Source organism: Bacteroides sp. 1001302B_160321_D4 (genome assembly GCF_015667765.1).
GTDB lineage: Bacteria > Bacteroidota > Bacteroidia > Bacteroidales > Bacteroidaceae > Bacteroides > Bacteroides xylanisolvens.
Genome location: NZ_JADPLO010000020.1, coordinates 1 through 57,671, shown reverse-complemented (window position 1 = coordinate 57,671; position 57,671 = coordinate 1). Strand labels below are relative to the sequence as shown.

Below are 57,671 nucleotides of genomic sequence, written 5' to 3'. Positions count from 1 at the left end.
AAAAGGAAGTTCCTTGAGGTACAGGAGGAACCGGACGCACAAAAGATCGTTGAACTGACGAACAAGCTGTATCAAAAAGAACATGAACACTGTGTTGGTCGACAGGGATGGACAGACAAGGATAACCTCAGGCACCGGAAAAGGTATGCGCCGCAGATACTCAGCGAAATAAAAAGGGAACTGCTCAGGATAAAGAGTAAGCCTGACTTGCTTCCCAAAAGTGAGATGGCGGGAGCGGTTGACTATATGCTCTCGCAATGGGAGGCCATTAAGGGCATCTTTACTGAAGGATATTACTACTTGGACAATAATTTGGTCGAGCGGTACAACCGATATATATCACTGTCCAGAAGAAATTCCCTTTTCTTTGGAAGCCATAAGGGGGCGGAAAGAGGTGCCTTATTTTATTCGCTGGCCTGTTCATGCAGAATGCAGGGAATAAATACCTTCGAATATATCACGGAGGTAATCAATAAAGCGGCAAAGCTACCACCAAATACGGACATAAAGGTATATAGAAATTTATTGCCGGACAAATGGAAAGAAAATAGAAGTAGGATCGAAACATAAAGAGGAGATGCTACTTCTATTTTTTTTGAGGGGGGGGCGGCATCGCCGAGACGCTTACTGTTTTTACTGGTAAAAGTATGATAGATGCATTTTCTAAAAGCTATCTATCATACTTATTCCTTTGATAATTAAAAGATTATTGAAATAAATGATACTATGATAGATATTTTATTTCACTATGTAGCATTTAATTCAAATATTTAGGAACATGAGCAAACGTTAGACTTGGAAAAGTTAGCGCCTGCCCGTTCTTTGAAAAAGCAATTAAAAAGAGGCTGACTCAAAAACAATCTTGAGACAGCCTCTCGAATACAAACTTTAACCTATATTCTTTTTAGACTCAATACTACTTAAAGACGTATATTTCATAAAGCTCACATCCCCAAGAAGCCAAAAGATCAAATTTCACATACCGTGCAGTTATAGATTCAATGAATTGATAGTAATCGGCATTCTCATCAGCAGTAGCTACTTTTCCTAGATAATTCCATGTGTTTCCATCAGAAGAAACTGATAATTGTACATTTTGAGGAGCATAATAATATATATAATCAAGACCTACTCCAGTGATTGTTTTTTCCTCTCCCATATCGAGTGTAAATGAAATATCTCCATCAGAACATATACCTTCATAGTTACCTTTGGTTTCACCATCAATAAGCGAACCGCCACCATCGTTTTGATAAAAATCACTACTATCTTCCACATCTACAGACCAACCCTGTTTGGCCCATTCTATCCAACCGGAAGGCCGTTTGTAAGATATGTGTTCAAATCCTCTTATATATTTATTTATATTCAAGGTGAAAGAACTTCTTTTCTCATCCTGCACGAAGACCGGATCTTCACATTCAAAAACAGCTGTGATATTTAATGTGTTTGACGAGTCGTCCGATGTACGCAACAAAAAGTCATTAGTAATCTCCCAAGTAATATCTCCTGATGTCTTTTCACCAGCAGGAATTATAATTTCTGCAGGAGTAATACTAATGTCTTTCAGGTATTCGTCATCCACTCCTTCCGTTGTAAGTTTCACCTTTACATCTTTCCGAGCAGGACGATCCAATTGTACACTGAATGTATATAGATTCCGCTCCGTGTCCTTAAATTCTCCGTTGAAATAAGTATGTTCGAATGTAGTTTTATTACCGACTTTTCCTTCCAAGAAACCTGTAGCTACATACGCCTCTTTCTTTATCAAAGCTTTTGCCTCCAAGGTAATAGATGGCATTTTATATCCTTGCACAGTAGCTCTCACTCCTAAATTATAGGTAGCTTCATCGTAATTAGATTGAAAAACATCCATATTTTTTATACCCAAAGTAACACTGGCATCCGTATAGCCTGCCGGAATTATCAATTTGGTATCACTTAACTCAACATCTTCTCCGATTGGCTCAAAAGTAACTATTGCGTCCTCGGGTGAAGCGTTAAAACGAAAGGTGAATATTGCGGGTTTATCGAATTCTAATATACCCTCATTATTATAGGTGGCATTCACTATTATTTCCGAACCTTCTCCGTCTTCCGCCACAAGAGAAAAATTGTTATCCGGATAGGTAGCCAGACTTGGAGTTTCATCTTCGCCGCATCCAGAAAGGGCTGTCAGCGAACCGACTGCCAACAATAAGAAAAATCTATAAAGTGTTCTCATTTCTACAATTGTTTTTTAAATTATTGCAAATCATCGGGATATTGGTAAGGTGTGGCATCATTGTCCTTGTAGAACACGGTAGGTGCTTGTAACGGAGAACCATACAGAGTTTTCACATCAGACAGACGCCGGAATACATTGCCATAATTTTCCGGCTTCGGTGAAAAGCCCATAAACCATCCAGAACCTTGGTTTATCAGTCTTTGTCCCTGTAAATCGCCACCTGTACCTCTAACAAACTCCATGGATTGACCGGAACATTCTTTGGATGTCAGGTCCCCATACGGAACTTGAGAAGGATCTCTACCATAATCACCAACTACAATATCTATCCAGTTTTTAATAGTTACTCCATCAACAACGGTTGCCTTCGAACTATACATTCTTCTTAATGCATATACTGCTACGATTTTATCAGGCATTGCTTGTTTTGTTTCGTAGCATAGACGTGCCGCAGCCTCCTCACTAGGCTTTGTTAATGCTGGATTATTCGGATCATAAGCACCTTCATATTCGTCATCAAAACATACCCCGTCCAGATTATATGCTTTGCAATACTGAGCTAGTTCTCGTGCAAAGTCTTTGGCACCTTGTTTAGAAAGTTGCGCCACTCCTGTTATATCCCCGTTACTAAGTATCCCTAATACTATTTTAGTTCCACGTTTACGAAGTGGTTGCAAAAATTTCTCATTATTGTCTAGCAAATATTGTATGTAAGCATTACATTTTAAATAAGGGCGTTGGGCTTGTGCATCCCAGTTGATATTGGCAGCAAATGGGGAAACTACATCCCACAGCAATTTTCCGTTTTCCAGTTGAAAAGAAAGAGCATTCAGTGGATTTGTACCATCAAAGAAGACAAATGACTTTACTACATCTTCCCCTTTGTAAGTGTTTCCCAGCTTTCTCATATCTTTTATCAAATAAATACAATGACCAGCTTTCTCATCTTTTATGGTAATGTCGCTACTTACGTGGGTAAGAGCTATAGGTAAAGCATAGGTTTTATCTTCTTTCAAAGTGCCGTCTGCCTGAATGGTGATGTCAGTCTGAACAGATTTTGTTTGTGCATCTACAATAAGCTTCCCGTCATTCTTAAAAGAAACCAGGTGCGCAGGATACAATTCAAAATCGGTTTCATGCTCTTTGTTATAAGTATCCAAATAGTCTGCATCAATAATTACTTGAGCAGAAGTACTGGTACTCGCCATTTTACTAAGACTCATTTTTACAGAAGTAGTATAAGTATCTTTGTATAGCTCCACTACGTTAGAGGACAAATTGGACTTTCCGTCACGCAAGTATCCATTGTTTTCATAAATGCCAGTATATGCTGACTCATCTATTGCTTTATTTATGACAAGATCATCATCACAAGAGGTAAGGCAAGTTATGCCGCCTGCAAATATGGCAACCATCAACCCTGTTATCAGATATTTTTGTTTCATAATAATATTCTTTTTAATTAAAAGGATTAATATATTTGAGGAAGTTCTACAGGAACCCATATCGGATCTTTACTCGCAGTGATATCATTTCCATTACCTGTACGATCTATAACAACCTTTCCAGACCCCTCATTAAATTTCCAGTAGGCTACAAGTCCTTCACTGGCAGGATTTACTTTATAAGGATTATCTGCAATTTGCTCTGCAGTTCTTTCTACGCTCCAAATACGAACCTCTGAAATTTCTCCCGGAAGCCAGCGGGTACCATCAAAAGAACGGCCTATATAGCAATTCTTAGTTAAATCAACCGTACTATTTGCTGACTGGTCTTTATACACCGCCACACCATTCTTGTAATAGATTCGGTTTTTATTGACAGTGTTATACACAACAGCTATGTGTACCCATTCGTCTACCGGAAGTCCAATACCTGGTGCGTGATTTGCTGGAGGAAAACTTCCACCTGGCACAAATGCCTGAAGTTGATCACGTGGACGGTCGCCATCACCGATACGTATAAGGAAATTATCTTCAATTCCAAAAACAGAACTTAGTGCATTATCACGTTTGGCCACCCAGTCATCACTTCGTACCAATGCTTCCACTGTAATAGTAATCATCTTGCTTACATCACTATTCCATTTTATCGGAAAATAGTTTTCTTTAATATTAGCTACAACATTAATAAGAGCAGCGCCTTTGATGATAAAATAAGTAGTACGGGCACTCTCAAGAAGTCCAATTCCAGATACATTTGTGATTGTAACAGGCAACACATAACGTCTTGAGTCGTCCAATTGATTCAAATTAACGAAATTCACTATGATATCATCTCCAGAAATTCCTCCGGGTTGAATCGTAACATTCTTCACAGGAATATCATAAAACGCTTCGGGAAGTGCTGTAGCATTATCTCCATAACTTAGATTGTAGGTAGCCGCTAAAGATGGTTTGGCATCAAAGCTGACTTGGATTTCGTTGTCGACAGGAGCAGCAAGCCGATAAGTAATTTTACGACTGTCAAACAATACATCTTCTTTAATCAGTAAATCTTCTGTTACGGGTACCGAACTTATATAAAGCTTATTGTCATAATGATGTTCATCATTAATATCCGTATCCTTGCAGCTGCTTACCGTAAATGCAGTAAGTGCTATAAATGCTAATTGATAAATATGCAATTTCATATTGTATTTCTATTTATTAGGATTCATTATATGAATAGTTTCACGTACTGTTCCATAAGTATTATTGTAATAATCCTTTTGGATATTGATGATAAAAATACCAGTGCAGGTATAATCTGGTGATGTCTGTACAATCCATTGAGCTGTACCTTGTGCAGCCAATACTTTATTTCCATTTGCATCCCGTGTATCCCAATAACCAATTATCATATCCTTATCTTCCTGTTGAGGAAACTGTGTACAGGCAATAAAACGATCTTTTGGAACAAGATCCGCATTCGTTCCTGCTACGTCTATGCCTGCTTGAATAGCCATAAAAACATTTAATGTCAGATCCTCCATGTTTTTAGAAGAAGCGGTTTTCAGTATCAGATGATTGTATTTATCCAGCATATCCATGTTTTCGGGAGCCAAATACTGCACATAACCGTAAAAAACCAATGTCTTGTCGGTATGCTTAATCCGCCAATCCAACACTCTGCTGAAGAAGTTTTGCTGACGTGCCTTGTATTGTTGTAACACATCTTCTTGCATACCCACCATTGAAAGTCCTGTATAGTCAATTAGGATACCATCATATCCATAACTGTCACATAGAGCCAGCATAGCATCCGTACGTTCATTCAGATATCTTTGTGCATCTTCTTCCGTCAATTCGGAATTATCCTTTGCCTTATTGTTCCATTCTTGTTCTAAACTCTCATAATTAATGCAGGAAAGCGTGCGGATATTCTTCTCGCGTATTTTTACCATTTCGGCCTGTGTTTCAGACGAGAGCTTTTCCGGATTATTCAAACAGATAAAATCCACACTGTCCGGTATAGCGGTGAGACGTTCGGTTTGATTGATTGGGTTAGTTTCCGGATTGTCAAAAGAGACAAAGACTAACTTATGTTCTCCATCCTTGTAGCGTTTCAGATCTCTGATATAGTCAGCATACAGTTGTGGGTTTTGCTCTTCAAATGTAGAGTAATGGATGTTAATGCTTTCTGGGTCTGTCCAGTCTTCGCATGAGGAATACATCATCCCCCACACCATCAATATTGCTGTAAACAAACTGTTTTTTACTATTCTTTTTATATATATTATCACTTAAAGATTTTAATCACATTATTTTTATCCAAGTTCTCTAAGTACTTGGTAAATTCTAAATATAGGTTATTCAAGGGGGTATCAGATATTTCTTACTTTTTTCGAAAAAAAAGAGAAAATGGACTAAGTGTTTATTATATTAGCATTGTTTTATTAACAAAGGGAGGGAAAGTCGACACTCTTCTTTTTGAGTTTAATAAAATGTATAACCATTAAATTAAATGTATGGAAAGCAAACATTCGCTTCGAAAGTCGAAGTTATTTCGAGCTTTATTGATTCTTTTGTTGATAGCAGTTCCTGTACAATGGGCTGCGGCACAGTTGACCTTATCAACTCCCCGTACAACTTTAGGAACTGTAATTAAACAAATTCAATCACAATCAAAGTACCAATTTTTCTACAATGACAAGCTATCGACTGTCACAGTTGAACCTTTAAAAGTAAAAGATGCTTCTTTAGAGCAAGTTTTAAACACACTTTTGAAAAATAAAGATATCTCTTATAAAATAGAAGAGAATATAATTTATTTATCCGAAAAAGAAAATTCGAATTCACTACAACAACAAAGCGGGAAAGAACGTACTATAACCGGACAAGTTGTAGATGCTAAAGGAGAGCCACTGATTGGTGTTAGTATTTTAGTAAAAGGAACAACAGACGGAGCTATTACCGATTTGGATGGTAACTACAAAATTATGACAAAAAGCAATAACCCAGTTATTGTTTATTCTTATATCGGATATAAGACACAAGAAATTCCTTTGAAAGGACAGACAGCCATTAATATTACGATGATGGATGACACCCAAGTGATTGACGAGGTGGTTGTTACAGCTTTGGGTATTAAGCGTTCGGAGAAAGCTTTGAGTTATAATGTCACACAGGTCGATGCAGAATCAGCTTTAGCCGTAAAAGATGCGAACTTTATTAATTCGCTGAACGGAAAGGTTGCAGGTTTAAATATCAACTCTTCTTCTTCTGGTATTGGTGGTGCAAGTAAAGTTGTTATGCGTGGTTCCAGGGGTATCGAACAATCGTCTAATGCTCTTTATGTTATCGACGGTATTCCAATGTATAACCTGAGCGCTTCTGGTGGTTCTGAAGAGATGCAATCGCAAGGCTCTACAGAAGCTATAGCTGATATAAACCCAGATGACATTGAATCAATGTCAGTTTTGTCTGGTGCCGCTGCTGCCGCATTGTATGGTAGCAATGCATCTAATGGTGCTATTGTAATCACAACAAAAAAAGGAAAAGTGGGTCGTGTAGCCTTGACCGTATCTAGTAATACAGAAATGTTATCTCCATTCGTCATGCCACAGTTTCAGAATCGCTATGGAACTTCTGGAACAGATGCTAGTTGGGGGAAAAGACTGAACGAAGCTAATTACCGCGGATACGATCCTGCAAGTGATTATTTTCAGACTGGACTTATTGGAACAGAATCTGTAACACTTTCTACTGGTACAGAACACAATCAGACATATCTTTCTGCCGCAGCCGTTAATTCGCGTGGTATTATTCCAAATAACAAATACGACCGCTATAACTTTACATTCCGTAACACCACTCTTTTCCTAGAAGATAAGATGAAACTGGATGTTGGTGCTCAATATATTATGCAGAAAGACCGTAATATGGTGAATCAAGGTATTTATGCAAACCCGCTGTCTTCTGCTTACCTGTTTCCGCGTGGAAATGACTGGGAAGATTACAAAATGTACGAACGTTATGATTTAGAGCGTAATATGTATACGCAATATTGGCCTCAAGGAGGAGGATCGTTCCGTTTGCAAAATCCTTACTGGATTAATTACCGTAACTTGCGTGAAAATGACAAAGATCGTTATATGTTGAGTGCAGCTTTAAGTTACGATATTCTAAGTTGGTTGAACGTAGCTGGACGTGTACGTCTAGATAATTCATACAACACATATACACAAAAATACTATGCCTCTACCATCGCAACTATTGCTGAAGGTGAAAATGGTTTTTATGGTGTAACAAACACTCGTGACAAGCAAACATATGCAGACTTATTGTTGAATATAAATAAAACATTTGGAGAGGATTGGAGTTTAACAGCTAATATCGGAGCATCTTATTCAGACAATCGTTCTGAAGCTCTTGCCGTTAGTGGACCAATTGCAGCGAATGGACTTCCTAACTTTTTCACAGTTGCTCAATTGGATAAAGAAACTGGGAAACGTGAAGAAACTGGTTATCGTGAACAAACACAATCTATATTTGCATCTGCAGAAGTTGGTTATAGAAGTACTTACTACTTGACTCTTACCGGACGTAATGATTGGCCAAGTCAATTAGCGGGACCGAACTCAAAACAGTCTTCTTTTTTCTACCCGTCAGTAGGAGGCTCTGTTGTTTTGTCTGAACTTTTCAAATTACCTGAAAGTATTTCATACTTAAAACTACGTGCTTCTTGGGCATCCGTAGGTCTACCATTTGGACGCTTCCTTGCTTATCCAACTTTTTCATGGAATACTTCAACAGGAGCATACTCTTCTCAGTCTGCATATCCATTGTATGATTTGAAACCGGAACGTACAGATTCTTGGGAAGTAGGTCTTACTGCACGTTTCCTTAAACATTTCAATTTTGATGTTTCATTCTATAATACCAAGACTTACAATCAAACCATGGATGCAAAGCTTTCTCCAACAGGAGGCTATAGTACATTCTATGCGCAGACTGGTAACGTACGTAACCGTGGTGTAGAACTTTCACTTGGTTACAAGAATACATGGAACAAGTTTTCATGGAGTTCTAACTACACATTCAGTGCCAATAAAAACAAGATTTTAAGCCTGATTGATGGTTACATAAACCCTGTAACCGGTGAAGAAATAACAAAAGACCGTATGGATGTAGGTGGTTTATCAAAGGCACGGTTCATTCTAAAAGTAGGTGGATCTTTAGGTGATCTCTACTCACAATCTGACTTGCTTCGAGATTCAAATAATAAGATTTATGTAAATGCCGATGGAAATGTAGCAGTGAATGACAAAGCTGATGATATTTATTTAGGATCTGTTTTTCCAAAAGCTAATATGGCATGGCGCAATGACTTTCAATATGGTAACTGGGGACTTGGCTTCCTTCTTACTGCCCGTTTGGGAGGAGTCGTTTACTCTGCGACTCAAGCCGTTCTTGACTCCTATGGTGTATCCGAAGCTACAGCAGCAGCTCGTGATAATGGTGGAGTCGTGATAAACGGCAACGATATGATCGACGCGCAAAAGTGGTATACAGTGGTTGGTGCCGACAGCGGTATTCCTCAATATTACACTTATAGTGCTACCAATTTACGTCTGCAAGAAGCTTCTGTCAGCTACACTATCCCAAGAAAGAAATTGAAAAATATTATGGATATCACTCTTTCGCTGGTAGGTCGTAACTTGTGGATGATTTATTGCAAGGCTCCTTTCGATCCTGAATCTGTAGCCACTACAGGTAACTATTATCAGGGAATTGATTACTTTATGATGCCTAGCCTTCGTAGTGTAGGATTCAATTTGAAACTTAAATTCTAAAAACGGAAAAGATGAAGAAAAATAAAATAATACAGTTTATAGTCACTGGTATGTTTCTTTTCGGTGCAACTGCATGTACAGGAAACTTTGAAGATTACAATAAAAATCCTCATGAACCAGACCAAAATGACATGGGAGTAGATTGGTATTTGGTAAGATCATTAGCTCTTAATTTACAAGATTTGATGATGCCAGAACAAGAGAACTTTTCTCAATATGTAGACTGTTTGATGGCAGGAGCATTTTCGGGATATGTGGCAGACTCCAATTTGGGTACAGGTTGGTCTGGTCGTTACGCAACTTACAATCCTTCAGACGATTGGAAAAAAATTCCATTCAATGATTTTTATTCAAAGTTTTATCCTGATTACTTCAATTTGAAAAATCAAAGCGATGATGAACTTTTCTTATCGTTGGCCGAGTTATATCGTATTGTCGTAATGTTACGTGTAACAGATACATATGGTCCCATCCCTTATTCAAAAGTAGGTGCAGCTAATGCAATCAAATCCCCTTATGATTCTCAGCAAGCTGTCTATGCCAAAATGCTAGAAGATTTGGATAATATTATTGCAGTATTAGGAAAGTTTGCCAATCAAAGCTTCAGCTCAAGTGCTGATAGAATTTATAATGGCAATACATCAGCATGGTATAAGTTTGCCAACTCTTTGAAGTTAAGAATGGCGATGCGTACTTGCTATGTAGCAGGATTTAATGTGAATGGAAAAACATCGCAGCAATTGGCAGAAGAAGCTGTAGCAGCAGGTGTTATGACTGCTGCAACTGATGGCGCTTATCGTAAAGTTGCCGATCATAATCCATGGCAACGTTTTATGGTACTATGGTCAGATGCACGAATTTCAGCGGATTTAACTTGTTACATGAATGCATACAGCGATCCTCGTCGTGAAGCATATTATGATAAAAGTACTTTTGGCACCGTGTCGGGAAATGCATATACTGGAGAAGAAAGTTATGTAGGTTTACGTCGGGGTATTCTGCAAGGACAATATAATTCCTGGTCGCAAGGCTCTTCTTGTATGAAAGTCACTACGAGTGATAATATTGTTGTGTTCCGTGCATCAGAAGTCGCTTTCTTGCGTGCTGAAGGAGCTCTTCGTAACTGGAACATGGGAGGAACAGCTAAAGACTTCTATGAGGAAGGAATCCGTTTGTCGTTTGAAGAAAACGGAATTACCAGTGGAGTCGAAAATTATCTTGCAAGTACGGGAAAAGTAGAAGCATATAAAGATCCGTTGAAAGGACAAAGTGGCCAAACTTATGACTACTCTGGAGCTATTAATACAAATGTCACTGTGGCATGGGCTGGAGGTGATTTTGAAAAAAGCTTAGAACAGATTATTACTCAAAAATGGATTGCAAACTTCCCAAATGGTATGGAATCATGGACAGAATATCGCCGTACAGGTTATCCTAAATTGATGCCAATGGCAGCAAATGCAAGTGGAGGAGTTGTTAATGACACGGAAGGTGCACGACGCATGCCATATCCAACTGATGAATATCGTGAAAATAGAGAAAGCGTAGAAGCTGCAGTTGCGACATTGACACAAGAGTCCAAGACTAAAAGAGGAGATACGATGGCAACTCACGTATGGTGGGACTGTAAATAAATCAACTATTGAGTAACAAAAAATGAAACTATTTACCAAGTACTTAGAGTACTTAGTATATTAGATTATACAAATAAAATTACCTTAATTATAGCATATATGAGAAGAAAAATAAAATATCTCATGCCTGTAATGCTGGCATGCTCTATGATGCAGTTCTCGTGTTCTGACTGGACAGACCCAGAAAGCATCAATATACATACTCCTTCTATGGAGGAACAAAATCCGGAACTTTATGCCCAATACCTGGAATCTCTCAACAACTTTAAAGCAACAGACCATCAGGTAGTAATTGTTTCAGTTAATAATGTAAGCACTGTAACAACCTCACGCAGTCAACACCTTACTGATATGCCTGACAGTCTCGACTATATTTGTCTAAACAATACAATGGAAGTAAATCAGGCAAATATATCTGAGATGAAGGAAGTACGTCGATTGGGTACAAAAGTATTGGGATTAGTTGATTTCGATGCTATAGAAAGTGCATGGAAAAAGATTCTTGAAGAAGAAGCAGCCAACGCTGTACCTAATCCCGAATCTGATGAAACAGAAAATGGAGAAGAAGGAGAAGAGACTGTCGACGATGCAACACGTTTTATTGAATACTGTAAAAGTGAGATCGCTAAACAAATCGCCGCAAGTAACGCTTTGGATGTAGATGGAATTGTAGTGAATTATACAGGCTTCGACCTCAATTCGCTTGTTGAAGAGAATGAAATTGCCACTGAAACAGCACGTCAAGGAGCATTCTTTGACGCGGTAGCTAACTGGAAAGTTGCGAATACTAATAAGGACTTGCTTTTCAAAGGTTACCCGCAGAACGTTATTGGTAAAAGTCTGCTTTCTGATTGTAAATACATCATTGTCAATGCGCATGGAGCAAAAAACCAATACGAGATGTCTTATCTCATACTCATGGCATCAGCAAAAAACGTACCAACCGACCGCTTCATCATGGGAGTAACAACGCCTTATCTTACCAATTCGGGGAGTTACAATGGTGAACTCGGAGATGGCTCATCTGCCATCATTGGAGCTGCTCAATGGGCAGTGGCAAAGACGCCTGACTACACCAAAGCTGGAATTTCAATTGATGCAGCGGAAAAAGACTATTTTAATGCCAGCAATGTATACCCAACCTTAAAAGAAGCTATAAGTATATTGAGTCCAACCGTTAAATAAAAAACTGCCTTATGAAATTAAACAATTTAATATTTACAGCTCTTGCCGGTTTCTCAATAATTCTTGCCGGTTGCCAGAACAACGATGAAAATGAACAGCATTATGACAATAAACTCTTCATTTCGGCATCGAACTTTACTAAGGAAATACTGTTCAAGGCTGGTGATACAAATGTAGAAACTGGTCTTTCAGTAGCCATAGCAAAGCCTGAAGAACATGATATCAAAGTGACTATGTCACCTGCTCCCGAACTTTTATCAACTTATAAACTGGCATATTATGATGAAACTGCAGTACTTCTTTCCGAAGAGCATTATTCAATGCCAGAAACTTCGACTACCATCAAATCAGGTAGTATAGTTAGTCCAGAATTGCCTATTGAATTCATTAATACAGGAGAACTTGATATCAAAACCACTTATGTGCTTCCAGTCACTATTAAATCAGTGGAAGGAATCAGCGTTTTGCAAAGTGCTAAGACATATTATTATGTATTCCGCGGAGCATCACTTATTAATGTGGTATGTAATATCAGTCGTAATCGTGCTTATCCGGACTTCAAGAATGACTCCAAATTCAATAATCTAACGGAGAATACGATGGAGATACTGTTCAAGGCCAATTCATTCCCTAATACTCTGAACACGTTGATGGGTATCGAAAGCAATTATTTGCTCCGTATCGGTGACGCAACCATTCCGAATAACCAACTTCAAGTAGCTACTTCTGTTAACAATTGTACAAGCGCAGACCTTCAACTTGAAAGTGGCAAGTGGTATCATGTAGCTGTCGCATTCAATAAAGGTAATGTCAAAGTATATATCAATGGCGTAGAAAAGCTTTCCGGTTCAACGGGAAAGAGTTCTGTTAGTCTTGGTGCTAAACATACCAATGAGGAAGACGGCTCACGTTGTTTCTGGGTAGGTTATTCCTATAAAGATGACCGCTATTTTGATGGCGTCGTTTCCGAAGTACGAATCTGGAATCGTGCATTAACAGCAGAAGAAATTCAGGCAACAAATCACTTCTACACAATAGAACCTGAATCGGAAGGGCTCATTGCATATTGGAAATTCGACGAAGGTTCGGGTACAGTAGCTAAAGATTACAGCGTGAGTGGCTATGATTTGACAATCGAAAAAGAACCTAAATGGGAATCTGTTTCATTGCCTCAATAATAAATCATTTAACTAAGAATTGAATATGAATATGATAAACAATATCAAATATGCTTTCCTGCCAGTGGTAATGTTCACTATGGCAACCTTCACATCTTGTGAGGAAGACATTGAAATAGGAAACAAGATAGATGAATCTTCTTATTTGGCATCGACTCAACTGAGCGGATTATTATTGGACGAAAATACGAATAAAAACAGTTCGGTAATCGAGCTCCGAAATAATGAATATAGCACTAATGTGGTATTCCGTCTTTCTAAACTACCTCAAAAAGGAGTAGATGTTCAAATAGCTGTCGAGGAATCATATGCAGCTATATACAACACTATCCATGAAACGGATTTCGAAGTGTTTCCTGCCGCTAATGTGAAAATCGCAAATAATGGTACTTTTGTACTTGCCCCAGATGATAAAGTTACCCCAAGCGTGAAAGTTACACTGACTGCGTTTGATGGAATGGAAGAGGATAAAACCTACATAGTACCTTTGACAGTAACATCTTCTACTGAAGGAGTAACATTTACTGAAACGTCCAAGCATATGGTGCTTCTCGTTCAAGATTATCGCAACAAACCTAATACTAACAAAGGAGAAGATGCGGTACAAACAGTTCTTTATTTCGAAGTTAATGATACTAACCCGCTCAATGCCCTTGAGTTTCTGACTGAAAGTGGTAAATATTTTTTCGACCATATCGTACTTTTTGCTGCTAATATCAATTGGGATCCAGAGAAACAACGAGTATATTTAGCGAACAATGAAAATGTTCAATTCTTGCTCGACAATAATGATAAGTATCTACAACCATTGCGTAAAGCTGGTATGAAAATTATTATCAGCATCCTTGGTAATCATGACGAAGCTGGTGTCGCTCAACTTTCGGATATGGGAGCTAGGGAATTCGCCCGGGAACTGGCAGCTTATTGCCGTGCTTATAATCTGGACGGCGTCGCTTTCGATGACGAATATTCGAACTCACCAGACCTTTCAAACCCCTGGCTTGCAAGCCCATCAGCTTATGCAGGTTCACGATTAATGTATGAATGTAAAGCTGTCATGCCGGAAAAAATTGTCTCGCTCTATAACCTTGGCAACATGTATTCAAGTAGTCTCCAAGTTATCGATGGTATCGAACCTGGTCAGTATTGCGATTATGCTGTAGCTGACTATGGTGGTGCTGCTGGGCCAGGTACCGGTATGACATTGAAACAGTGTGCTGGTATGTCAATAGAACTAAGACGAGGCAGTGGCAACTCAAGTGAATCTACAGCGCGTTCTAGAAAAGAAGCTGGTTATGGATACTACATGTTCTTCGCACTTGACCCATCATTATATGGTTCACAAGTATATAGATGCCAATCCGTTTGTAAAGGTTTGTACGATGAAACATTAGTTTATCCAAGTTACTATTATAAAAAGAATAGTACAGAACGTGAAGCTATTAACTGATTAATGTATATTTTACCTTAAAAAGAATAGATATGAAATTATTTAAGAATTTAATGATAGTGTTATCGGTATCCCTCCTACTATGGGGTTGTTCTGATGATGATGAATCAATCAATAATGGTAATTCAACAATCTCACTATCGACCAATATACTCCAAGTGGATAAAAATGGAGGGGATGCTACAGTTACTGTAACAAGCTCCGATAACTGGCGGTTGTCAGGAATATGTGATTGGGCACATCCGTCAATAACTTCAGGTAAAGATGGTGATGTAGTTACTTTTACCATCGATCCTAACAAATTAGATGAAAAGCGTACTGCAACCTTCAAGTTTTTCACAGGTTCTTCAGTTGTGCCACTACAAGTAGAGTCTCAACCTGCATATATAATGGATTTACTTTCTGACGAAGCTCTTTCTATTACTAAAGAAAAAAGTACTGTGAGAATTCAACTTAATACCAATGTGGCCGACCCAACGATAACATATAGTGACGGTGGTAAAGAGTGGCTGACATTCGATAGACGTAATGAATTCGGTGGCAAAGTAACTTTATCATTCACTGCTGCCGAGAACAAGACATATAAAGATCGTAGTACAAAAATTACAATCTCAAGCCCACTCGTTACTGAAAGTGTCAATGTAGATATTAATCAAAAACAAACAGATGCAATTATCACCGAAAGTAACACTTTAACATATGATCTAACAGCACGAACTATCTCTTTTAAAGTGAAATACAACGTCAATTACGCTATTTCCATAACAAAAGGGAAAGATTGGATTACTGATCAATCAATTTCCGAACCACAAAAAGGCGATGATGGTTTGACTACGGTTACTGTTACTTATAAACTATCCGCATCACCAGCTTCGCGTGGAGGTACAATTCATATTGCCCAAACCAGTGGTACATTAGTAAAAGATATTGCTATTGTTCAAAAAGATCCGGACGCCAGCCCTGTGGAAATTCCAGATGCCGTTCTTCGAGCACTTTGTATATCTAACGGTTGGGCTCTCCCTATTGATGATACCAAATGTATTATTCTTGAAGAAGGATTAAACGCAACTTCATTCTCTAACACCTCATACTCTAACCAGATTAAAGATTTAACCGGAATAGAGTATTTCCCTAACCTGACTTCATTACGTTTAGGTTATTGTTCAAACATGAAAAAGCTTGATATTTCAGGTTTACATAAGGTATCATCACTCACATTTAATAGCCCTACTATTTGTGAAGAGTATAATTTGGGAGATAATCCAATTACTAGTTTCAATGCAGGAGGTAGCTATGTTTATTCGGAGGCAGAAAGTCTTAAAGTCATCAGTAGTAAACTTGAGTCTTTGGATTTAAGTCTTGTTTCCTGGTATGCAAGTTATGATTATGTTACGTCAATTGATGCTTCGGAATGTCCAGCATTAACAAACTTAAACGCCAATCGTAGCAGCAAAATTAAGACTCTTTATTTAAAGACTGGTCAAGTGATACCAAAGTTAACTAAGAATGATGCAACTACTATTGTTTACAAATAATTAATATATAGAGAAATAATTTATAGAGAATCCCTTTATTTACTCTTTCCAAATCTGTGAATAGAGTCAAATAAAGGGATTATTGCTATCTATTTTTATCTAATGCTAGCTCTTATCTTAAAATACTCTTTTCATCTATAAACAAACCACAACCAGTACTCAAAGACCTTTTTGAATCCAACAATATTGAAATCAACTGATTATATAATCAATGTAACCTTAAAACTCTAAATCATATAAAGATTAAGAGTCATTCAAAAAACAAAACTATTCCACCTGCTCTTTCGGGTAATTCACCAAATACAGTGTCTTTGTCGCCCGAGTAAAAGCTGTATACAACCACCGGAAATAATCCGGAGTCAAATACTCATCTGTCATATACCCCTGATCTAAAAACACATTCTGCCACTGTCCGCCTTGCGCTTTATGACAGGTTATTGCGTATGCATATTTCACCTGCAAAGCATTGTAATGCGGATCGGCTTTCATCTTTTTCATCCGGTCTCTTTTGTTTGGAATATCTATATAATCCTCAAGTACCGCATAGAACAATCGGTCATTGTCTTCTTTCGGCAATGCAGGTGAGTCCGAATGTAAAGTGTCTAATAATAGATTCGCATCCAATTCAAAATCATTCTGATCAGGAAAGCGGAGAGTAACTTCGGCAAAACGAAAACCATATATTTCACGAGTTCGACGAACACGCCGGACAACTGCAATTTCTCCATTAGCTATAAAATCCATCTCCTTATATTTCTCCGTCCAATAGTAATTATTTTTGGCTATCATCAACATATCTCCTGTATTCAATTCATCTTCACGCCAAAGAATTTGAGCACGTATTCCATTGTTATATAGGTTTGCACGTTTATTGGAACGACAGACAACAATCGTCTCATCCATACCATCATGATCGTAGCAATTAGTTAGTTCCTCTATCAGTTCAGTTCCCGGCACCAGTTTAATATCAGGAAAACCTGCTATTTTTATCTTAGGCAGAGAATAACAATCATCCTCTGCTATCAATTGCCTCAACTGTGTGGCATTCCATAATATTCCGGATTCTTGCACCTGACGGACTACTTGAGTAAGATCAATCTCACGTACTTCAAGTCCATACCCCTTCAATGCATCGGAAAAAAGTGCCGGGCTTAACCCCTCTCCTACCGGAGGAAGCTGCGCGGTATCACCCATTAACAAGAGACGACATCCCTGTCCTGAATAAACAAATTGCACCAAATCATCCAATAAACGTCCTGTTCCAAACATACTGCCCGACAGTCCTTCGTTTGAAATCATGGAAGCCTCGTCGACAATAAACAATGTATTGGTAGCTAAATTGTCATTGATCGAAAAGTTACTAAGTTCATTAGAAAAAGATTGTTGTCTATATATTTTTTTATGAATAGTAAAAGCCGGATGTCCTGCATACACTGAAAAAACTTTTGCCGCACGTCCTGTAGGAGCCAACAATACAGATTTCTGCTGCAGCTGATCCATCGTTTTCACCAATGCCCCTACCAACGATGTTTTACCAGTACCAGCATACCCTCTTAAGATAAAGACTTCATCTGCCAGTGTGGACAGCAGAAACTCTGAAAGAGATTTTACAGCAATTTCCTGCTCTAAAGTTGGCTGATAAGGAAAATTTTCCTTAATTTGCCTTTCTAAATAGTTATTTATCATTTTTGTACGAGAAAAAAGTTCGAGGAACTATCGTATTTAAATTTATTTATTCTATTTTTGCGATGCGAATATAACAACTAAAAACATAATTTATCATGAAAACAGTATTTAATATTGTATTGGTGCTTTGTGCTGCTGCACTGATTTACATCTGTTACACCAGCATTATGGGTCCTATCAATTTTGAAAACGCAAAAAAAGAAAGAGAAAAAGCAGTCATTGCCCGTTTGATCGACATCCGTAAGGCACAGCAGGAATACCGTTCGCTGCACCGCGGAATGTATGCACCCAAATTAGACACACTGATTGATTTCGTTAAAAATCAAAAATTGCCGTTCGTTATGAAGATGGGAATGTTAACTGACAAGCAATTGGAAGATGGACTGACTGAAAAGAAAGCCATGGCTATCATCGAAAAAGCAAAGAAAACCGGTAGATACGATGAAGTTAAGAAATGGGGACTTGAAAACTTCAAACGTGACACTATGTGGGTAGCTGTATTGGATACTATCTATCCCAAAGGATTCAATGCCGACTCTATGAAATATATTCCTCACGGAAATGGTGCTCAATTCGAAATGAACGTGAAAAATGACACTGCCAAGTCTGGTGCTCCGGTATATTTGTTCGAAGTGAAAGCTCCATACGAAACTTATTTGAGCGGACTTGACAAACAAGAAATCATCAACCTAAAAGACCTGGATTCTAAACTAGGCAAATATAGCGGCTTGATGGTAGGTTCTATCGATACTCCAAACAATGGTGCTGGTAACTGGGAATAATGATTGATTTTACTAAATCAAAACAATATACTTTATCCATCCGTCTTAGTACGGATGGATTTTCTTTTTCTATCTATAACCCGATTCATGACGATTCGCTTTCAATAATAGAGAAAGAGATAAATGCGTCTTCATCCCTTACAGCAAATCTAAAAACACTCTTTCACGAATCGGATTTCCTCAATCATCCTTACAAACGAGTAAACATTATGATGGCAGGCAAGCGTTTTACGATTGCGCCATTAGAATTGTTTGAAGAGGAACAGGCGGAACTTCTGTTTTATCATAATCATCAGAAAAAAGAAAACGAAACGGTGCTCTATAATATTCTAAGAAAGAATAATGTAGCTGTCATCTTCGGCATAGACAAAAGCGCACAGACCTTTTTGAATGAACAATATCCCGAAGCTCGTTTCTATTCTCAATCTACTCCATTCATCGATTATTTTTCTGTAAAAAGCAGATTGGGAAACAGTAAGAAGATGTATGCTTCTATACGCAAAGACGGCATTGACATCTATTGTTTTGAACGAGGACATCTGCTTCTGGCTAATTCCTTTGAATGTACGCACACAGAAGACCGTATTTACTATTTATTGTACGCCTGGAAACAACTGGAGTTTAATCAGGAACGGGATGAGTTACACCTAACCGGAATACTTCCGGAGAAAGACGTTTTAATGAGTGAATTGAAAAAGTTTATCCTACAGGTATTCATCATGAATCCTGCAACTAATATTGACATGCAAGCCTTATTAACATGCGAGTAATCAGCGGTATTTACAAACGAAGAAGATTTGACGTGCCTCGGACATTTAAAGCACGCCCTACGACAGATTTCGCCAAAGAAAATCTGTTTAATGTACTCAATAACTATATCGATTTTGAAGAAGGAATAACAGCTCTTGATTTGTTTGCCGGAACGGGAAGCATCAGTATCGAATTGGTATCCCGCGGATGCGACCGTGTTATCAGCATTGAGAAAGATCCTGCACATCACTCATTCATCTGCAAAATTATGAAAGAGGTGCAGACAGACAAATGTCTGCCGATACGCGGAGATGTATTCAAGTTTATCAAAAATGGCCGCGAACAGTTCGACTTCATCTTTGCCGATCCTCCCTACGCTTTAAAAGAGTTGGAAACAATACCCGAATTAATCTTTCAGAATAATCTTCTCAAAGAAGGAGGATTATTGGTACTGGAGCATGGAAAAGATAATAATTTCGAAGAAAATCCACATTTCCTTGAGAGAAGGGTGTATGGAAGTGTGAACTTCTCACTATTCAGATAAGATCCAAATACAATTTCATCCTTATTAAAGTAGCGGAGCCAATAAACGCACGATAGACTCCACAGCTTTTTGTCTCCACGAACGTCTGCCCCAATTCTTCAAAAAGATCTGTGTACTTTCGCGCTGGTCCTGAAGAAATATTTCTTTCATTTCAAGGGCAGTTTCTACGTCATACATAAAAGCATTCACCTCAAAGTTATGCTCAAAGCTACGGAAGTCAACATTGGTAGAGCCTACAGTGGAAAGCATATCATCTGAAACCATCAGCTTAGAATGTAGAAAACCTTTCTTATAAAAATAGACCTTAACACCTGCCTGCATCACATCTGCCAAATAAGAACGCGATCCAAGATGAGTTATCCAGTTATCTGCACGTTCCGGTAACATCAAGCGTATATCCACCCCAGACAATGCTGCTGTTTGCATAGCTGCTAATATTGGTTCTGTAGGCAAAAAATAAGGTGTTTGCATATAGAAATATTTTTTTGCACTGGTAATGGCAACAGTCAATCCCTGCATGATTTCTTTCCATGGCCCGATAGGCTCACTCGTGACAATTTGCACTAAAGAACTTCCGCAAGAGTCAATCTTCGGAAAATAACGGGAAGCGGTTATCAACGTACGGTCTACAAAATACCAATCAAGCAAAAAAGCCGTTTGTAAACCATGCACTGCCTTGCCTTCCAACATGATATGCGTATCTCGCCAAATCCCCCAAGAAAAGCCACGCATATAACGTTCTGCCAGGTTCATTCCCCCAACGAAGCCCACGCGTCCGTCAATAACGACAATCTTTCTATGGTTGCGGTAATTCACCCTACTGGTAAATAAGGGAAAACGTACTTTCAAAAAGCTCCTGACTTCAATACCGGCATTGCGCATTTCTTCAAAAAAACGGTTAGGCACATGCCAGCAACCTACATCATCATAGATAACCCGTACTTCAACCCCGTGAGAAGCTTTTTCTATCAGCACATCCCTGACCATACGCCCGATAGCGTCATCTTCAAAGATGTAATATTCCATGTGGATATGCTGCTTCGCTTTTTGCAGTTCACGCAACAATGATTGAAGTTTGGTATATCCTTCGGTATAGACTGCCACACGGTTCCCCTCAAATGGAAACGCTTGATTCGTTTGCTGGAAAAGCTGAATAAGACGGGAGTATTCATAAGGAACGTCCGAACAATCCTGTGCGAGATATTCGGCCATTGGTTTCTTCAATAAGCGGTCGTAGCTTTTTTGCCCAATGATACGTTCGCGACGTTGACTCCGCCCAAAGAAAAAATAAAAGACAAGTCCGACAATAGGAAGGAAAAGTAATATGAGTATCCATGCCATGGTTTTAACCGGATTCCGGTTGTCAAGAATGATGATGACAATCGTACCGATAATGGCTCCAAAATAAAGAATATCAAAAGCCACTGTTGCTATCTGGCTAAGCATATAGTTCCAATCAATCATAGGAATCTCCTTTCATACGGATACTAAACAACAAATATAGAGTAAATTCTCGGATTAACAAAGAAGTCCCGGCAACAACATTGAATCGTTGTGCCGGGACTTCCTGTTTTTATTTAAACCTATTACTCTGCTTTAGTGTGGTCTGCCACCTCCAAAGCCACCACGCGGGCCACGAGGTCCACCACCATCAAAACCGCCATGACGCATATTGCCGCGAGCTTCTTTATTTCCAAAAACATTCAGACGATAAGAGAAACGAAGCATGCAGTAGCTATTAATTCCGTTATATTCAGAAACAGAACGCATATCGGCTGTTAACGAACGGCTGATATTAGATTGCTGCCGCAGAATATCATATACTTCAAAACTGATGGTTGCGGCATTGCCTTTCAGGAAGTTTTGGGCAATCTGTGCATTCCAAATAAGTTCATTCTTATTCATACTGGCATCACGATAACCACGACGAGCGTTATTAGTGATATTGGTAGACAACGTCATACTCCAAGGTAAAGAGATATTAGTACTTGCACCATAACCAAATGTATAGGGTTCTTGATTGTTTTCCGGACGCAGTTGATTTCGCTCAAAGTTATAGTTGATTGAACCATTCAAGGTAAATTCAAACCAGTCGTTACGGAAAGTTCCATTCAAATTCTCTCCGAAAGTCAGTGTCGTACTAGTGTTCTTGTCATTTATTTTAGTATCGTCATTAAAAAGATAAGAAACCGCATTGGTATAATTAGCACGGGAAAAAGAATTTATGGTAAACCGCTTGTCTCTCAATGCTGTATTGAATCCAAACATTCCCATCGCATTCCAGTTTCCGTTGATATTCTCCGGTTTAACAGTCACTCCACCAGTACTCTGATTATAAGTAGTGGCATTAGTAATGCTATTTTGAGTCATATTCAAGTTTGCATGAGCCATCATGCCACGCTGTTTATCTGCATTATAAGTATTATAAAACAAACGCATAGAATGAGAGAAAGAAGGTTTCAATCCCGGATTACCCTTACGGATATTCAACGGATTAGAGTCATCAGTTACATCAAGCAAATTTTCCATACTCGGCTGGCTTGCACGTCCCCGATAGGTAAAGCGCAACTGGCTGACTTTAGAAAATCTGTAACGAAAATCAACGTTAGGAGCAAAATTGAACACATTTCTTTTTACCACAGTATCTACTTCGGCCTTCTTATAATCCAATCTGGTGTTCTGCGGTTGCAAAGATACTCCAAAGTTCAATCTATATTTCTCGCGGATAATATTTAGTCCTGCATTAATATCATGGTTATAATATTTATATTGAGCATACTTACTCAAATCTCTATCTTTATTCTCTTCATATCCTACAGGCAGGCCATCACCAAAATTCCAAAACCAATCCTGTCCTTTATCGGCATCAGGAATCAAGCTGTATGTACTTCTGTCACTTTCACTATATTTATATTGAAATTTATAGCGGAACTGTAAGAAGGTAGCTCTCGCAATCGGTTCGCTATAAGTCAGTTCGGCAGTATAATCATAATTCTTGGTTGGAGAAGTAGTATATTGTTTACGCTCATCATCTTCTTTTTTTGCATTATCATCAAAATAACGCGTCAATGATTCACTAAACTGTTCGCTGTCATTATCTCCATAACTAAATGTACCACGGAAAGTGATGTTTCGTCCCTGATTATTCAATCTACGATTCACTTGCAAAGAAGCATTTGCAGAGAGATTCTGCCCTTCAGATTTTGATTCACTATTACTGGCGTTGACACGAATAGCTTCTAAAGGATCATCCGTACTTCCCCAGAAAATCTTATTCAAAAACTCATTAGGATTAGACACCAAATTAAATGGATCTCCATTAAAAGTACCCGATTCGGAAATAGAATAACTATTAGACTTTCCATAAGAAACGTTCGGACGGAAAATGATATTTGTCAATGTGTCCGGTTTCCACTCCAACCGAAAGTCTGCATTAAAGTTCGTATTCTTATTGCGGCCTTTACTGTTCGAATTTGAATAAGAATTTCCATTTTGCAGGAAACGTTCCGAGTAGTTTGTAGATGTTGCATCCCGATCACTGAAATTATAACGGGCACTACCTCCCAGTTCCAATTTTTCAGTCTGGGTAGCAAAGTTAGCCCCTAACATCTTGGTAGCAGTCAAACCATTGCTGTTCCGGAAACGAGGTCCGCCACCTCCACCGGAGAATCCCTGATCGTTCACATTATTAGCAGAACCGATTAAAGAGAATTGGCTATTATCGACAAAACGATTCAACATCAAGTTGCTTCCGTAACGATCTTCTGTACCACCGGCAACACTTGCATTACCAAACCAACCTTGATTCATACCTTTCTTCACTTTCAGGTCAAGAACAGTTTCTTCTTCTCCGTCATCTATTCCGGTAACACGTGCCAAGTCCGATTTTTTATCGTATGTTTTCAGTTTGTCGATCATGTTGACCGGTAAGTTCTTCAATCCGGTTTTCACATCACCGCCAAAGAACTCTTTACCATCCACCATAATCTTCTTTACTTCTTTACCATTGATTTTGACGTTACCGTCATCGTCTATTTCTGCTCCCGGAAGTTTCTTCACCAACTCTTCGAGCATCGCCCCTTCGGGAGTACGGTAAGCTGTTGAGTTATATTCCAGCGTATCTTCTTTCACGACCACCTGCGGAGCTTCGGCAGTAATCACCGCTTCCTTCAGCATGACAGCATCAGGGTCCAATGTAATGGTTCCCAATTTTTTATCAGTGGCGTTAGCAGATAATTGTACCGGTACGAGCTTGGTTCGGAATCCAATATAGGAAACTTTCAACACATATTTTCCGGCTTTTACTTTGGGGAGAGTAAACCATCCTTGGTTACTACTGGCTATACCGGCGGCATAAGCACTATCAGGTAATGATAGCAATTGAACTGTAGCCTGCGCTGCGGGCTCTTTAGTATCGGATTCCACCACACGTCCCGAAACGGTAATAACCTTATTCTGTGCAAAAATTGAGAAGGTGCATAGCAACATCAGCACCAACCCTGCTGAAAATCTTTTCATTTACCTTATTTACGATTATATTAGTAGCAATAACAATGTCTTTTTGACAAATCGAATCGTAAAAGGTTTAATTGAAAAGAAAATTATCTTTTAAAGAATCGATCAACAAGCGCTTTTTTCAGACCAAACTCCAGACAAAGCACATTAAAAACCAGAAAAGTAAGGAAAGAGGAAGTATCGACGTTTATCACATCTCCTTGCATAACACGCCACAACATACCACCAAAGACGAACAAGAATGTCAAAAAGATAGCATTACGAACAGCCGAATTCCGGATTTGCTCCGTTTCACGGCTTTCATTCTTACTCAATGCAAAGATTATTAACAAGCATCCTGCCATCATCAACAACTTTGTACATTCTTTATAAAACAGCAAGTTAGTATCAGTTACTACTCCCTGCATCACCAAAATAAAAGGGATGAACAGAGCTACCAACAAGACAACATATCCTAAAGGACGACAATATACAGGTAATAATGCTTTCATGATTAAACGTTTTAATGAGACAAAAGTAAGTAAAAAAAGATATTTTATATACATTTGCAGAGTAAAAAAGCAAAAGAATCATGAGTAAACAAGAAGTTATTCTCTGCGAAAGCTTGGAAACGAGCCTCGGTCGTGCCATTGAGCTATGTCCGCATGACAAATTATTCGTCCTCACAGACGAGCATACCCAGCGTCTTTGTCTCCCTTCTCTAAAGGAATCGGATCTGTTAAAAGATGCTGTAGAAATCTGTATCGGAGCAGAAGATGTGCATAAAACTCTGGAAACACTCGCTTCCGTCTGGATGGCATTAAGTACTCAAGGGGCTACCCGCCACTCTTTACTTATCAATCTTGGAGGAGGGATGGTGACAGATCTCGGAGGTTTTGCCGCAGCTACATTCAAACGGGGCATTTCCTATATCAATATACCAACTACTCTGCTCGCTATGGTGGACGCATCAGTGGGGGGTAAAACAGGAATCAACTTCAACGGACTGAAAAATGAAATCGGTGCTTTCGCTCCGGCAAACAGTGTATTGATTGAAACTGAATTCCTACGCACATTGGACACACACAATTTCTTCTCCGGATATGCTGAAATGTTGAAGCACGGTTTGATTAGCAATACGGCACATTGGGCAGAATTGCTCAATTTCGATTCCTCTAGTATTGATTATGCAGCTCTCAAACAATTGGTAGGTCAATCGGTACAAGTGAAAGAAGATATTGTAGAACAGGATCCCTTCGAACATGGAATCCGCAAAGCATTAAATCTGGGACACACCGTAGGACATGCGTTCGAAAGTATGGCACTGGCAGAAAACCGTCCTGTATTACATGGATATGCAGTAGCTTGGGGAATTGTGTGCGAACTGTATCTTTCTCATCTCAAAGTAGGTTTCCCGAAAGAGAAAATGCGGCAAACGATCCAGTTTATCAAGGATAATTATGGTGTATTTACTTTCGACTGCAAGAAATATGACCAACTGTATGCATTTATGACGCATGATAAAAAGAATACTTCAGGTACTATCAATTTCACCTTACTAAAAGATATTGGAGACATTTGCATCAATCAGACTGCCGATAAGGACACTATCTTCGAAATGCTCGACTTCTATCGCGAATGTATGGGAATTTAATCCATCCTACATCAGATATACCACATAGTAAAAGGGAATGAAATAGACTTCATTCCCTTTCTCTTCCCAATCCCTATAGATATTATTGCCTATTGTGAGGCAATTGTCCGCACTATTGTTCTAAGTTACTCATTCGATATTGTGAAAGCGACATTCCTGTATGCTTTCTAAAAAAACGTCCAAGCGACGATTGATTCGCAAAGTTCGTTTTAATCGCTATTTCCTGAATGTTCAGGCTTGTGTTTTTCAACAAAGCCTTGATTTCTAATATGATGTATTCAACAATCCAGTCTTTAGCAGACTTCCCGCTTGTCTCCTTAATTACCATAGTCAGGTATTTGGAAGTAATACACAGTTTATCCGCATAAAAAGCCACATCCTTATTCTCCTTAAAATGCTTCATGATAAGCCCAAAGAATTTATTAGCCAACTCTTCTTTACGGGTATCCCTGCGGGCAGTCATCAAGGTCGATTCCTTTTGATAAGCATTGAACAGTTCCAGATACAGATACCTCAACAAATGAATAATCAGCTCACGCCTATATATATCTTGAGAGGTAACTTTATCTTTTATCATACCCAGATAATTATACATCCGGGGAATATCGCGTTCCGTCTGCGGATACCAGTAATGAGTCCGCATATAGAAAAAGAAATGCGGAGAAAATCTGGGCACACCACTTAACGCATCACTAAACAGTGAAGTAGATATAACCATCGTAACGGTCGAGAAATCTTCACTTGGCTCACTAAATGAGACAAATTGTCCGGGTAATAATATAATCAATTCCTCCGGTTGTATCCAATGTACATCTTCATGCACTGTAATTTTGGCCTTTCCACCTAAACAATATATAATCAAAGCTGATTGATTATTAGAAGGATAAGAAGTCAAAGGAAGATACTTCAGATTTTGATAAAATTTAAAATCGTCACCCAGGACGTATATCTCTAATGTCTCTCTATTTTTAATGTCTAACATTTAACACCTTTCTAAACTAAGTCTTTTTACAAATGTATAACTTCCTAATTTACCACGCACCAAAAATGGAAATATAGTATCATACTAAGGAAGTCAAACACCTTTTATTTACATTAATTTATAAACAAACTCTCTGATTGTTAGTTCATTTATCATTTTCCTATTTCGTTTTATTATAGACTGACCTGGTTTTTATAGTGTTTTTAGGACAAGAAAAGGATTAATGCTTTCAAATGAAAAATAAGCAGATTGTTTTCTAATTCAAGCAAAATTAAAGAAATGTACTTTTATATCACATAAGAGGCAATCAAAAAAACTACTAACTCATTGAAATAAAGATTTGTATGTTCACAAGAAAGACTAATAATCAGAATAATAGCTATAAATCGGCACAATTCATACTAGAAAAATCAACGGATTATTTGCTAATTAAAAATTAATCTGTACTTTTGCATCCGCAATTCGGGGTGTAGCTCAGCCCGGTTAGAGTACGCGTCTGGGGGGCGTGTGGTCGCTGGTTCGAATCCAGTCACCCCGACTGGTTAAAGAGGTTAGAAACCGAATGGGTTCTAACCTCTTTTTATTTTAGAAAACAATGAAAGAAGATCCTAGACATATCCATATCAGTGAATACAGTTATCCTCTTCCGGATGAACGTATTGCTAAATTCCCGTTGCCTACCCGCGACCAGTCCAAACTCTTAATATACCGTCGTGGAGAAGTTAGTGAAGATGTTTTCACTTCTTTGCCGGAATATCTGCCGCAAGGCAGTCTGATGATATTCAATAATACAAAAGTCATTCAGGCACGCCTCCATTTTCGAAAAGAGACGGGAGCACTGATCGAAGTGTTTTGTCTTGAACCGATCCAGCCAAACGATTATGTCTTAAATTTCCAACAGACAGCACATGCCGCCTGGCTTTGCATGATCGGCAATCTGAAGAAATGGAAAGACAGACAGTTGAAACGCGAAATGACCGTCAAAGGATTCCCTATTACTCTGACCGCTACCCGAGGAGAATGCAAAGGAACCAGCCATTGGGTAGATTTTGCATGGGATAATCCGGAAGTGACGTTTGCCGATATCCTTGAAGTATTCGGAGAACTTCCTATTCCTCCTTACTTAAACCGGGATACGGAAGAAAGTGACAAGGAGACTTATCAAACTGTTTATTCTAAGATTAAAGGTTCGGTAGCTGCGCCTACGGCGGGATTACATTTTACTCCACGAGTATTGGATGCACTTCAAGAAAAAGGGATTGATCTTGAAGAATTAACTCTACATGTAGGAGCAGGCACATTCAAACCTGTAAAAAGTGAAGAAATCGAAGGTCACGAAATGCACACGGAATATATATCGGTCAACCGGAGTACCATCAAAAAACTGATTGACCATGACGGTTGTGCTATTGCAGTAGGGACTACTTCTGTACGGACTCTAGAAAGCCTGTATCACATTGGAGTTACATTGGCTGAAAATCCGTATGCTACGGAAGAAGAACTACGTGTCAAACAATGGCAGCCTTATGAAAAGTACGACCAGATTCCTCCCGTTGTTGCGTTGCAAAAGATATTAGGATATCTCGACAGGAATGGTTTGGAAACCCTTCACACCAGTACACAGATTATCATAGCACCGGGATACAATTATAAAATAGTAAAAGCGATGGTTACTAATTTCCATCAGCCGCAAAGTACCTTGCTGCTTTTGGTTTCAGCTTTTGTAAAAGGGAATTGGCACACAATTTATGATTATGCACTGGCGCATGATTTCCGATTCCTAAGTTATGGAGATTCTTCTTTATTAATACCATAAGATATTCTCCTCTCCGTAAGATTTCACCCAATATAAAAGACACTATGCCAAGCGATAATAACCAGGAAATGTTCCCTATCGTAGACGAACAGGGAAATATCACCGGAGCCGCTACTCGCGGAGAATGTCACAGCGGTAGCAAACTGCTTCATCCGGTAGTTCACCTTCACGTATTCAATGCCCAAGGAGACATCTATTTACAGAAACGACCCGAATGGAAAGATATTCAACCGGGGAAATGGGATACGGCTGTGGGCGGACATATTGATTTGGGCGAAAGCGTAGAAATCGCCCTAAAGAGAGAAGTCCGTGAAGAATTGGGCATCACAGACTTCACCCCCGAGCTTCTCACCAGTTATGTTTTTGAATCCAGCCGTGAAAAAGAGCTTGTTTTTGTCCACAAAACCGTTTATGAGGAAGAAATCCATCCCAGCGACGAACTGGACGGTGGACGATTTTGGAAGATCGAAGAAATAAAAGAAAATCTGGGTAAAGGAATCTTCACTCCCAACTTCGAAGAAGAGCTGAAAAAAGTATCCCTTATTCCTTCTCTATCCAAGTAATAATCTTTTCAGAGAACGGACTTTCTTTCGGAGACACAACTCCCGCCCAATGTCCGTTCTCATCAATCATAAACTTCTGAAAATTCCACTGAACCGGTGCGTTTTCTTTTCCATTCTGTTTTTTCTCCGTCAACCATTGGTAAAGAGGAGCCATATCTTTTCCTTTAACGGAAATCTTAGCCATCATCGGAAAAGTAATATCATAGTTCAAAGAACAGAACTTGGCTATTTCCTCATTACTACCCGGTTCTTGTCCCATAAAGTTATTCGCCGGAAAACCGATAATAACAAAGTCTTTTTCTTTATATTTCTCATATAGTTTCTCCAGTTGAGCATACTGGGGCGTCAGCCCACACTTAGATGCCACGTTGACTACCAACACTTTCTTACCTTTCAGTGAAGAAAGAGGAAAGTCCTTACCATCAATAGTTTTCACTGTAAAATCATAAAAAGACTTGTTTTGCGCTTCCGAAGAAATTGCAAACAACAGGCTTACCATCATCAAGACGAATGTTTTCATGTTGAATATACATTTAATTTGTTTTTATATTAAACGAGTAAACTGAAAGAAATGTTTGTTCAGCAGTGAAACAAGAGCTATGATTTTACATCTTTCAATTCCCAAATCCGTCACTTCACCCCACAATCTTTCCGCTTCATTTATTCTTAGTGATAACGGATGAAGATAGGTAGTAATTTTGTATCGTGAAATAATAATACAACGAAAGTCATGTTTACAGCTATTGTACGTTTTTCAATCAAGAAGAAACTATTTGTAGGACTCACTACTCTCTTCCTGTTTATCGGAGGTATCTATGCGATGCTGACACTACCTATTGATGCCGTGCCCGACATTACCAATAATCAGGTACAAATAGTGACCGTATCCCCTACACTCGCACCACAAGAGGTGGAACAACTCATCACTATGCCTATCGAAATAGCGATGAGCAATATTATGAATGTCGAAGATATCCGTTCTGTCAGCCGCTTCGGGCTATCGGTCGTAACGGTCGTTTTTAAAGAAAGTGTCCCCACACTCGATGCACGGCAGTTGATAAATGAACAAATACAAAGCGTAACAAGCGAAATTCCCTCCGAGCTCGGAACACCGGAGATGATGCCCATCACCACCGGTCTGGGAGAAATTTACCAGTATATATTGAAGGTAGCTCCCGGATATGAGAAGAAATATGACGCAATGGAACTCCGCACCATTCAAGATTGGATGGTGAAACGTCAGTTGTCCGGTATCCCCGGTATAGTAGAAATCAATAGTTTCGGCGGTTACCTGAAACAATATGAAGTAGCCGTCGATCCGGACGCCCTGTTTTCTTTGAATATCACTATCGGCGAGGTGTTCGAAGCACTTAGCAGCAACAACCAAAATACCGGCGGAAGCTACATTGAGAAGATAAAGAACGCCTACTATATCCGGTCGGAAGGTATGATTACCCGCATCAAGGATATTGAACAGATTGTAGTGACCAACCGAAATGGGATTCCGGTACATATCAGTGATGTAGGAGTTGTCCGCTTCGGTTCTCCAAAGCGTTTCGGTGCCATGACAAAGGATGGTGAGGGCGAGTGTGTCGGCGGAATTGCCATGATGCTGAAAGGTGCCAACGCAAATGTAGTGACTCAAGAACTCGAAAAACGGGTAGAAAAAATACAGCAGCTATTACCCGAAGGAGTCAGTATAGAACCTTACTTGAACCGTTCGGAACTGGTAAACCGGAACATCTCTACGGTTGTCAACAACCTGATTGAAGGAGCGGTTATCGTCTTCCTTGTACTCATCCTCTTCCTCGGCAACCTCCGTGCCGGACTGATTGTCGCATCCGTCATCCCGCTGGCAATGCTCTTCGCTTTTATCATGATGCGTGTATTCAATGTCACCGCCAATCTAATGAGTCTCGGTGCCATTGACTTTGGTATTGTAGTAGATGGCTCTATCGTTATCTTGGAAGGTATCCTCGCCCACATTTACGGAAAACAATTCCGAGGCCGCACACTGACCCGCAAAGAGATGGACAAAGAAGTGGAAAAAGGAGCTTCCGGCGTTGCACGTTCGGCCACTTTTGCAGTGTTGATTATCCTTATCGTCTTCTTCCCCATCCTTACATTGAACGGAATTGAAGGGAAATACTTCACCCCCATGGCCAAAACACTTGTGTTCTGCATTATCGGAGCCTTAATTCTTTCACTGACTTATGTTCCTATGATGGCCTCCCTCTTTCTGAAGCATACCATTGTTGTGAAACCCACCCTTGCCGACCGCTTCTTCGAGAAACTGAACAAGATCTACCAGCACACCCTGCGTGCCTGTCTTCGTTACAAATGGCGTACCGTCATCGTAGCCTTCTCTGCACTGATCGGTTCACTTTTTCTCTTTACCCGCCTGGGAGCAGAATTCATTCCTACTTTGGACGAAGGAGATTTTGCCATGCAAATGACACTACCCGCAGGAAGTTCGCTGACCGAAAGTATCGAAGTATCCCGCTTGGCAGAGAAAGCATTAATGGATAAATTCCCTGAAATTAAACATGTTGTAGCCAAAATAGGAACGGCGGAAGTTCCCACTGACCCGATGGCAGTGGAAGATGCCGATGTGATGATTATCATGAAACCATTCAAAGAATGGACAAGTGCCGGAAGCCGTGCAGAAATGGTGGATAAAATGAAAGATGCACTTGCTCCGCTCTCCGAACGTGCCGAATTCAACTTCTCGCAACCGATACAACTTCGCTTCAACGAGCTGATGACGGGAGCAAAAGCAGATATTGCCATCAAATTATATGGAGAAGACACGCACGAATTATATGAAAGAGCCAAAGAAGCAGCTACCTTTGTAGAAAAAGTGCCGGGAGCAGCGGATGTCATCGTTGAGCAGACGATGGGATTACCCCAATTGGTAGTGAAATACAACCGTGGCAAAATAGCCCGTTACGGCATCAACATACAAGAGCTTAACACCATTATCCGAACTGCCTATGCCGGAGAGTCAACAGGTGTAATCTTTGAAAACGAACGGAGATTCGATCTCGTGGTCCGGCTTGACCAGGAGAAAGTGGCCGACTTGAATCTTGATAAGTTGTTTGTACGCACTTCGGAAGGAATTCAAATCCCTGTTGGAGAGGTAGCAAGCATCGACCTTGTCAGTGGGCCACTGCAAATCAACCGGGATGCAACCAAACGGCGCATCGTCATCGGTGTCAATGTGCGTGACGCAGACATCCAGCAAGTTGTCGCCAATATTCAAGAGACACTGAACAAGAACATCAAACTGAAGCCGGGATATTACTTCGAATACGGCGGCCAGTTCGAAAACTTGCAAAATGCCATCAATACCTTACTGGTAGTCATCCCCGTGGCATTAATGCTCATTCTATTGATTCTGTTCTTCGCATTCAAGAACATCACCTATACCCTGATGGTATTCTCAACGGTCCCCCTATCGCTCATCGGTGGTATCACCGCACTTTGGCTACGCGGGCTTCCGTTTAGCATATCGGCCGGAGTAGGATTCATCGCCTTGTTCGGGGTGGCAGTATTGAATGGTATCCTGATGGTAAATCACTTCAACGAACTTCGTAAACAAAATACCTATTCCATGACTACAAACCAGATTATCAAAAGAGGGACTCCACACTTGCTCCGTCCTGTATTCCTGACAGGACTGGTTGCATCTCTGGGATTCGTCCCGATGGCAATAGCCACTTCAGCCGGCGCAGAAGTACAACGTCCGTTGGCAACAGTGGTCATCGGTGGCTTGATTATTTCTACCGTACTGACTTTACTCATCATTCCGGTGTTTTACAAAATTGTAAATTCATTTGCTACCTGGAGACGTCCGGGAATCAAACTGCGCTGGCCTTTCGGGGGATTGTGTCTCCTGTTCTTGTTTCTTCCCGCGTTCGTTTCCGCTCAACAGACACAAACAGTCAGTCTCGAACAGGCGATAGAAATAGCCAAACAAAATCATCCTCGCCTGAAAATAGCCAATAATGCTATTCAACAAGCCAAAGCCACTCGCGGAGAAGTGATAGAAGCAACGCCTACCTCGTTCAGCTATTCCTGGGGTCAACTTAACGGAGAAAACAAAAAAGACAAGGAACTGGCTTTCGAGCAAAGCCTGGGCTCCCTTCTAACGCCATTCTATAAGAATGCGTTAGTCAACCGTCAGGTAAAAACGAACACCTATTATCGGCAGATGGTAGAGAAAGAAATCACAGCAGAAGTGAAAAGGGCGTGGGCCTACTACCAATATGCCACTAATCTCTGTTCAATGTATCGGGATCAGGATAAAATGGCAGAAGAACTGCAGCGCATCGGAGAATTACGATACCAACAAGGAGAGATCACCTTGCTAGAGAAAAATATGATGACCACCATAGCTGCCGATCTGCATAACCGCTGGTTCCAAGCAAAAGAAGAAGAGAAAATGGCATTGGCACGTTTCCAATGGAGTTGCTACTCCAACGATCCCATTGTTCCGGTGGATTCCACTTTATCCTTATTCTATACCGGCATTTCGGATGGAAACCTATCGGGAGCACATACTGCCTACTTTCAAAGCCAGGCAGATGAAGCGAAAGCAATGCTCCGTGTAGAGCAGAGCCATTTCTTTCCTGAAATCAGTGTGGGGTATACCCGTCAGGACATTCTCCCACTTAAGAATCTGAATGCCTGGATGATCGGGGTTTCTTTCCCCATCTACTTCCTGCCACAAAAGAGCAAAGTGAAGCAGGCACGGCTAACTGCCACTTCAGCGCAAATACAGGCAGATGCCAACATCCGGGAGTTAAGAAATAAAACACTCGAACTAGAAGCATCCCTCCGCAGATACAACGAAAGTTTACGATATTATACCTCTTCTGCCTTGAAAGAAGCGGACGAACTGACAAAGGCAGCCAACCTGCAATTGCAGCAGAGCGAAACAGGCATTGCCGAATATATACAGTCGATTACCACCGCCAGAGAGATACGCAGAGGCTATATTGAAACAGTCTACCAATACAATATTGCTGCACTGGAATATGAACTTTTCAAGTAGGTGGAAGATCGAGACATTGAATGACATACATCACCCAGAATAATTATTATAAAACATAAGATATGAAAAAGATAGTTTATCCCATCCTTTTACTAATTCTAACGGCTTGCAAAGGAAACCAGCAAACTACAAATAACGAATCCGCCGCAATTCCCGTTGCCGAAACGATAGCAGATACCATCACACAACCCGAAGTGGATGCCATCACTTCAGCTACCTCAAAGCCTAATCAGGTTTCGTTCAACGGACGAATCGTTCTTCCTCCTCAACGTCAGGCAACCATTGCTTTAACCATGGGGGGCATTGTAAAAAAAGCGTCTCTGCTTCCAGGGCAATGGGTGGCTGTAAACAGTGTAATCGCCACGTTAGAGAATCCGGAGTTCATCACCCTGCAACAAACTTATCTGGACAGTCACGCACAGACCGAATATCTCTTAGCTGAATACGAACGGCAAAAAAATCTGTCTGCCGAACAAGCAGCTTCTCAAAAGAAATTCCAGCAAAGTAAAGCGGACTTTCTCTCCATGAAGAGTCGCCAGGACGCCGCTGCTGCACAACTTTCTCTTTTAGGCGTTCAAACGGAGGCATTACTTAAGAACGGAATACAACCGCTACTGGAAGTCAAAGCCCCTATTAGTGGTTATGCCGCTAATGTAGCGATGAATATCGGCAAATATATCAATCCGGGAGAAGCACTTTGCGAACTTATCGATAAAAGCAGCCCGATGCTTTGCCTGACTACTTACGAGAAAGATCTTGCAGACATACAAGTCGGCAGCCCGGTACAGTTTCGTGTAAACGGAATGGGGACACAAACCTTTCACGGCGTCGTGATTTCCATCGGACAAAAAGTAGACGAAACCAATCGTTCGCTCGAAGTGTATGCTTCCATCAAGGAGGAAAATGTACAATTCCGCCCCGGTATGTATGTCACGGCACACATTCAGAAACAATAATTGACCAACTGTGACAACAGCATTGACATTTTATAACCGGTAACTCATAATTTACCACTATCTTTGTTGTATGATAGCCAAAGCAATAAAAAAAGATAAATATATACTTTCCACAGTCATCATCTCCTTAGCGGTTGCTGTACTGATTCATTTTCCTGAATCAGTATCTCTTTTCGACCGTTTCGAAAGTCATTCCTTATTCCCAGGGATGAAGTTTATAGATGTGGCAAACGAAATACTGTTTACCTTTCTGTCGCTATTGTTACTTTTTGCCATCAATACCCGTTTGTTTCATTTCAATCAGGCTTCCATTAAAATTACAGGGACAAAGATTTTGCTTTCCTTTATCGTGACATGGATATTGAGTAACTTGTCAGGACAGTTTTTTGTTTTCCTTCACAGAACGTTTGATATTCCGGCCATCGATGCCATGGTACATCATTATTTGCATCCATTGCGGGATTTCATTGTAGCATGTCTCGTCACCAGTAGTTGCTGTATCATTCATCTTATATTCAAGCAGCAACTGGTACTTATTGAAAACGAACAGCTTCAGGCAGAGAATCTCCGCAATCAGTATGAAGTACTGAAGAATCAGCTGAACCCACACATGCTGTTCAACTCGCTGAATACCCTGCGTTCGCTGGTACGCGAAAATCAAGATAAAGCGCAGGATTACATTCAGGAACTCTCCCGGGTACTAAGGTATACTTTGCAAAGTAATGAGTCACAATGTGTCAGTCTCCGGGAAGAAATGGAATTTGTTTCCGCTTATATATTTCTATTAAAGATGCGTTTTGAGAACAATCTACAATTCGACATACAGATAAGCAATGCCTACGAAGAATATCTCCTCCCTCCAATGGCGGTGCAAGTGTTGATTGAGAATGCAGTAAAGCACAACGAAATCAGCAACCGGAAGCCGTTGACCATTCATATCACGACGGACGATAACGGCAATTTGTCTATCAGCAACGACATTCAGCCCAAATGGACTGCAACTTCCGGAACCGGCATCGGACTTGCCAACCTTGCCAAGCGATACAGGCTCTTGTTTAAACGGGATATACAAATAACGGAGGACAGAGAGTTTACAGTTTGTATTCCTTTGATTGAAAAATCACAACTAGAACAATAATCACCATGAAGATTGTCATTATAGAAGACGAAAAAGCAGCAGTACGAAACCTGACTTCACTGCTTAATGAAATAAAACCGAATGGAGAAATCGTGACCATACTGGATAGTATCAGTTCCACTATCGAATGGTTCAGTTCTCATCCGATGCCGGAACTGGTATTCATGGATATTCACCTGGCAGATGGTTCCGCCTTCGAGATATTCAATCATATCAATATTACTTGTCCGATTATCTTTACAACTGCCTATGATGAATATGCGTTACGTGCATTCAAAGTAAACAGCATCGACTACTTATTAAAACCCATCGGTAAGGAAGACATAGAACACGCTTTCGATAAGCTCCAAGGTTTACAGGATGCTGCTGACAAACACCAGTTTCCTTTTCCACAACAGGAGAATGAGCTACTGAAACTGATACATTCACTCCAAAAGCAAGAAAACTATAAAAGTCATTTCCTTATTCCTACCAAAGGAGACAAACTATTGCCCGTTTCTGTAGATATGATACAATTGTTTTATATTAAGGACTGTCAGGTCAAAGTAGTCTTAACCGATGAAACCGAATACTGTTTTTCTCAAACATTAGATGAACTTACGGAGTGTCTCAATCCTTCTCTTTTCTTTCGGGCTAACCGCCAATATCTTATTTCGCGAGAAGCTATCAAAGATATTGACTTATGGTTCAACAGCCGACTGTCCATCAACTTGTACTATTCAGGAATCAAAGAAAAAATACTTGTCAGTAAAGCCCGAGTAGCAGAGTTTAAAGAGTGGTTCTCTAAGAGAAAACGTTGATTCCGAAGCATTGCCTTCTTAGAACAAATAGCAAAACAAAGTGTTTCGTGCCGTGAAACGATTGGTTTCAACGCTTGAAACAAGCAGTTTCACGGCATGAAACACTTTGTTTCTCACCGAGGAAACTTTAGTTTCAAGCCTCTGAAACTGCAGTTTCCCCTAATGGAAACTAAAGTTTCCCGCCTTGAAACTAAAAGTATCCCCTGTTGAAACTTCTATTTACATACAAGCTTATATTTATATGCAGGCATGTTCATTTCAAACGGTGATAGATGAATGATTAGGTGACAGGTGGAGAACAATCTATCACCACCCTGAAAGCTCGATGAACAATACGTTTCAGAAGGATGGTGATAGATTGAAAGATGATTTCCATTTTTACGTATGGAAAGTTAGAATATGTGCCATCATTCAATGACAGCTGCAAAGCCACCATTTCTAACCATCTTTATAGCTAGCTGCTCTCCGGCTTTCACCTGGGATGACTTGCAACGATAATCCATCGCCTGACGTCCTGCGTTGATACCATCCTCAAAAGATATCATTTGATAAGAGCGATCTTTATTCAAGAAATCTAACTTTATGGTAAACTCACGTTCCTTTTCACCATTGTTAGTCATTCCTCCTATAAACCACTTATCACCTTTCCGTTTTGCTACAATGACATATTCACCCGCTTTAGCTTCCAGTGCCACAGTCTCGTCCCACGTTACGGGAACTTGTGTAATGAAACGGGTACAATCTTCATTACGATAATAAAGAGTAGGATTATCCGCCAACATCTGCAGACCACTTTCAAAAACCACAAAGAGTGCCAACTGATAAGCGCGTGTTCCGATACTTGCAGCATTGGGACGTTCCGAGCGATACACATTAGGCTGCATACTAATCATCGCTCCGGGAGTATAATCCATCGGACCGACAGCATTACGCATAAACGGTAAATACAGACTATTATCCGGATAACAACCGCCCATTTGTTCCATGCCACGCACTCCTTCGTAAGACAATACATTCGGATATTTATATTCCAGTCCGGCAGGTTTGAAAGAGCCATGAAAATCGACAAACAAATGATGTTTGGCTGCTTCCCGGGCTACCCGTTCGTAATAGTTGACCATCCACTGATCGCTTCTGTCCATAAAATCAATCTTAAGTCCTTTTACTCCCCATTCATTGAAAGTCTTGAAGAGATCAAAATTGTTTTCTACCGTCAACCACGTCAACCAAAGCACAATCCCTACATTTTTTTCTTTGCCATAACGAATCAACTCGTGCAAGTCTACTTTGGGATTAGGCGTATAAGGATCACGTGTACTTTTAGCCCAGCCTTCATCCATAATGATATATGGAATACCAAATTTAGAAGCAAAATCAATGTAATACTTATAAGTATCCAAGTTATAACCGGAAACAAAATTCACATCCGGTCCGTAAGGAGAAGCGTCATTCCACCATTCCCAGCTCACCTGTCCCGGCTTAATCCATGAAACATCCTGAAGTTGATTCTTTTCAGCCAGTTTATAAGTCATTGTATTCTCAATCAACTGCTTATCATTTTTACTTATCACAAAGTAACGCCAAGGATAATTTCTCGTACCTTTTGTTTTAGCAATGTAATCAGCTTCTTGAGTAATCTTCACGCTACGATCACTGTTTTCGGCAAACGCAAGCGGAGCTTTAGGAAAAACAGAGATTGCTCCGTTCGTACCCGTTCCTTTGAGAAACATACATGGATAATCAGCCAGATCCGACTCGCTGATTAATATTTTATAGTCTTTTTGTGTGTCAATCAATACCGGCAAAACAGCTATCCGTTCTTCAGGCTTCCACGCATTACTTTGAACATGTGTGTAAGGTTCCTCATAAGCTGTATGGAAGCCTCCCGGTTGTTGCAAGTGAAGAAGATAATCCGACGGGAAGTTGATAGCAAACTCTTCGTTCATTACTTCAACATCACCTTTTTGTGAAGTAATAAACCGGTAAGCAACTCCATCGTCAAAAGCACGGAATTCTACTGCATAATCTTTAAAGGTCAGTAGCAATTGATTATAACGATTATTGACTTTCGAATATTTCAAAGGAACAATAGGAGTTAATTGCTCGTCGACACTCCATTGCTTCTGACGACGCAACTTAGGGTTCTGTCCCAACACTTGATTTTTCAGAACCAACAAAAGAGAATTGTCTTTCAACAATACATCTCCGTTATAATCTATACTATAATAGATTTTATCCGAGAGATTCAAGGACACTTTCAGCTCTCCATTGGGAGAAATTAACTCTAACTTATTCTGTGCACGAAGTAGTGATGCCAAGCACAAACACACAACTAACAGGAAATATCTTCTCATGATTTAGATATTTAATTAATAATCGTTTTACAATGGCAAATGTAATAAAAACATCACTTCGTACTATCAAACGGACTGGGTAATACTCCTTCAAAAGTTATTTTCACTGGTTTGATATACCCGTTTTCATCAAATTTACCTGATATTTCATTGTCTTTCCAGGCAACGACAAAGAAGGAGCTACCGCTTCATCCGATACCGCACGCTTATAGTTCGGTTTACTGCTCATGACAAAACGTAGTTTCACGCCATCACGTATATCCTCATATTTCAAATAAGATTTGTCATACTTCTTGCCATTCACATACAATTCCTTTACATACACATTCTTCGGCGACCAATTATCTGCTACCATTTCAATCACTTTTCCGTTGCTCATCCGAACTGTTATTGCCTCAACGCAAGGAGAACCGATGTTATACATATTGCTTGAAGGAGCCACCGGGTAAAAGCCAATGCAATTGAACATATACCAAGCCGACATCTGTCCGCAATCGTCATTGCCACTTAATGCATCCGGAGTATCGCCATAGAAACGTTCAGCAATCGTCCGTACCCACTTCTGACATTTCCAAGGTTCTTTCAAGTAATTATAAAGATACGCTACATGATGGCAAGGTTCATTTCCATGCCAATAGGCTCCGATACGGCCTTGAATATCATGTGCTCCCGGAATGTCATCCGGCAGCTCTACTGTGAACAGTTCATCCAACCGGTTGCGGAACCAATCTTCGCCAGCTTCGTTCATATATCCTTGTACATCTTGTGGTACGTACCAGGTATATTGTACAGTAAAGCCTTCCGTAATATCCCCCCATCCATTTACAGATCCGGGTCCCTGATAAGCTACCGGAGTAAACGGTGTACGCCAGTTTCCCTGACTGTCCTTGCCACGCATATACTTCGTTTCCGGATCAATCAAAGTCTGATAAGAGAGTGCACGATTCAAGAAATAACGATAATCATCCTCTTTACCCAAAGCCTTGGCAGCCTGTGCCATGCAATAATCATCATACGCATATTCCAATGTTTTAGATACTGACTCCGCCTCTTTATCGAAAGGCACATATCCCATCATACGATATTCCGGCAAACAGTCATAATTCGGATTCATCGCCGTGGTCTTCATAGCCTCATACGCACGTTCGTAATCGAATCCTTTCACTCCCTTCACAATCATGTCAGCCAATACGGAAACTGCATGATAACCAATCATACACCAAGTCTCATTTCCATAAAACGACCAGATAGGAAGCATTTTCTCCACACTCTTATCATAATGAGCCAACATGGAATTGGCAATATCGGCATTCACTTCCTGCTGCACCAGATTGAACCAGGGATGCAAAGCCCGGTAGGTATCCCAAAGAGAGAATACCGTATAGTTGATAAATCCTTCGGCTTTCTCTATATTTTTATCTAATCCGCGAAACTGCCCGTCTGCATCCTGAAAGATGAACGGATGCAAAGCCGCATGATAAGCCGACGTATAGAATGTTCTTTTCGTTTTACGGTCGGCAGTAAGGGTATATTTTCCAAGTTCTTTTTCCCATAGTGCTTCTCCTTTAGCTTTCAGATCATCGAAAGTGAGTCCAGCAAGTTCCGCCATATTGTTTTTTGCCCCGTTTGTGCTGACCGATGAAATAGCAGTTTTTACAATCACTTCCTCTCCGGCTTTCGTATCAAAAGAGATGCAAGCCATCAGATTCTTTCCCCAAGCTTCATAGCTGCTACGAAACCGGGAGGTATTGTAAATCACCGGTTTCTTATTCTGCATAAAGCGCAAGCCGGTCAACTTTTTAGAGAAAGTAGCCGTGAAATAAATATGCCGTTCCGGTCCCCAACCTTTCACCAGTTTATATCCGGTGATGGTAGAATCATTTTCCATGCGCAGATTTGCCCATTCACAAGATTGCCATAAAGTATGGTTCATATCGATCATAATAAAAGCTTTATCCGATTGAGGATAGGTGAAACGAAACATACCACTACGTACCCCTGACGTCATTTCAGCCTTTACTCCATAATCTGACAGTTCCACCGCATAATAATTAGGTGATGCCCATTCCTTTTCATGAGAATAACGTGAACGGTATCCCTTTTCCGGCTCCTCACGTGTCCCCGGATCCAGTTTCATCTCTCCTGTTCCGGGAATAAACAAGAAGTCTCCCAAATCAGGTATACCAGTCCCGCTTAAATGAGTCAGACTGAACCCCAACAAGGTGGAATGATTATATTTATAACCGGAAGCCGCATCATAGTATTTACTATCCGTGTCCGGACTCATCTGAATTCCCCCGAAAGGAATCTGCGCACCCGGATACACATTACCATAACCATCTGTTCCCACAAATGGATTCACATAATCAATCAGTTTCTCGGTTTGAGCCATGCCTGGCAAAATACTCACCAGGCACAGCCATACTAAAAACAATCCTCTTTTACCCATTACACTCACCATATTTACATTATTATGCTTGTATATCACCTACAGCGACCTGATACTCATGCCATAATTCGTCAATATTATATTCATTCCCTAAAATATGTTTGATAGCACCATCGAACGACCAAGGCACCACCTCCAACGTACTGCGATTGAACTTACGCAGGAATTCAGGATCTTTGTTATCACGCAACCAGACAAAGAAATAACCGGCTGTACGATAACCGTCCATATAGTTCCCGCCTTTCGGACGGGCATTCGGTCCGTCAAATCCTCCATTGGCAACCCGCACAGCATCTGCCATTCCCTCGATAAATGCCCAGAACACACGATTGGTTCCATAAGAACCGATTCCTTGCGGTTCCAGCTGATAAGCATGTGTCAGTTCATGCAACAATACCCCGCGTGTTTCGAAAAACAACTTTGCCGTATCATTCGCTGCAAAAGATTTTTCAATATGACGTGTACTGTAGAAAATCGTCACATCACCATTGCCACCGCCTTTAGCAGAAATACCGTTGATATCTTCCAAAGTATAATGTATCTTGTGCACTGCGGGAATACTATCTTCCGGAGAATTGTAAAGAGTAGCTAATACAGTACGTGCCTGTTCCTTGATATACGATTCAGCATCGGGAATGATCCGGTGGTAAATGTCCGATCCCAGCGTTTCCGGTGCTTTATCCTCAAACAATACAGCACCTGTATTGTACTCTTTCCATACATCAGTATCCTTCACCTGTTTTTGCACACTTGCAGCACAAGCCCCCATACCTACCAGCAGGCAGGCTGCATAGATTAAATGTATCTTTTTCATACTCCTTTATTGATTATTCGTTGATTCCGTTAGTTAATGAATAAGGTTTATCCTCCGGTGATAATCCGCGACGTTTGTTAGGTGACGCCCCCATCTTGAATTCAAGCACGCCTCCTTTCAAAATGTCTTCATGTGTAATGTACATCTTGTCGTATACCTTACCGTTCAATTTCAGCGACTGCACGTAACGTTTCTTATCGCTGACACCCGGCGCTTTGATCTCCAATGTCTTTCCATTAGGAAGCGTCATCTTCAGATAAGGCAGGTAGGGCGCTCCCAATACATACTGGTCTGTACCAGGACAAACCGGATAGAAGCCCATCACGGAGAAAAGGTACCATGCTGACATCTGTCCGCAATCATCATTTCCACCCAATCCGTTAATATCATTCTTATACATCTTATTCAGAATCTCACGCAGCCAGTACTGTGATTTCCACGGCTGGGAAGTCCACGCATATAGATAAGGAACATGGTGGCTCGGTTCATTACCATGCACATATCCGCCGACCAAACATTCTTCCGTAATATCCTCATTATGCTCATAGTACTTCTCCGGCAGATGCATGGAGAACAGTTCATCCAGTTTCTGCACGAACGTCCCTTCTCCTCCCATCAAGTCGATCATGCCAAATACATCGTGTGGCACATGAAAAGAGAAATTCCATGAATTGCCTTCGATAAAACCTTCACCATAGGTTTGCAATACATCAAACTCTTTCTTGAAAGAACCGTCACTATAACGGGGACGTGCAAAACCAATACTTGTATCATAGATAGTACGATAATTGAGGGCACGCTTTCGGTAAGTCTCCGCTATTTCCTTGTTACCTGCCTTCAAAGCTGTCTGATAGATAGTCCAATCGTCGTATGCATACTCCAAAGTAGAAGAAGCTGCTGTACCACTTTTGTCAAGCGGAATATATCCCAGCTTCATATAATCAGCTATACCTTCATAATACGGAACGGTGGATGTACTGACCATTGCCGCCAATGCCTCATCCACATTCGAAAAGACGCCTTTGGTTATTGCATCCGCCAGTACAGACACAGCATGATAACCGCTCATACACCAGTTTTCATTTCCCATCAGACTCCATATCGGCAACATTCCGTGCACGCTTTGTTGCTCATGTTTAATCATGGATTCCACCATATCCGCATTGCGTCCCGGTTTCACCAGATTCAGGAAAGGATGTTCCGCACGATAGGTATCCCAAAGGGAAAATATAGTATAGTTGGTGAATCCTTCCGCCCGGTGTATGTTATGATCCAGCCCACGATAGGAACCGTCTACATCCATATACACAGACGGATTAATCATGGTGTGGTAAAGAGAAGTATAGAACATTGCTTTCTGATCGGGCGTACCTTCGATCTCGAAATGCTCCAGTTCACTATTCCAATCTGTACGAGCAGCCTCCGCCAACTGTTCGAAACTCTTTCCGGAAGCCTCGGCACGCAGATTCTTAATGGCCCCTTCCGTACTGACTGCCGACAATGCCACTTTTACAACCAGTTCCGAATTGTTAGCGGTATCGAAGTTAAAGTAAGCCACGATTTTTCGACCTGTGATTTCAGGGAAGTTCTTTTCCAACTTAAAACGACGCCAAAAGCCATTGTACAATACTTTTTCCTTATCCTTATATCCGTAGTCTTTAATCGGCTGTGACAAAGAGATAGCAAAATAGGTATAATTCGTACGCGCCCATCCATTGGTGATACGATATCCGGTCAACAGAGTATCGTTTTCGACTCTCAAATTGGCCCATAGAACTTTGCCGTCATAATTATAAATACCATGCACCAGATCCAAAATCAAATGACCATCTTTTCCTTTCGGGAAGGTATATTTATGTATACCCGTCCGTTGTGTTGCTGTCAGTTGGGCCTTAATGCCATAATCGTCCAGTATCACTTCATAATATCCGGGAACAGCTTTTTCTGTAGCATGGTCAAAACGTGAACGGTATCCCTCTTCCGGATAATCCGCCCGACCGGGATTTAACTTCACATCGCCAACAGCAGGCATCAACAAGATGTCTCCCAAGTCAGAATGTCCCGTACCACTAAGATGAGTGTGACTGAAGCCAACAATGGTCTTGTCCCTATATTGGTAACCGGCACAATACTCGTAGGCATTTTTCTGATAAGCTCCATTTACATTATGCGGAATTGTGTCTGTGTCCGGACTCAACTGTACCCATCCGAAAGGAGTACAAGCACCGGGAAAAGTGTGCCCCATCCCATTGGTCCCGATAATCGGATTCACATAGTCTACCGGCTGTTGAGCTATGGCGGACAAAGTTGCTGCCGCCATAGTCATCATCAATACTTTCTTTCTCAAATTATTCATATCAGCTTACTTTGCGTCACGAGAGAATGAATACGGGAAGTCTGATTCGTTGATACCTCTTCCCTTATTCGGTTTGTTATCCATATCAAACACCAGACGACCGCCTTTCAACAGATCGAAATGGTTCAGATAATTCTTTGTATAATTCTTGCCATTATAATTCAATGAACGAATATAACGATTATCATCGTTATTCTTCGGGGCGGAGATTTCCAGTTTCTTGCCGTTCTCCAGTGTAATCGTTGCTTTCTTGAAGTAAGGAGCTCCCATTACATATTCATTGCTGCCGGGACATACCGGATAAAATCCCAATGCAGTAAATACATACCAAGCCGAAGTCTGACCGTTATCTTCATCTCCACAATAACCGTCCGGAGTAGGAAGATAGAGGCGGTTCATCGTCTCACGCAACCAATATTGGGCTTTCCAAGGTTCGCCGGCATAGTTATACAAATAGATCATGTGCTGGATAGGTTGGTTGCCATGTGCATAGTTACCCATGTTAGCAATTTCCATTTCACGAATCTCGTGAATCACTCCTCCATAATAGCTATCATCAAATACAGGAGGAAGATTGAATACAGAATCAAGCATACTGACAAACATCTTCTTGCCGCCCATCAGATCAACCAGTCCTTGTACATCGTGGAATACCGACCATGTATAATGCCAACTATTTCCTTCCGTAAAGGCATCTCCCCATTTAAAAGGATTGAAAGGAGTCTGGAAAGTTCCGTCGGAATTCTTTCCCCGCATCAACTTAGTTTCCGGATCGAACAGATTACGGTAGTTCTGACTCCTTTTCTTATAAACATCCAGTTCTTCTGCCGGACGACCTAATTTTTCACCCATACGGTAGATGCACCAGTCATCGTATGCATATTCCAATGTGCGTGCCGCATTCTCATTAATTTTCACATCGTATGGCACATAGCCCAGTTTGTTATAATATTCATATCCACGGCGTCCGGTAGTAGAAACTTTCGGATGTACGCTATTGGCCCCTTTCAGTAGACCTTCATACATTTTTTCTGCATCCGCTTTGGTTATATTCTTCATGAAAGCATCCGCCACTACAGAAGCAGAATTGTTCCCAACCATGCAACCACGATGGCCCGGACTGGCCCATTCAGGAAAGAATCCACTTTCAAGATAGGTATTCAACAGACCTGCCTGCATCTTCTCACCCATTGAAGGATATATCAAATTAACAAATGGAAACAAGCAACGGAAAGTATCCCAGAATCCAGTGTCGGTAAACATATATCCCGGACGGATTTCACCATTATAGGGGCTGTAATGCACAGTTTCCCCCTTACCGTTTACCTCGTAAAACATACGAGGAAACAACACCGAACGATACAAACAAGAGTAGAACGTACGCATACGGTTCTCATCGCTGTCTTCAACCTTGATACGCCCCAAGACATTGTTCCATGCCTTACGACCGGCCTCTTTTGTCTGTTCGAAAGTCTTATTTCCAATTTCTTTCAAATTCAGTTCAGCCTGTTCAGGACTGATGAATGAGGATGCCACCTTTGCATGTACCTGTTCTCCTTTCTTCGTTGAAAATCCGATAGCAGCACCCACGTGATTGGATTGTAGTTCGAGATGTGTTTCAACCAAATGATAGTCTGCCCATACTTTATTGAAAGTAAAAGGCTTGTCGAACTCTATCACAAAGTAATTCTTAAAGTTTTGAGGAACACCGCCACTATTGCGTGTCGTATAACCAACTATTTTATTTTCTTCGGGAATCACCTTCACATACGAACCGCGGTCGAAAGCATCTACCACCACATAGGCATCGGAGGTTTCAGGGAAAGTGAAACGGAAATATGCGCAACGTTCCGTCGGAGCTATTTCAGTTGTCATGTCATACTCTGACAAATAAACACTATAATAATAAGGAGTGGCTTTCTCTGCCTTATGAGAGAACCAGGAAGCACGACTGTCCTGATCGATCTTCAACTGTTTAGTCATCGGCATGATTGAGAACTGACCGTAGTCATTGATCCACGGACTAGGCTGATGGGTTTGCTTGAAACCTCTGATTTTGTCGGATGCATAAGTGTAAGCCCAACCGTCACCCATCTTTCCGGTTTGTGGCATCCAGAAGTTCATTCCCCAAGGCAACGCGATGGCAGGATATGTATTCCCATTAGATAGTGATATTTTCGAATCAGTTCCCATTAAAGGATTCACATAGTCTACCGGTTGCTTTTGCGCAAAGGTAGAAGAAGCTCCCAATAGCAGGGCTATTGCGAAAGATAGTAGTTTCTTTTTATTCATGGTCTACGAATTAAGCTATTAATTAGATTATCAAGTCTTTTTTATTTACGTTACAAATTAAAGCATCTTTCTGTAATTATCAGTCCTCTGATACGCCAAAATAAGAAAAAAAATAGCATATGGTCAACCAAAGGATACGAGCGTCAACGAGAGTACAAGTTAAACAAGTGAGAATCAGGATGTAATATTTATGTGCATACCACGAGAGTACAACCGGAGGACTAACTGTTTAAGCAATAGAGAGAGGATAATTTGCCTTTACCCTCTCTCCAATTCTATCAGAAACAAATATTTATTATTACCTAATTAATTCCATCCCGGGTTCTGATGTCCTTCCAACGCAGGATTAGCCTGAATTTCATCTAACGGGATAGGCCATAACAAAGCATATTCAGGAATGGCGCCGGCTCTTGTGCTTCCATCGGGCTTGTTTTGGATTTGAGCCGATGCAAGAGCAGTCCATTTCAATTTTCCTTCTGTAGATGCTTCCGGATACAAACGAGTACGGCGAATGTCATCCCAAATCTTAAATTCCAACGGTAACTCATGTAAACGTTCAGTCAAAATCGATTGTATTAAATCATTTCCTGTAGCCGTCTCATCTGCCAATCCAGCACGTTTACGCACTTGATTGAGATAATATTTAGCTCCACCGACAGCATTATCTTCATGATTTGTACGTGCCAAACCTTCGGCCGCAATCAGCAAGACTTCCGCAAAACGGAATACCGGCATATTATAATCACCATCGTGACCACTAATCAAGGCATTTTCATCAAACCATGCCCAGTTGCCTGCATTATTCAAAGTATGAGTATTTCCTTCAGCATCGGTATATTGCTTAAAGAAGAACTGTTTCTCATGTCCTCGAATATCATTAGAGGCATAGCTGTTAAGCAACATATCACAGGGAAGGTATGCATTATACAGCACGTCTCCTCCCGGATGGAACACTCCCCACTGAAAAGCATCTGTACCAATAGAACGACAAGCATAAGAGTTACCTACACTATAATCACTATAATTATATTCTTTAGCATAAATGATTTCAGCTGATTCTTTCGTTGTCTTAATCACATTATACGCAGAGTTCAAATCATCAGTCGTTCCATTCGGATGAATAAGTCCGTGAGGACTATCATTAATCACTTTCAATGCCATCTGTGCAGCTTTTCCATAATAGTCTGCCCCCCCGTTTAACGGTGCACCAGCCCATTGTAGATAAACTTGTGCCAGCAAAGTCTGCGCCATTGCTCTGGTAACATAACAGCCATTTTCATAGAACGTTTTATTCGGCAATGCATCCCCGTTAACAATATCCAGCAAGTCGGCTTCAATTTTCTTATAAACCTCTTCAGCAGAAAGACGTTCTTTGTACATACCTTCTGTAGATGTGTAAGGTTCTGAAATATAAGGAACACCACCAAATTCTTTGACCAGCCAAAAATATCCGTATGCACGGAAGAATTTACCTTGAGCCACATAATTATTAATAGTAGCTTCATCCAGCACCCCGGTCATTGTCGGAATATTGGCTATAACAAAGTTGGCACGTGAAATACCTTTATAAAACTCATGCCAGTATTTCATTGCAATATCATCAAAAGATTCAATATTGAAGTTACACCCTTCGGATGCCGTAGTAAATGTTCTATCCTTACGCTTATCAACGTACAATCCGGACACAATACCACCCCACATTGTCGCTTTAGGAGTCCAGCCACCGCCTACATCAGTGTTGTGTAAATAAGGTACACCACCGAAATACAATGCGTTCACACCCGACTCCGCATCAGCTTTCGTCTTCCAGAATTGGTCAGATGATTTCATATCCAATGGTTCTTCTTTCAGGAAATCGTCGCATGAATTCAGCAACACAGAAAGTGAACACATACAAAATACAGATATATATACTTTTAATAGTTTCATAATTCTTATGGTTTTTATAACGGTGAATTAAAATGCTACATTAAGACCGAACGTAAACGTTCTCGGACGCGGATAGGTGAAGAATTGGCGGTTAGCCCCCCATTTGTTGTCACCTAAACGAGATGAGTTATCCGGATCGTATCCGTTATAGTCCTTAGAAGTAATCAGGAACGCGTTATTCACATTTGCATACAAACGCAATGAAGACAGACCGATCTTCTTAATCAGTGTTGGATTGAAGGTATATCCGAGCTGAATCATGTTACAACGCAAATAAGAACCATTGCAAACCCAGTCATCATCTGCCTGGTTATTAGCTCCCTGACCAAAGTTATTCAGACGAATTGCCTGTTCTTTACCCGACGGATTGAGAGTTGGATGCCATGCTTCCTTATAAAGACGGTCTATACCATTAGTCAGGAAACGGGCTACAGTAGAGTGATAATATTCTTGCATCACGTCTACCCCCCATGTAAACTGGAAGTCTAAAGTCAAATCGAAACCTTTATAATTGAAGGTATTGATAAATGAGCCCATCCAGTCAGGTAATCCGTTACCGATAATTTCGCGTTTCTTATAAGTTACCTTTTCACCGATAGTGGAAGGTATGTTCATTGTCTCCGGATCCCAGTTAGACGGAATACCATCGTAAATACCGGCACGCTTATAACCATAGAAAGAAGAAAGCTCTTCACCTTCACGGATCAACATATCGTAACCCACAAAACCATCGGTTGTAATCTGACGCTTACCGGTGACAGGATCAACAGATGCACTTTCATCCAGTTTCTCTACACGATTTTTGTTGAAACCTAAATTAAGAGTGGAAGTCCATTGGAAATCATGTGTCTGAATAGGATATGCTGTAACCAGAATATCTAAACCACGATTGGAAACGGCTCCAATATTATCCATAATGGAAGAGTAACCTGTTGATTCAGGAACCGGACGGTCGAGCAACAAATCCGAAGTATACTTATAATAATAGGAAATATCGAAATTCAGTCTGTTATTGAATAAACCCAACTCGAATCCTAAGTCCCACTGTCCTGTCTTTTCCCATTTCAGGTCCGGATTAGGCATATTGTCCAGATAAGACACTACGTGCAGAGCATCACCAATGATCGTATTCGACTGGCTCACCGTAGCCAATGATTTATATGTACCAATTTCCGAATTACCTGTCAGACCGTAAGAAGTATGTAATTTCAGCTTGCTGATCAATGAGTTATCTTTCAAGAAGTCTTCATTAGAAATCATCCAACCCAAGCCGACTGACGGGAAAAATGCATATTTATTGTTCTGTCCGAATTTGGAAGAGCCATCATAACGACCGGTTACGGTAGCCATATACTTGTTGTCATAAGAATATGCCAGACGCAAGAAATAAGAGTTCATCGCCCACTTGTCGTAATCATTGCCTACAGAAGGACGGTTCGTTCCGGAACCTAAATTATAATATCCGTAGAAGTCATCAATATACTTACTGTCGGAAGCTTCGAATTTGGTATAATTATACTCTTGCCAAGACATACCCGCCATTGCATTAATGTGATGTTTGTTTATATCTTTCACATAAGTCAAATAGGTTTCTTCCTGCCAATACAAAGAGTTGGAGTTATTTGCAGAAGCTGCTCCCTCGGAACTTTGATTAATCATCGGACGCGGAGTAAATGGCGTATAGTTAGCATCACGATTATTGTGGTAGTCGATACCGAACTGGGTCTTCAAATCCAATCCTTTCATGAGATGGAAAGTCAAAGCAGCATTACCAAAAATCTGCGTACGATATTGCATAGCCTGCATCCGTTCGAGCAACTCAACGGGATTACCTACACCTTCCGGGCTGAATCCTTGTTTTCCGCTATTAGGATCAGTCTGATTATTGAGAATAGAGCTTGTATTAATAATGTTCGTCTGCGTATATTCACCATCCAGCTTAACCGGTAAGAAAGGCAACTGTTCGATCATTGTACGCAATGCGCCTTGTCCGTAAGGGTTATCAGAAGTTCTATTACCCCAAGTATGATTTACTAATAAATTAACGGAAGTAGACAGCCAATCAGTCGGTTTGTCATCATACGCCAATTTTGCATTGATACGTTTAAAGTAAGAATTCAACAAAATACCCTGTTGATCGGTATAATTGATGAATGCTCCGATAGAAGATCCTTCTCCTGTACGTTGGATACTGATCTGATGGTTATGAGAGATGGCAGTGCGGGATGCTTCATCCTGCCAGTTGGTATTATATTTCGGAGAACCGTCTGCATTGAACAAACGTTCGTCTGTGAATATCTGTGACAGATCAGTTGTGAAGTTCTTGCCTTGAAATTCGTTGGCATTTTCCAATCCCTGCTTGAAGGTAGACATCCATTCGTTAGCATCCATTACATCTATTTTTCTAGCCATCTTACCGATAGACAATGAACCATCATAGGAAACATGGACTCCTTTTCCTGCATTACCGCGCTTGGTAGTCACCATGATAACACCATTCGCACCACGGGCACCATAGATGGCAGCAGAGGAAGCATCTTTCAATACTTCGATAGATTCGATATCATTCGGATTAAGCAATTCGAAGTTTGACATCACCACTCCATCTACTACGTACAGCGGTGATGCCGACGCGTTGATAGTAGAAATACCACGAATGATGACACGTGATTCTCCACCCGGCTGACCGGTATTAGAGAAGATATTCACACCGGCCACTTTACCCTTCAATCCGTCAAGCGCATTGAATGATTGTGCTTTCAGCATGTCTTTACCTTTGGCTGTGGAAATGGAACCCGTCAAGTCTGATTTGCGCATGGTACCATAACCTACAACGACTACTTCGTCCAGTGCTTTCGTATCCGATTGCAGAACTACGTTCAGAACATTACTCTTTAATTCCGAGACTTTAAATTCTTGTGTGATATAACCAATATACGAAAACACCAAGGTGGCATTGGAAGGAACAGAGAGAGTGTATTTACCGTTAATGTCAGTGATTGTTCCTGTACTACCGTTTTTAACTTTCACCGTACCACTGATAACCGCCTCTCCCTGATCATCGGTTACCGTACCGGAGATTGATTTTACAGATTGAGCATTCATGCCCAAACTCAACATCATACCTATTACAAATAAGGTAAGATACTTTAGTTTTTCATTCATAATTCCTTTAAATTTGATTAGTAATAAGGTTAATTCCCTTTAAATTGTTGCAAATAAAGGCTATTCGAATAAAAGTCCAATGCTCTACCTTGCCAAAAAAACGGCAAAATAAAGACACAAATTTAAAGCACAGAATGGTAAATTAGAGCACAGATTAACACACTAATAATCAATACAATAAAATCGACAAAAGGAATTTAGAGCACAAGGTTGTGACAAACAAAGGTTCTTAATCAAATTCCGTGCTAGTAAAGCTCATTGAAAGGCCGATGGATAAAGGGATATCGGCATATTAGAAATAGCAAATAAATTATCCAAACTATATGCATCTTAAAGTACTCCGGAATAGCCATGAATAAGGTAATTGAACATAAATAAGTAGCACGGAATTTGAAGAAGAATCCAAACAAATAAATAATAATGTTTCCCAACTAATCACCTATACGAAAGAATTTAACCTGACAATCAGCATACCTTTCGCTGTTCCCGATAATCTTTCGGTGTCATCCCGAACCGACGGGTAAACTCTTTATAAAAATAAGACCGGCTGGAAATACCGACCTCCATAATAACATCTTGAATAGAAAGTTCTTCATCAAGTAACAGGCGGGCTGCCTTTTCCATACGGTAACTCTTTATTAAATCACCGGGAGCAGTATTGGAAATTTCCTTGAATTTACGATAGAACTGACGGGAACTCATTGCCATACGATCAGCGATCAACGTTGAGCCCAGTTCTTCCTTGTCCAGGTTTTCTTCAATCACCTTTAACAATTTACGAATAAAATCAGCTTGTTCGGTAGTTGTACAGACAATCTGTCCCGCCAAATCTCCCAGTTCCTCCATATATATCTGCTTCGCTTCCCGCTTTCCATAAATAGCATTATGGACAACTTCCCGCAAGAATAATATATCATAAGGAAGTACAATATAAGAATCAGACCACAAGATCAGTTCCCGCTGAATGGCCGAACCAACTTTCCAGGTTAACAATGGAATAAAAGCTGTCTTTGAAAGCAGAGTACGATTCCGGCTAACATACTCCATAAAAGTACTTTCAGCATTGGCATACATTGTCATATCCACTAATAATAGAGCCGGAGCCGACCGACGAATTTCGTCAAAAGCAAGCTGCACACTCTTTACTTGATGAACCACGTATTCATCAGCCAGGAAATTACTAATCAACCAAGTCATTTCATCTCTGTCTTCCAACAAAAGCACAGTTTTTTTCCCTTGTTCACCTGCCACTGTCAAGACTGCCGGTTCAAAGATAATCGTCAACCGACTACCACTCTCATCATCATCATAACGAAGAACGGCATGAATACGTTCCAAAGCCGACCGTACAAAACCTAAAAGTAAATGCACAGCAAACACATGATCGGAATCTTTCTCCGTCACTGAAGAAGCTTTATCTGAAAGATATTCATACAACGCTTTCGCAGTAGCATCTTTAGAAGAAAAATGTAGCTGCATCTTACCATCCTGTTCTGACATTTCTACTATTACGCCATGAGTACCTTTCATTTCAGTAATCCGGAGATAGCAGCAATAAAGAATACTGTATAATGCATTCTTGTAAACTGGAAATGTTAAGTGTTCCGGAATCATTGACGATATAGAAGAATGATCAATCCCTTGTTCTTCCAACGTACGTAACACCTCTTGAGAAACTCCCTGTATACTCATACGTGCAGAAACAATAAACCGATCCGGAAAGAATTGTTTAAGTTCTTCCAAAAACAGAGCGTCAGGATTAAGAAGTGCGTTCATCACAGTTTCGCGTATCAGTGACACTTTCTCAAGACATTGCTCATAAGAAAGATTCTCTGCACGCAATTGGTCACAATAATTATAAATAAGAGTAAAATCTTCAAGCATCCTACGGTTTGTATATACAGTCTCGGATTTCCGGCAACTTTCTGTCCCCATCAGTGTTTTCATCATCCGTTCCTGAAGATAGTTTTTACGTAGTAAATATATCACGTACCCTAACAGCAACAAGAAAATGACCAAATAAACAAAATAAGCCGCCACCGATCGATACCAGGGAGAAAGGATATATACCGGAATAGAAAAATGCCGATATTCCGTATCAAATACATCCCTCTTATAGCGTACCTTAAAGATATAATCACCTGCCGGCACTCCTGTATATGAGGCTTCATTAATACTACTAAAAGAGGTCCAATCCTTATCATATCCTTCCAACTGGTAAGAATATTCTATATCTTCTCCTGATAAAAAATCCGGAACAACAAAAGAAAGTGCAAATGAAACCTCCGTCCCCTTCAACTGTAATGCCTTACCATCGTCTGTATAGTAATCTCCATCCCCCTGAACCACTTGCGTATGTCCAACAGTCAACTTACGTAACAAAATATCCGGATAAAATTCCGGAGCAGCCTGCACCTCTTTATCCAGATAAAGTAACCCGTCAATCCCACCGAAAAAAAGCTCCTGTGTATATGGACACATGTAATAAGCATCATCGCTAAACTCACCGATTTGAACACCTGCACTGTAAAAGTAGGCATGTGATGAGCCATTTATCGGATTGTATTTAATCAGCCCCCGATTCGTACCAAGCCATAAGAGTCCGTTCTCATCTTCAAGTACACCATGAATCATATCATTGAGCAAACCTTGCTCCCGTCCGACATAGGTAGCTTTCATCTGTTTTCCATTAGAATTCAGACATACCAATCCTGATGTTGTCCCTACATATAACAACCCTTCTTTGGTCCGATACAGGCTGAGCACATCGTCTACCGACTTATGAAGCATTTCTTTCAAAGAAATCACTTTATATTCTTCAGTCCGCTTATCAAACCGTACGAGTCCTTTCTCCCGACTGCCAAGCCACAAAATAGAATCCCCTTCGGGCAACATTGGATAGAACATCGTAATTTCTCGCTGACCGTGAAAAAAATGATAACTTTTCTGCGACTTGAAACGAATGGTACCTGCCTGCTTAAGTTAGATGACAGTTGATTGAGCATCAAATTGGTGGCAATAGAATATTTCTTAGCATACATAATCGTTCCTTGTCCGTCCGAAGCAACCCATAAGACATTCTGATGAGGATCTCGATAAATACTATATATACGTACATTCCGGTCGACCACTTCTTCTTTATATTTTTGTGAAGTACGGAGACGGACTAACCCATTCGTTCGAAAACCAATAATAATATCTTCATAGAAAAGGGCTATTCCTGCAATAGTTCCATTCTTCTGCACTAATGAAGAAAGGTTACGAATATAAATTTTAGATTGTCGGGAAATATCATAAACATAAAGATCATGCTCACTATCGATAAAACAGAGAACGCCATTCTGATAAAAGACATCTTCAATAGGTTTCGCATGAAAATTAGTAGATGAAACAGTTGAATGAATTGATAATGTGTCACAATCAAAAGCATCCTGCGAAACCTGTAACAGCTCCCCTGTTTGTTGGGTGAAAATCCACAAAACACCATCATCCGTTACGAACGCCCGTTTATCCATATCCTCTACGGGTACTTTCAGATTCTTAATCTGTACAAATCGTTTATAAGATGTATTATAGTAGAAAATTCCACCATGACTCACCACCCATGTGTTTCCTTTAGAATTGGAATGTAGATAATAATCATCTGTAAAGTCATAATATCCGACAACTTGCCGTGAATTCTGTGAAAGACGATTAATCCCCAAATGAGTAGAAATCCACAAACAATTATTATCCGCCTGCTGAATAGAATGGATTACGTTGTTACTCAAAGCCTTGGGAGCTGAAAAATCGGAACGGAAAACTTCCATGCTTCTGCCGTCATAACAATTGACTCCATCGTAAGTACCGAACCACATCAACCCTGTATTGTCTTGAAAAAGACAAAGCACAGCGCTATTAGATAATCCTTGCTGATAATCTACTTTCCGGAAGATATATGAATCTTTACCACCATCTGCCTGACAGATCAATGAATAAATCAATAGAACAAAAGGAAAAATCAAGCGCATTTTCATTGTGTTAATCATTAATATCATCTATTAAATATCAGGCAATCGCTTATATGTTTTGTTTCGCAGTGCGAAAGAAAATAGCCATTAATAATCGATGTCTTTGATTCTCTTTACACAAAGATACGTTTTTATACGGAAAATGCAACTCTATTTTATCAAGTACCTCTATTTTTCAACAATTACTTCACTACTAAGTTCACACAATCTAAGAGTCTGCCTCTTCCATTTTTCAATGATCTCATCATTATAAATAATGCAATCAGTTTTATTTTCATGCCGTACGTTTATCAATATGCATATTTAAGCCATGTGTTTATCATTGATATAAGACCTATAAAGTTGTATACCAATTGATATTCTTGTGGTGTATCTATGCTAACGACGCAGAGAAGTAAGCTTTGTTGATTACTTCTCTCTCAACACTGCTTACTTCTCATGTAATCTATTAATAGAAAAGTTGCTCTTGATTAAGTCCAAACTTTCTTTTTATTAACAGTAAAGTTGCCTTTCATCCCTCAGGGAAAACGCACGAGTGCTAATTGTTTAATAATCAATAGTTCCCTTCTCTTCTCAAAACTTATTTAATGGCAATA

At 40.3% G+C, this 57,671-nt stretch carries 34 protein-coding genes, 1 tRNA gene and 1 pseudogene (1 of these 36 running past the window's edge); 18 read left to right on the top strand and 18 right to left on the bottom strand.

The features are described 5' to 3' along the window. Positions 1–570 carry the final stretch of an IS66 family transposase gene (tnpC, locus tag KFO40_RS10075; protein ID WP_120145338.1) on the top strand. It extends 1,032 nt beyond the left edge of the window, so the window shows 570 of its 1,602 coding nt (coding positions 1,033–1,602); its start codon lies off the left edge, out of view; it ends in the stop codon at positions 568–570. A gap of 346 nt (positions 571–916) precedes the next feature. Here tnpC and KFO40_RS10070 read toward each other — a convergent pair whose 3' ends face one another. The 4 genes from KFO40_RS10070 to KFO40_RS10055 are packed head-to-tail and all read right to left on the bottom strand — an operon-like array spanning position 917 to position 5,939. Beyond that, entirely contained in the window at positions 917–2,224 is a 1,308-nt protein-coding gene (locus tag KFO40_RS10070; protein ID WP_120145309.1) for a DUF4989 domain-containing protein, read from the bottom strand. 20 nt (positions 2,225–2,244) lie between these two features. Next, positions 2,245–3,672: a BT_3987 domain-containing protein gene (locus KFO40_RS10065; RefSeq protein WP_117685344.1), complete on the bottom strand. Its 1,428-nt coding sequence runs from the start codon at positions 3,670–3,672 to the stop codon at positions 2,245–2,247. A gap of 26 nt (positions 3,673–3,698) precedes the next feature. Continuing rightward, positions 3,699–4,859, bottom strand: a complete 1,161-nt coding sequence (locus tag KFO40_RS10060) for a DUF1735 and LamG domain-containing protein (protein ID WP_117685346.1) — start codon at positions 4,857–4,859, stop codon at positions 3,699–3,701. Between the two features lie 9 nt (positions 4,860–4,868). Next, positions 4,869–5,939, bottom strand: a complete 1,071-nt coding sequence (locus tag KFO40_RS10055) for a glycoside hydrolase family 18 (protein ID WP_117685348.1) — start codon at positions 5,937–5,939, stop codon at positions 4,869–4,871. Between the two features lie 237 nt (positions 5,940–6,176). On the opposite strand from KFO40_RS10055, the gene KFO40_RS10050 reads away from it, so the two are divergent. The 6 genes from KFO40_RS10050 (at position 6,177) to KFO40_RS10025 (ending at position 16,485) form a co-directional block, all read left to right on the top strand. Further along, a complete protein-coding gene (locus KFO40_RS10050) occupies positions 6,177–9,503 on the top strand; it encodes a TonB-dependent receptor (protein ID WP_117685350.1) in 3,327 nt (1,108 codons plus the stop codon). An 11-nt stretch (positions 9,504–9,514) separates the two neighbouring features. Further along, entirely contained in the window at positions 9,515–11,137 is a 1,623-nt protein-coding gene (locus KFO40_RS10045; protein WP_117685352.1) for a SusD/RagB family nutrient-binding outer membrane lipoprotein, read from the top strand. 99 nt (positions 11,138–11,236) lie between these two features. Beyond that, entirely contained in the window at positions 11,237–12,322 is a 1,086-nt protein-coding gene (locus KFO40_RS10040; RefSeq protein ID WP_117685265.1) for a glycoside hydrolase family 18, read from the top strand. A gap of 11 nt (positions 12,323–12,333) precedes the next feature. Beyond that, positions 12,334–13,500, top strand: coding sequence for a DUF1735 and LamG domain-containing protein (locus KFO40_RS10035; RefSeq protein WP_117685264.1), 1,167 nt, complete (start codon positions 12,334–12,336; stop codon positions 13,498–13,500). Positions 13,501–13,525: 25 nt separating this feature from the next. Continuing rightward, entirely contained in the window at positions 13,526–14,950 is a 1,425-nt protein-coding gene (locus KFO40_RS10030; protein ID WP_004301366.1) for a BT_3987 domain-containing protein, read from the top strand. Positions 14,951–14,982: 32 nt separating this feature from the next. Continuing rightward, positions 14,983–16,485, top strand: a complete 1,503-nt coding sequence (locus tag KFO40_RS10025; protein ID WP_004311004.1) for a BACON domain-containing protein — start codon at positions 14,983–14,985, stop codon at positions 16,483–16,485. A gap of 267 nt (positions 16,486–16,752) precedes the next feature. Here the strand turns inward: KFO40_RS10025 and KFO40_RS10020 are convergent, their stop codons facing one another. Further along, on the bottom strand, positions 16,753–18,171 hold the full coding sequence (locus KFO40_RS10020; protein ID WP_117685262.1) for an ATP-dependent RecD-like DNA helicase: 1,419 nt from the start codon (positions 18,169–18,171) through the stop codon (positions 16,753–16,755). A 95-nt stretch (positions 18,172–18,266) separates the two neighbouring features. Between KFO40_RS10020 and KFO40_RS10015 the strand changes: the two genes are divergently transcribed. Genes KFO40_RS10015 through KFO40_RS10005 form a run of 3 tightly spaced genes read left to right on the top strand, consistent with a single transcriptional unit; the run spans position 18,267 to position 20,247 of the window. Beyond that, the gene (locus tag KFO40_RS10015; protein ID WP_004301363.1) at positions 18,267–18,953 is read left to right on the top strand and encodes a hypothetical protein; all 687 of its coding nucleotides are present in this window, start codon (positions 18,267–18,269) and stop codon (positions 18,951–18,953) included. Beyond that, a complete protein-coding gene (locus tag KFO40_RS10010) occupies positions 18,953–19,723 on the top strand; it encodes a DUF3822 family protein (protein ID WP_004311006.1) in 771 nt (256 codons plus the stop codon). Before KFO40_RS10015 ends, KFO40_RS10010 begins: the two co-directional genes overlap by 1 nt. Next, entirely contained in the window at positions 19,714–20,247 is a 534-nt protein-coding gene (locus tag KFO40_RS10005) for an RsmD family RNA methyltransferase (protein ID WP_004314595.1), read from the top strand. Before KFO40_RS10010 ends, KFO40_RS10005 begins: the two co-directional genes overlap by 10 nt. A gap of 24 nt (positions 20,248–20,271) precedes the next feature. Here the strand turns inward: KFO40_RS10005 and cls are convergent, their stop codons facing one another. From cls to KFO40_RS09990, 3 genes are all read right to left on the bottom strand, one after another. After that, positions 20,272–21,711: a cardiolipin synthase gene (gene cls, locus KFO40_RS10000; RefSeq protein ID WP_061447537.1), complete on the bottom strand. Its 1,440-nt coding sequence runs from the start codon at positions 21,709–21,711 to the stop codon at positions 20,272–20,274. A gap of 132 nt (positions 21,712–21,843) precedes the next feature. Then, the gene (locus tag KFO40_RS09995; protein ID WP_004311007.1) at positions 21,844–24,765 is read right to left on the bottom strand and encodes a TonB-dependent receptor; all 2,922 of its coding nucleotides are present in this window, start codon (positions 24,763–24,765) and stop codon (positions 21,844–21,846) included. 83 nt (positions 24,766–24,848) lie between these two features. Then, a complete protein-coding gene (locus KFO40_RS09990; RefSeq protein WP_004305412.1) occupies positions 24,849–25,253 on the bottom strand; it encodes a hypothetical protein in 405 nt (134 codons plus the stop codon). Between the two features lie 80 nt (positions 25,254–25,333). Here KFO40_RS09990 and aroB point away from each other — a divergent pair, with 80 nt between their 5' ends. Beyond that, positions 25,334–26,395 (top strand): 3-dehydroquinate synthase, encoded by a 1,062-nt coding sequence (aroB, locus tag KFO40_RS09985; RefSeq protein WP_008020580.1) that lies wholly within the window; start codon positions 25,334–25,336, stop codon positions 26,393–26,395. Between the two features lie 112 nt (positions 26,396–26,507). Here aroB and KFO40_RS09980 read toward each other — a convergent pair whose 3' ends face one another. After that, complete coding sequence (locus KFO40_RS09980) at positions 26,508–27,377, bottom strand: helix-turn-helix domain-containing protein (RefSeq protein ID WP_004314597.1); 870 nt, start codon at positions 27,375–27,377, stop codon at positions 26,508–26,510. Positions 27,378–27,840: 463 nt separating this feature from the next. Between KFO40_RS09980 and KFO40_RS09975 the strand changes: the two genes are divergently transcribed. The 3 genes from KFO40_RS09975 to KFO40_RS09965 all read left to right on the top strand — a co-directional run bounded on the left by KFO40_RS09975 (position 27,841) and on the right by KFO40_RS09965 (position 29,756). Further along, a tRNA-Pro gene (locus tag KFO40_RS09975) sits at positions 27,841–27,915 on the top strand. 57 nt (positions 27,916–27,972) lie between these two features. Then, positions 27,973–29,193, top strand: coding sequence for an S-adenosylmethionine:tRNA ribosyltransferase-isomerase (locus KFO40_RS09970; protein WP_087321649.1), 1,221 nt, complete (start codon positions 27,973–27,975; stop codon positions 29,191–29,193). A gap of 44 nt (positions 29,194–29,237) precedes the next feature. After that, positions 29,238–29,756, top strand: coding sequence for an NUDIX hydrolase (locus KFO40_RS09965; RefSeq protein WP_004323622.1), 519 nt, complete (start codon positions 29,238–29,240; stop codon positions 29,754–29,756). Here the strand turns inward: KFO40_RS09965 and KFO40_RS09960 are convergent. Then, positions 29,734–30,276: a glutathione peroxidase gene (locus tag KFO40_RS09960; protein WP_117684886.1), complete on the bottom strand. Its 543-nt coding sequence runs from the start codon at positions 30,274–30,276 to the stop codon at positions 29,734–29,736. The genes KFO40_RS09965 and KFO40_RS09960 overlap by 23 nt on opposite strands. Before the next feature lie 210 nt (positions 30,277–30,486). Here KFO40_RS09960 and KFO40_RS09955 point away from each other — a divergent pair, with 210 nt between their 5' ends. From KFO40_RS09955 to KFO40_RS09940, 4 genes are all read left to right on the top strand, one after another. Beyond that, positions 30,487–34,812 (top strand): CusA/CzcA family heavy metal efflux RND transporter, encoded by a 4,326-nt coding sequence (locus KFO40_RS09955; RefSeq protein WP_211146312.1) that lies wholly within the window; start codon positions 30,487–30,489, stop codon positions 34,810–34,812. 62 nt (positions 34,813–34,874) lie between these two features. Next, positions 34,875–35,768: an efflux RND transporter periplasmic adaptor subunit gene (locus tag KFO40_RS09950; RefSeq protein WP_120144519.1), complete on the top strand. Its 894-nt coding sequence runs from the start codon at positions 34,875–34,877 to the stop codon at positions 35,766–35,768. Between the two features lie 70 nt (positions 35,769–35,838). Further along, positions 35,839–36,906 (top strand): sensor histidine kinase, encoded by a 1,068-nt coding sequence (locus tag KFO40_RS09945; RefSeq protein WP_004313051.1) that lies wholly within the window; start codon positions 35,839–35,841, stop codon positions 36,904–36,906. Between the two features lie 5 nt (positions 36,907–36,911). Then, positions 36,912–37,706 (top strand): LytR/AlgR family response regulator transcription factor, encoded by a 795-nt coding sequence (locus tag KFO40_RS09940; protein WP_004311025.1) that lies wholly within the window; start codon positions 36,912–36,914, stop codon positions 37,704–37,706. A gap of 407 nt (positions 37,707–38,113) precedes the next feature. On the opposite strand, the gene KFO40_RS09935 is transcribed toward KFO40_RS09940, so the two are convergent. The 8 genes and pseudogenes from KFO40_RS09935 to KFO40_RS09900 all read right to left on the bottom strand — a co-directional run bounded on the left by KFO40_RS09935 (position 38,114) and on the right by KFO40_RS09900 (position 57,093). Then, complete coding sequence (locus tag KFO40_RS09935) at positions 38,114–40,060, bottom strand: glycoside hydrolase family 97 protein (RefSeq protein WP_120144518.1); 1,947 nt, start codon at positions 40,058–40,060, stop codon at positions 38,114–38,116. A gap of 103 nt (positions 40,061–40,163) precedes the next feature. Continuing rightward, positions 40,164–42,521 carry a GH92 family glycosyl hydrolase gene (locus tag KFO40_RS09930; RefSeq protein WP_199722839.1) on the bottom strand — a complete coding sequence of 786 codons (2,358 nt, stop codon included), beginning with the start codon at positions 42,519–42,521 and terminating at the stop codon, positions 40,164–40,166. A 10-nt stretch (positions 42,522–42,531) separates the two neighbouring features. Then, the gene (locus tag KFO40_RS09925) at positions 42,532–43,323 is read right to left on the bottom strand and encodes a basic secretory family protein (RefSeq protein WP_211146311.1); all 792 of its coding nucleotides are present in this window, start codon (positions 43,321–43,323) and stop codon (positions 42,532–42,534) included. Between the two features lie 13 nt (positions 43,324–43,336). Beyond that, positions 43,337–45,679 carry a GH92 family glycosyl hydrolase gene (locus tag KFO40_RS09920; protein WP_211146310.1) on the bottom strand — a complete coding sequence of 781 codons (2,343 nt, stop codon included), beginning with the start codon at positions 45,677–45,679 and terminating at the stop codon, positions 43,337–43,339. Between the two features lie 6 nt (positions 45,680–45,685). Further along, positions 45,686–47,971, bottom strand: coding sequence for a GH92 family glycosyl hydrolase (locus tag KFO40_RS09915; protein WP_117610956.1), 2,286 nt, complete (start codon positions 47,969–47,971; stop codon positions 45,686–45,688). 306 nt (positions 47,972–48,277) lie between these two features. Continuing rightward, positions 48,278–49,900: a RagB/SusD family nutrient uptake outer membrane protein gene (locus tag KFO40_RS09910; protein ID WP_211146309.1), complete on the bottom strand. Its 1,623-nt coding sequence runs from the start codon at positions 49,898–49,900 to the stop codon at positions 48,278–48,280. A 27-nt stretch (positions 49,901–49,927) separates the two neighbouring features. Then, the gene (locus KFO40_RS09905) at positions 49,928–53,065 is read right to left on the bottom strand and encodes a SusC/RagA family TonB-linked outer membrane protein (protein ID WP_055235515.1); all 3,138 of its coding nucleotides are present in this window, start codon (positions 53,063–53,065) and stop codon (positions 49,928–49,930) included. 465 nt (positions 53,066–53,530) lie between these two features. Continuing rightward, positions 53,531–57,093: pseudogene (locus KFO40_RS09900) on the bottom strand (helix-turn-helix domain-containing protein). Positions 57,094–57,671 lie beyond the last annotated feature (578 nt).

What these genes read in the sequence shown, in the direction of transcription:
- KFO40_RS10070 (WP_120145309.1), bottom strand. Translation starts at nt 2,224, where the DNA reads ATGAGAACACTTTATAGATTTTTCTTATTGTTGGCAGTCGGTTCGCTG.
- KFO40_RS10065 (WP_117685344.1), bottom strand. Translation starts at nt 3,672, where the DNA reads ATGAAACAAAAATATCTGATAACAGGGTTGATGGTTGCCATATTTGCA.
- KFO40_RS10060 (WP_117685346.1), bottom strand. Translation starts at nt 4,859, where the DNA reads ATGAAATTGCATATTTATCAATTAGCATTTATAGCACTTACTGCATTT.
- KFO40_RS10050 (WP_117685350.1), top strand. Translation starts at nt 6,177, where the DNA reads ATGGAAAGCAAACATTCGCTTCGAAAGTCGAAGTTATTTCGAGCTTTA.
- KFO40_RS10045 (WP_117685352.1), top strand. Translation starts at nt 9,515, where the DNA reads ATGAAGAAAAATAAAATAATACAGTTTATAGTCACTGGTATGTTTCTT.
- KFO40_RS10040 (WP_117685265.1), top strand. Translation starts at nt 11,237, where the DNA reads ATGAGAAGAAAAATAAAATATCTCATGCCTGTAATGCTGGCATGCTCT.
- KFO40_RS10035 (WP_117685264.1), top strand. Translation starts at nt 12,334, where the DNA reads ATGAAATTAAACAATTTAATATTTACAGCTCTTGCCGGTTTCTCAATA.
- KFO40_RS10030 (WP_004301366.1), top strand. Translation starts at nt 13,526, where the DNA reads ATGAATATGATAAACAATATCAAATATGCTTTCCTGCCAGTGGTAATG.
- KFO40_RS10025 (WP_004311004.1), top strand. Translation starts at nt 14,983, where the DNA reads ATGAAATTATTTAAGAATTTAATGATAGTGTTATCGGTATCCCTCCTA.
- KFO40_RS10020 (WP_117685262.1), bottom strand. Translation starts at nt 18,171, where the DNA reads ATGATAAATAACTATTTAGAAAGGCAAATTAAGGAAAATTTTCCTTAT.
- KFO40_RS10015 (WP_004301363.1), top strand. Translation starts at nt 18,267, where the DNA reads ATGAAAACAGTATTTAATATTGTATTGGTGCTTTGTGCTGCTGCACTG.
- KFO40_RS10010 (WP_004311006.1), top strand. Translation starts at nt 18,953, where the DNA reads ATGATTGATTTTACTAAATCAAAACAATATACTTTATCCATCCGTCTT.
- KFO40_RS10005 (WP_004314595.1), top strand. Translation starts at nt 19,714, where the DNA reads ATGCGAGTAATCAGCGGTATTTACAAACGAAGAAGATTTGACGTGCCT.
- cls (WP_061447537.1), bottom strand. Translation starts at nt 21,711, where the DNA reads ATGATTGATTGGAACTATATGCTTAGCCAGATAGCAACAGTGGCTTTT.
- KFO40_RS09995 (WP_004311007.1), bottom strand. Translation starts at nt 24,765, where the DNA reads ATGAAAAGATTTTCAGCAGGGTTGGTGCTGATGTTGCTATGCACCTTC.
- KFO40_RS09990 (WP_004305412.1), bottom strand. Translation starts at nt 25,253, where the DNA reads ATGAAAGCATTATTACCTGTATATTGTCGTCCTTTAGGATATGTTGTC.
- aroB (WP_008020580.1), top strand. Translation starts at nt 25,334, where the DNA reads ATGAGTAAACAAGAAGTTATTCTCTGCGAAAGCTTGGAAACGAGCCTC.
- KFO40_RS09980 (WP_004314597.1), bottom strand. Translation starts at nt 27,377, where the DNA reads ATGTTAGACATTAAAAATAGAGAGACATTAGAGATATACGTCCTGGGT.
- KFO40_RS09970 (WP_087321649.1), top strand. Translation starts at nt 27,973, where the DNA reads ATGAAAGAAGATCCTAGACATATCCATATCAGTGAATACAGTTATCCT.
- KFO40_RS09965 (WP_004323622.1), top strand. Translation starts at nt 29,238, where the DNA reads ATGCCAAGCGATAATAACCAGGAAATGTTCCCTATCGTAGACGAACAG.
- KFO40_RS09960 (WP_117684886.1), bottom strand. Translation starts at nt 30,276, where the DNA reads ATGAAAACATTCGTCTTGATGATGGTAAGCCTGTTGTTTGCAATTTCT.
- KFO40_RS09955 (WP_211146312.1), top strand. Translation starts at nt 30,487, where the DNA reads ATGTTTACAGCTATTGTACGTTTTTCAATCAAGAAGAAACTATTTGTA.
- KFO40_RS09950 (WP_120144519.1), top strand. Translation starts at nt 34,875, where the DNA reads ATGAAAAAGATAGTTTATCCCATCCTTTTACTAATTCTAACGGCTTGC.
- KFO40_RS09945 (WP_004313051.1), top strand. Translation starts at nt 35,839, where the DNA reads ATGATAGCCAAAGCAATAAAAAAAGATAAATATATACTTTCCACAGTC.
- KFO40_RS09940 (WP_004311025.1), top strand. Translation starts at nt 36,912, where the DNA reads ATGAAGATTGTCATTATAGAAGACGAAAAAGCAGCAGTACGAAACCTG.
- KFO40_RS09935 (WP_120144518.1), bottom strand. Translation starts at nt 40,060, where the DNA reads ATGAGAAGATATTTCCTGTTAGTTGTGTGTTTGTGCTTGGCATCACTA.
- KFO40_RS09930 (WP_199722839.1), bottom strand. Translation starts at nt 42,521, where the DNA reads ATGGTGAGTGTAATGGGTAAAAGAGGATTGTTTTTAGTATGGCTGTGC.
- KFO40_RS09925 (WP_211146311.1), bottom strand. Translation starts at nt 43,323, where the DNA reads ATGAAAAAGATACATTTAATCTATGCAGCCTGCCTGCTGGTAGGTATG.
- KFO40_RS09920 (WP_211146310.1), bottom strand. Translation starts at nt 45,679, where the DNA reads ATGAATAATTTGAGAAAGAAAGTATTGATGATGACTATGGCGGCAGCA.
- KFO40_RS09915 (WP_117610956.1), bottom strand. Translation starts at nt 47,971, where the DNA reads ATGAATAAAAAGAAACTACTATCTTTCGCAATAGCCCTGCTATTGGGA.
- KFO40_RS09910 (WP_211146309.1), bottom strand. Translation starts at nt 49,900, where the DNA reads ATGAAACTATTAAAAGTATATATATCTGTATTTTGTATGTGTTCACTT.
- KFO40_RS09905 (WP_055235515.1), bottom strand. Translation starts at nt 53,065, where the DNA reads ATGAATGAAAAACTAAAGTATCTTACCTTATTTGTAATAGGTATGATG.